Below are 57671 nucleotides of genomic sequence, written 5' to 3'. Positions count from 1 at the left end.
ATCCTATCTTTGTCTTGAAATAAGTATGGTGCTGCATCGACATAACAATCTGACTCAAAACCGTCTTGGGTTGAGATATAACATTCTGGTAAGACTCCATCATACTTAAAACCAATCATAATTCCAGTGCTTTCGAACAAATATATTGTGTCAAAATAGCGGGAATGTATACCTGGCTGACTAACTTTTATGTATTCTCCCATGACGGTCAATGTTCGGCCTTGCCACATAGAATATTTCTCATCAAAATCATCTGTGGTTATGACTTTGTCACATTCAATTCTCATAACAATATGTATATAAATGAGTGATTGTCCATAAAACTATCATTTTTTTTCTCTATGTCAAGTTTATCCATGCGGATTGATTCTATTAAATAATCAATAGGATATTCATTATACATACCATCCGTACATATTAGAATTTCGTCCCCAAAGCATAATTCGAGGTTATCATGATCAACCTTGTCGTCAGCATTGCCCATGATAGAGCGTGTTATTATATGCTTGTACCGTTTTTTTTCGTCAAAAGAGAGTTCTCTTATACGACTTAATTCATTCAATAATGAGTGATCTTCTGTTTGATATAAAAGATGTTTATCCCTAAAGACATATACTCTTGAATCTCCAGCCCAAAAAATTGAAGCTTGTAAACCATTCAGGAATACAGCAGCAACAGTGCTCCCCATTTTGGAGACGCCTAAGTTCCTGCATTCTGTTTGAATATTTTTTGAAACCTCCTTAGTCACTTCATCTATAGACAGATTATTGACTAATCCATGAATATAACTTTCACATACTATCTTTGAGGCTATCTCTCCACAGTCATATCCACCTATACCATCTGCTACAATATGAATACTTTTATCATGATCGAACGACAATGATGCGAGACAGTCTTGATTTATTTCACGACATCCTATATTACTATATTTAATTATTTCCATTATACAGCTTTAATTGTATCACCTCCATGTTTGGTCACTCTTGGTCTTGTACTTATTTTCATAGGACGGCTCGTTACTCCTTTGTCGGTAGATTTAGTTGCCCATAAATAAGCTTCTCCTGGCATTAATGTAGCCATATCTGAAGATGATAATGTTTGTAGTTGGGTTATAGATTTTTGTACATGTTTAACCCATTGAGGGCTATTGAACTTGTGCATCAGCATTATCGACGAAAGTTCAATTATCTCTGTTGGTAGGCTCATTGGATCCTGGCTTGCTATCATCATTGACACTCCTTTATGTCTCATTTCTCGTATAGCAGTGACAATTGTACTTGTCAACTCCTTGTTGTCCATGTATTTATGAGCTTCATCAAAAACAATGAATTTATTGAATCTTATTCCTTGATATTCCTTAACACCAGCGAATATATTCAACATTATTACGAAAAGGCCAAGGGCATCATCTTTGTCAATAAACTCATCTCTCAAATCCACAATAATCAAGCGACCTGGACGGAGTAAAGACCCCAGTTTTCGACTATCATCAATATATTCTTCAGCAAAAGATAAACGTTGTTGTGCTAATGCTTTTTGTGAAGCAGAAAGCAATGGGGACGCATCAACACTCTGCTTTAAGCTATTAAGATTGAGATTTTTTCGGTTCGCTCTCATTATAGCACGAAGCTGATTTATATAAGTGGACTCATTTCCAACAGCTTTCAGTAGGAACATCCAATCTTGAACATTTAAGTCTGTAGAGTGGAATGCAATAGGATGAATTTCTATTGAAGGATACTCTTCCTGCCTTTCCTCTAATTTGTCAATAGGACAAAGCATAATGACATCATTAATATTATCAGGCTCTGCTCCATAAACATCCTTAAGCTTCTTCAACTGACCAGCTTCGTCATTCGGATAAATCATCGAGGTAAATTCAGGTGCATAATCCATACTTTCGCTGTAGTGGAAGATGACACTGGCCATAGGTGCAGGCAAGAGGTTTATATTGGGGAACTGCTTTAGGGTCATCTCCGTGATAGTTCCGATTGTATAGCTTTTACCTCCACCTTGAACACCAAAAAGACTTATCGTATTCGTCTCACTCAGATCAATAGCAATTTTCTTGTGACCATTAATACTTTCACCAAGAATACCATATTGTTCACTTCCGCTAGTCTTACCGATGAGAATATCGTAGACTGGTGCCTTATAATCAGCTATCTCTTCTTGTTTTGAAGTTGTTTTTGCATTATTGCATTGTTCTTTTTCGTTACTATCAGAATCTATTTTTTCTGAATCTGAAGGATTTACATTAACTATATTTTCTCCGAAGTTAGACTCATCCTTTACTTCCTCATGTTCTGAAGAATCAATAATATCTCCTTGTGATTTTTCAGAAGGCCCTACATTATCTGTCTCTTCAGATGGTAATTCTTCTTCGTGATGGCTCAATTTAAAGGATTCTTCGCGTATCAATCGATCAGATGTCTCAAAAGCTGTGCGAAAATCCTCATCAGCATTCATCATTTCCAAATCAATTGTCTTGACGGACATGTCTTTGTCGAGAATACGCTCAATCATAGGCTTTCCCATGATATAGTATAATATCTCGTTCATGTCATCTTTCCGTTGATATTCAGTACTACCAAATTGATATATTAATCCGAGCCTCTTGAATCTGATTGTGTAATTACCTTGAATCAAAGAAAGGATAAACTTCTCATATTCATCAGCTGTTTCTTCATTGAGATATTGATACCTTGCTGCACGTTTTGAATAAAATATGAGCAGAGACTGCAATTCAAGTGTCATCAGCTCCCGGTCCAGTCGATCTGGAGTTTGAAAATCAATGTCAAAACGTTTTCTTAGAGCTAAAATAGTGTTGTCTATTTGGTGACGCATTTTTTCCTGTAATGCTGAAAGTTCATCATCAGATAAGTTTTGACGACATTTGATTTCAATTACTGTGAAAACAATCTCTCTTTGATTTGTATGAAAATCAACTAACAGGTTATCTGCACGCTCGTGTGATTCTGCATCCATATCTCGGAATAACTCCTGGTGAAGGTCTATAGGAATTATAAATGAATCAGAAAGAAGGTCTTTTTTCCGTAACATTCGTTTCATCAAGGTTGTACCCAAGACTTCAAAAGCCTTGTTTCTGGTGCTTCCTAGTTGCATTATCATACTACTTGAAACAGAACGAATATCAGCTAAAAGTTCAAAAAAAGACTCTTTATCACTCAGGTTTATACCAAAGTTCTTAAAATAAGGCACTAATAATCCTTCTATTTCTGATGTCGGTCTACAAGTCAGGAATGATGATATACCATTTAACTCCACACTCGGAAGATAATCTAAAAGATACGGAGTTTCACCTTCTTTGCATGGAATATCATAGAATTCCGGTCCCATGTTTTTATCAAAAGTTATTACCCAGTCACTAATATCATGCACATATGACAGTAGGATGGAGTTTTTATCTTTGATGCTTAGCGTAAGCGATGGTACAGATACTTCATGATCTGTAGTCATAGAGTTTGCAACTATCCACTGAAGAGTTGAAAAAAGTTCCTGAGTTTCATTAGAAAAATTTGATACAGGATTTGCTAATGGTGCTTCAGAGATATATCTATGCCACATGTAACCCTTTTCCGCTTTTTCTACTTGAATTATCGGACGGGTGATAACGCCATTTAAGAAAAATGACTGTTGCCGTGTGTTTGAGCGTTTAAGCGATGCTTTTGTTGGAAATGGATTTACCAAGAAAGACAGATGAGCCGGATATTTATTAGGGTCATTGGTAAATTCATCCACGCTATTGACCGAAAAACGCAATTTTGGGAATAGCCTGTTATCATCTGGCTGAGAAAAATTCTCTGCTTCTTCTGATACTTGGGTATCCGGATTTAATAAGTCTCTTAATGCTTCTCCTTGCGGAAAGCGCTTATCATCGCAAAACATCCTGATTTCGTAATGAATATCAAAAGGTGTATTTGCGGTATCACGTTCAAGCATAACAAGGTTGTCAGCGAAAACAGCTGCATCTCCGGCATTGAATATATTGATAATAAGCTTGTTTGTATAAGGATGCTGTGTTATATACTTCCAAATCAGACGGTAAACCATCTGCTTGTTCACATCAGAATCTATACGATACTGAACACCAATATTAAGTAATTGGGACACATATGCTTTTAGCTGGCGAAATCCTGTCGAGAAGGTGTCATCACCAGACTGCTGAGGATTAACGTAGAATCCCCAACCAAAACATAGTTCACCAACATATTGGAGATAGTCCTCATTATGAATGTCGCGCATAACTAATGGAGCAACATCCTGAAGTAAATCTCCATAGAACAAGTTGTCCAGCTTCTTATACCAAACATCAGGCTTTCTGTAGCGAGAATCTTCTGCAGTTTTGGCTTCCCATTCTTCATATTGCTCATATATATTGACTAACCATCCCAGTCTGATAGGATGTAGAGGTGTCAGCAGTTTTGTATGAGCAATTCTGCCATCTGGCATCTCTATTTGAAGAGAAACAGTATCAATACTTTGTATGAGAACGGCTAATGACTGACTTATATTCTTTTCATTAAGAGATTTTAGCCATGCATGATATTCATGAATATACTCCTTTATGTCGCCGATGTGGTTGAATACTTCGTAAGTCTCAATTACTCCAGTTCTGTCTGGTGCTGAATTAAGAATGCTTTCAAATAAAGACACTCTTTTCTCAATAAGAGATTCAGGTATTTGTAAATCATCTATTTCTCTCAGAATTATTGATTTGAGGGTCTCATCTGTATAGTTATCTGATATTATAGCATCAATATAACACAGCTTTTTGCTGTTTTTTAGAATCGTCTCTTCCAATTCAAGAAGCTTGATTGAGAGTGGAATCTGATAGTTGTTGTTTGTATCATATCGTAATTGAAATGTTTTTATATGCGTTGCAAACTGCCAACTCTTATATTCATCGTCAGATGTTTTCCCTGATTTGTCATTTATTGCTTGTCTTTGAGGGGTAGTGAGTTCCTGTCCTTTTCGATTGAGTTCGATACGATAGCGGAAATAAGCTTGAAGTACATTATTTATTTTCATACGAGTACCTGTTTCTTCAGGCTCATCCGTAGCGTTTACGACTTGCAAGAAGAACGTATCACTGTCAGAGGTCAGCAGTCGTCTGGTCTGCTGTTGAAACTCTTCCTTACTTATATTACCGCTTGTTTTAACCTTTTCCCATTCATGTTGAATAGCTTCATCCCTAAACGCGTCTGATACATTCAGCTCAGTACCGTCATTGTTTTCTGCATATACATGGAAAAAATATGTTCCGTTCTCAAAGGCGTTATTCAGTGAGAATGTTATGTCACGATAATCCTTGTTATTTTCTGATATTTTTTTAGTTACAACATCAGTCTCTTTATAGAAGCCATCGCCATTCATGATGGCAATCTTTACTTTCTTTAATTCGGTATAAGCACTGGGCTTGGGGGAGAAGTAGATTCGTAGTTTGACTTTAGCTCCTTTACTTGGTTCCATTTTAAGTTTTATGTCTTCACCGTCAAGATGAAAGACTTTACCACCTAATTCTACTTTTGTTACATGTAGTACACCTAATTCTGTAATGTTCTTTAGATAGCTATACCAATTAGAAAAATTCAACTGAGGATAGTTCTCCAAAACTTGTGCGCATAAGTCCTTTCTGTTAATTAGTGAGTTGTTCTCACGCAAAAATTTTGCTACATCTTGTTGGATTGTTCCTGGTTTTACAGGAATTGAACTAATCCTATCTGCAATAGCCATTGAATAATCAGCCATTACAGATATACATTCATCGTTTTTGACAAGAAACTGAGGAATATACTCTTTTTTTGAAACTAAAGAGGAGTCAGGAAGCAAGTTTAGCAAATATAACCCGTTTCCAATTGCTTCGTCTGTTTCCCCATTTAAGATAACATACAGCAGGTATTTGATCTTATCCTGGAGTGTACAGTCAAGATCTTTTCCTGCATAATTTAATGCCTCTTTTATGGCTTGTTTGCCAGATAATTGTGTTTGAAGTTTCTTATATAGTATTTCATCAAAGTCTGAAATGCTTAACTCCCTAAAAGTAGCATTACCATAAGAGTCCTCAGCCGATGTTGAGCTATTAACAGGTATGAGTACTAAAATGGATTTTGTTAAATCATTCCGGAGTTCAATCAACTTTGTAGGTGTTATATACTCTGCTCCCGTCATATCGGGATCTTCTGTAAGTATATAGAATAGAGTTTCGGTGTTAAGCAGAGACAAACGAGCATACAAGTCACGTAATATGTCTAAAGACAGACTTGTGACTTTCATGCAATTACCTGGTTGTGCAAATTCTATGCTTTTGCCATATACCTCCATGAATATGTCAAGGATATGGTCGTAGTATGCTTTTATTATATTCATTGTTTCTTTTATTAATGGTTGAACTTATACCTCGGACGAATCTTCTGTAAAGAAGAAGCATCACTTAAATCCGTGTAGAAACCAATTTGCCGCAATTTGTTTTTGAGTGCGTTCATGTTTTCTTTAAATGCCAGATGTGTCTTAATGTCGGCGTCCTTAAATCGAGGTTCATCTGTGCCATCAATTATTAAACCATATCTGTCCCGTATTTCTTTTGCAAGTTGGCGAATACTTAGGGGTCTTGATTCTAATCCTCCTGAAGGAGTTTGGTCTATGACTAGCAATTGTACCAATACTTCTAATAATTTTGATCCAATAGCTCCACGTCTTCTATGTTTACGGCTTCTTCCATCTATGATGAATGCTGACGCTTCATTTTTCATAGAAGCTTTATCAATGAAATCTCGTGAATACCTTAATTGATACGCAGCACCAACTTTCATTAAACATTGTACATATTTATCAAGAGGAGTCTCTTCAAATTGAAGATATTCTTGCAGTTCCTTTACATTTTGTTCTGCTTCCTGCTGTTCTTCTGCCGTTTTTACATTAGCATAATATTTATTGAATATATTACGTAGATTGGCATTTATATCAGCGTTGATTTCAAGAGCTGGATTCTTTATCATTGAAAGAGCTGTTGCTACAGAAGCGTGAGGAGTCACTATTCGTCGCATAACTTTTATGGAATATGAGGCTTTGATATAATCAATTAACCCATTAAATGTTTTATCCATATCTGCACATGCTATAGGAGCAACGCCGCTTTCAAGCTTATCTGTCAAATCTACCACCTGACTCCAATCATCCATAACATCAACTGTTCCTTCCTTAACCATTTTAGGCAACAGGTATATGAGCTTTTGGAAATACAGAGACAGATGAAATCCAACTAGTATCCGCAGGTAGTCAATAAATACTGAACGTGGAATACTATGTTGATATGCTAAAAGACGCATTATGTCATCACAGAAAAGATTGGACTGCTTTTCTAATAGTGGTTTAATAACTATTTGAGACGATGATGCTTTTGTATCAATATCAATAAGTTTAATTAAATGAAGAATACCAGCAGTATCAACATCTAAAGTCGAATTATCCACCAATTTTCGGCTGGAATTGTCCCAACCGATTGAAAGATAATCTTTGAGAGCTTTCATGACTTCTGGACGCTGACTTAACATGATAAATAACTGATCTGCAGAATTATAATCTTTTGTGTGTTTAATGTTCCTAATTCTGTAGCTCTCCAAATGTAGTGGGCGCATAGATGCGACATTTTCTTTCGCCTTGCCACGATACACCATGTTCACAAGGCTACTTCTAAGCCAACTTTCAATAGCTTCTTGATTATCTGAATAGCCAGATACACAATGCTCCTTTTCTAAAATCATGAAATATTCCTTTAACGATCTAATGTCATGAAATTTTCCAGATTTTAACATTAGCTTGATACGTGCTCCATTATTACGCATGAGCATAAATAGATTTACTAAAACATTGTCAATTGTAATAGCTTTTACATCTGAAGCAAATATATATGGATCGCGGAAGGCTTTTTCTTCTTTGTCAATAATAGGCATTTGCATGGCTTATTCCTCCTCTTTTTTTAATGGGTCAACTATCAGTTGCATAGTTTTTCTATCTAAAGAAATCTTGTAATAAGATTTCTCATTGTTCGTCACAATGACCTCAGTGTAGGTTTCGCTAGCAAGTAAGTTCTTAAATACCTGCAACTCGATAAAACGACCTCTGAGATCGCTTAATGACGGACTAAATCCGTTCTTGATATAGTACAACATCTCATACAAATCAAGTGACACTGTAAGTTGAACAGAATGGTTCTTTTTGTACCTGAATATAAAATTATCATATTCGTGTTCAAGAAACTCTGTAAGGCGTTCATTTGTGTCTACCATCAAGTCAAAGTCTTCAAGCGGGAATCTTCGATAGCTCTTTCCACTTGGATCATTTACTCTTGAAGAAGATAGGAGCAGGTGTTGAGTTGAAATTCCTGGATTCCAACATCCTTCACTGCATGAGATGGCATAAGCCAAACGTTTCTTTTCAGCTAACCAGTTTGTATCATTACTGTTAAGAATCTCATAGAAATCTTTGATAGATTGATATGGCATTCGTTGCATGAAATCGACTTTTCCCTCAAAGTACTGATGTCTGATAAAGGTTTGATGGCGTATCTTTAAGAACTCTATCTCCTTAGGTGACATATCATAACTTGGCTTAATTGTTAGCAATGAATTGAATTCATCTAACAATGGTATCGTAGAACGAGAGGCAAAAGCCAAATAATCAAGTTCGTTTTTGTCACGATAATACAAATCTCTATCCTTATCTGGAATTGCAACATTTGCAATATCTGTTTCTCGCAACAATTTAATGATTCTATCCTCAGATCGTAAATGAGGGAAATAAGCACTTTCTGGTGCTGTTACATTAAAATATAACCTAAGCCACTCTTCAAGGCGTATCTGTTCGTATTCTTGCTGTAATACAGCCTTTGTATAAGTATCTGAAGCTTCTTCAAGTTTAGTTCTTATGTCTTCTTCTCTTTGAATGAGGGCTGGTATTTGGTCACAAGTATAATCGCGAGTCAGCATCCACGCTATCATGGAGCGCAAGTCTCGCATAGTAATGTGAACTTCACGTTTATAAACTATGGTTCTTACAATCCACTCGAGACGAGTGATAATTTCGTTTCCTACAGCAGAATCATTAAAAGAGCTAACGTTAAAGTTAATAAAACATTTGCTCGCTAATGGGCAAGTTCTACATTTGCTCCACAGATGAGGAGACGTCAAAGCCTTGATTTGTTTACGTAGTAATGAGTTGCCATTATCGTCCTTTGCTGTTACTGAACGTAGATTCAAATTGATAATCATTACGCCATCAGGAAGTTTGGCGATTCCACCTTTATAAAAGTATTCATCAATAGCATCATAGAGGAATTTATGTTCAGGAGATCCTTCAAGAAAGTCCATTAATCTACCTTCATTGATGGCAATAATACGGCCTTCTGGTGCTTGATTGAAATCGGCATTTAATCCTTCAAATGGTTTGAAAAAATCGGTTAGAACATCGCTGTTCTTCATATTCTTTTCATCCTGAGAACCATCATAATTAGTCTGATATACAATTCCATTCAAGAGAATACGGGCTCCATTATGAGTATCGTCAAAATACTTAATCTCATCGCTATATTGTTCTACCTGACGTATAAACGCTGTTTTACCATCACCGGCATTTCCTGTAATAATCAGAAGACGATATTTTCCTTCCTTAATTGCAGAAAGCAGGTCGGTATCTAACTTTGTCTTTGTATATGTCTCTTTGTCCAATATATTATTGCCTTTCCATCCTGCACGTGTTCCAGCATTCCCTCCTTGGCTTTGGCTATAAAGGCTATTGATATAATCAACTATTCGCAGCTCTTGTCCGTTATAGTCAAGGACAGAGACTTCTGTTTTCTTCGCTATTCCAGATTCTCCAATAGCCTCTAAAGACTCCAACATCTCTTTTGCTGTCTTGAAGCGATTTTCATGTCGTGTATTGATTGCCTTCATGACGAATGCTCCAAAGTCTGGGCTTATTAAAGAATTTAACGACATAATATCTGTTGGCACCTTATCTAAAATAGGTATTCTTTTGCCGGGCCAAGGATAGCTGTGTGTCAATAACTCATATAATGTTATGCCCAACGCAAATGTATCTGCACTATCTTCCCATTGCATGGTCTGCCCATTCATTAAATCAGGGGCTAAATACGGCCATGTTCCAACTTTGTCAAGATCATGAACATTACTTGTAGCGATATTGAAGTCGATAAGAACAAACTTTCCACTTTTCTCAAAGATAATGTTCTCAGGCTTGATGTCACGATGCCTGAGTTTCCTGGCATGAAGATACACGAGAGCTGAAGCCATCTCATGAATAAACTTATATATTATAGGAAGAGTAAAATACTTATCTCCAAGGCAGTATTCTCTTATATCCTTACCATTGATGAACTCCATTAAGGTGTAGAATAATCCACCGTAGGTTGTACCATTAAATTTAAAACGGACAATATTCGTATGATTAACATCCTTTAGTGCGTTAAATTCATCTATTGTAGATTGTGGACTAACTCCTTCCTTGAATATTTTGACAGCAAACATTGCTCCGGGCTGAAGAGTATGGATAGCTTGAAAGACCTTTGAGAATCCACCTTCACCCAACTCCTTGTATAGTGATATTTCAGGAGTTATCATATCTCCATTTTTCAATTCACTCCAGTCTTTGGCTTCAGGATGTTTTTCCTGTTGACCGTATTTCTTCTCAATAGCCTCTTCAAAAATATAGTCACAGATTTCCTCAATATTAGACCATCGATGGCTTGCATCTTCTACTATAATTCTATTACATACAATGTCAACCCAAGGATCTACATTAGGGTTTCGTTTGCTCGGCATCATGTCTTCAGTTAATGAGCCTCCCTTTGCTTTAAGTTGCAAGTAATTTGAGAACGGTAATTCGCCAACCATAAGCTCATAGACAATAACTCCAAAAGAGTAAACATCTGAAGATGGCGAATAATCTCCAATGAGTACATCCTCTGATGTATATGGATCACGATCGAACGCATCCATACTTAAAGATATATTTTGTTTGTCAGGCTCATGCAGCACATTATATGATAGGCCAAAATTGGCTAAAGCAGCATGTCTATCAACTTGAATATAAATATTCTCAGGACACACATTACGATGAATGATACCATTTTCATGAGCCAAAACAAGAGCTTTACCCAAGTCGAGGATAATCATAACTTTATCTTTATCTGTAAAAGTATTCCTTTGCATGGCACTGCGCAATGAATGTTCTTCCAGATAATCGGTAATAACATAGTAATGATTCCCGTCTTCACTAGTTTGGCAACGGCTTTTGATGATAAGAGGAGAGGCCGGTAATAACTCTTCACTCATCTCAGCGTTATGCACCAACTTATTGTGCCTATCGAGTTGCATAGGTGACAAGCCCTCTTTATCAAGAGCATAATCACGAACTTTATGCTTTTTATCCTGTAAAAACTTGCTATGACACAAATACTCTACATAGTCATCATTTGCTTCTAATATTTCATCAATAATATAATTGCAGACCTCTGTCTTTTTCTTCTTTTTGGACTCACTGCTACCGACAAGATATTCCATAATCGGTAATTGAAGATGGCTGATAGCATTTGCAGACTTATGAAGGCGGTCATGATCCATCAAATAGTCCACAAGTTCTTCATTTAAGAGAAATGTTTTGTTATCGCAATACGAGCCACTTTCAAAACCTGATTTGTTTTGTCCAAGAGAACTAAGGGTTACAATAGCATCCACCCAAGCCAAACCAAAGCGATGATCTTTCTTTTTTAGATAGCTGGCTAATAATTTACTTTTGAAAGTAGCTGATTTTATTGGATTGGGCTTCTCTGTATCATTTATAAACCATGAAGTATCATTTGCTTCTATTCGTCCTTTATAGTCTTTATTTTCTATGGCGTAGATAGCATGAGGAGCTATGACTATACAGTCATATTCCCAATATTGAACTGCACCCTGTGCATTCATACTCGGATATTCTCCATTTGGAACCAGATAAAAATTATCAGGTAGCTTTAGCTCCAAGAACTTAAGGAGTCTTTCTTCTCCTGCATTGACAGGACCTCCAGAAAATTTGGGTATATATATTTTTGCCATATATTATTCAATACTTTAAATTTCCTATTACTTCTTAATAAACAATTACAACCCAATATCATGTTTGTTATTTTCTTTGTTCCTATTTTCTATCTCACATTCTATCATTGAAATTGCTTCTTTTTCATTGTTGTTTGCAATATGCTGTTTGGTGTGTGCATCTCTTACCATTTCATCAATTTCATACATATCTTTGAAGTCTAAAATAGGTACTGGAATTTGTAAAACTAAGCTAGGTATGGGTCTGCACAATTTTGTACCTGTTTGAGTATTTCGAAGTAATCTAAATCCGTAGTCTGATGAAAGCCATGCGAAAAGATAACCGGATGGTACTTCTTCTGTTGTTTTCATTCTTATAAATTCACCAGACACAAGTTGCCCGACTAAATCTTCATTTGCAAAAATGGTTCGACAAAAAGTTTCATTCTCTCCAAGGGTTCCAACTCCTGCAATTAAGACCTCTCCATATTCAACTAAATTAGATAGATTTACATTACGTTTGGAAATATATTTCCCTTTTATAACTGTATCAAATATATCAGATTGATTAATTAGCATGACACCATATCCTTTTTTCGTTTCAACTCGTGGAAACGATCCAGTAGAAAAAGTTTTTCCACCTAAAAGGATCTCATATAATGGTTTTGTATTACACTTTAGAAGAGTTTTGATATTTCTTATCCGCTCTGAATGATTAAATGCATTTATTGTTGTCGTATCAATATCTTTACGTTTACGGACAAAGCAAGAGACTTCTCGGTAATAAGGGTGTGGCCCAAAGTAATCATAATCATCTGGACTCAAGTCCCTAAGATGTACTTTTTCTTTGAGTATTTTTCTCGCTTTTGTCAGTATCTCTGCAGCCTCTTCTCTTAAAGTAGATGCGTTTTGAATTAAATCATCCACCTTATTTTGAAATGCTTTAGGAAATTTGGGGATAGGTAATGATGCAACAAAATCAGGTTCTATGTGTTGTATTACAGCACCAAAAGTTCCTTGAGTTAAAAGAGAATGACCATATTGAGAAGCTAGATATGCGTATACCAGACCGCTTTTGAGGATGTTATTCGGATTAATCCGAATAACATCCTCAGAAGCTAACTTCTGAGCATGTTTTGCATTTGTAAATGCACAGTTTCCTATCGTTCCTGATCTTGATATTAATATCCATCCTTTTCGAAGGGTCATCTGCTCTATACATGGTGTGTATTGCTTTGATGCTAATTTCACATTCTCTAAATTCGCTCGTAAAATGTCAGAACTACTTAAAAATGGAATCCCATGTTCAGGTTTTGTAACATATATACGTTTTGCCCGATTACCATAAAAAATATTTATAGAAACATCTTTTATAGTGAATATTCCATAAGGAGATGATTCTACCTTTCGTCTTGCAGTTAATCCGTCTGATAAATAAAAGCTTGCGTCGAACCTTAACCCTTTTTGACGACTCATTGAATAGTTTATTACACTTGTTTTCATGCTTGCCCCTCTAAAAATTTTTTATAAGCCATACTTATCTTAGGCAGATCATCATCTACATGTTTTACACGTTCTGTACGGTGTCGTGCGATAAGTTCTCCATTATGATTATAACTGGCCCATTCTTTCTTTTCTACAAAAAGGAGTTCTGCACCATCATCGTCTCGTTCATAAATGACATTGCCTCTACGGTCTTTCCCAACCTTTTCTGCAATTGCCATAAACACGTCATAAATTTCGCTGTTTGGATCAACCAAGCGTTCCAATGCCGTTTTCTTCTGAAGGAAAAGTAACGAGGCTTGCACTCCGACTTGTGGAAGAAATGTCTCTACAGGCAAGTCGATGCTTGCAAGTAGCTTGAAATGTTCTAATATCCATTTACGGACAGGTTCTGTATTTGGATTACCAAGTATTCCATCTGGCAATACGATTCCCATTTTTCCTCCTGGTTTCAAGAAATTGTAGCACTGTTCAATGAATAGAACTTCAGGCGCAGTGAAAGCTTTCAGTTCATAATTCTCTGATATAGTAGAAGCAACCTCGACTTTAGAGCCAAATGGAGGATTTGTGAAAATACAATCAAATTTACCCATCGCATTTTCTAATGAGTAAGCGCTATCACAATCTTTTATATCGCCTTTGTGTTTTACACTATTAGCGACAGATTCGCTGACTCTATCTACATCAGGAAGAGTACCATTAGGATATTCAAGTGAATTAATATTATATATATTTGAATGACCGTCACCAGCCATTACCATATTCATTTTAGCTGCTTTCTTTAAGTCTGGATCGAAATCAAACCCAAAAATCATATTCTCAGCATACTCCTTGACTTTTGCATTTACTGTATCAGAATTAGCCTTTGCTTCAAGTAATGCACCATCTAATTCTGGAAACATATTCTTGGTTATCTGTTTGCGGACATGATCAAGTACCATAACAATGAAACCTCCAGACCCACATGCTGGATCAAGTACACGAGAATTAATGGTAGGATTAATAATCTCCACCATACACTTTATTACGTTTCGAGGAGTAAAGAACTGACCTGCCTCTTGTTTTAGCGTGTTGCTGACAATAGTCTCATATGCAGTACCCTTGACATCAACTGTAGCATCCAAAAAGGAGTATTTTGCGATTTCAGACGCAACATAAGCTACTCCATAATCAGATAATGAAATCTGTTCATTTCCAGCAAATACCTCCTTAAATATTGCATCGGTTTTCAACTGTTCAAAGATAGATTTTATACGCTTTGCCACAGCCTTTTGACCTTCTACAGTATTCCTCTCCTTTACACCAACCCAGAATTGGCGATGATACGATTCATTACGTTCTGCACAAAGGTATCTGCGCTTTTCATCATAAATCTTACAGAAGATCAGATTTAGAAGTTCCCAAAAAGCATCCTTCTTTCTTCCTTCATTTCCGTATATATAATCATGGCAACGTTTGAATGTTCTGATTAACGAATCGTTAGCAGGCTTACGAGGTTGTGAACGATCACCTCTACGTTCCATATCTTCAATGGATTCGTCGACTCCTGGAAAGTCTGCAATATCAACAATCTTCTCATTGCCGACTGCGTCTTCTATTCTTTGACTGAAATGAAGCTCATCTCCATTAGTCCATAATCCAAAATCACAGGAAGATGCACGTAGAGCATAATTCAATGTGCTTTCAACACCTTTCTTGGAATCGGCAGCTTTCACTTTGGTATCGCAAACGATACAAATGCGTTCAAGATTTTCAAGTTCTTTGGCAGAGCCTGCACGGAATATGGCAAGATCGACTGTGACACGTTTACGTTTATCTTCATCATCTTGGAAAGAAAATGTAAAATCACGTTTCATGTCAGACATTTCAAATCCATATTCCTCATTCATTTGAAGGATTACAGATTGAAGCATCAGTTCCTTAGTATTTGCTTTTTTCTTATTTCCAGTTAGGACGCAGATCAGTTCATCATCATTTAGAACGATCTCATCTTTTATTTCTTCCGCCATATTGGTTATTTCTTTTGAAATTAGTAAAAGTAGTATGTTCTTTTGAATTCGGATGAATTATTGCTCATCCATGTTAGTCCATCTGTTTGGTTGTCTAAAACCAATTATTTCATTCTTAGAAGTTCATTAACATCCACTTCTAGACATTTTGCAATCTCCATGAGATTCTCCAAGTTAGGTTGAGCAGAATTAGTACACCATTTTGAGACAGTAGCTGGATCTTTGCCGAGTTTTTCTGCAAGCCACTTATTTGTCCGTTTCTTCTCTGCAAGCACCACTTTTAATCGATTCAAATCTTTATTTTCCATAATGCCATGATTATATGCTACAAAACTAATGTTTTTCTTGCAATCTCATTTCTAATTTAGAAAGAATATTGCTTATCATACAAGAAAATGTTGTTTTAGTCAATAAATCATATACAATGTAATTTTCAAATTCTATTTTAACTAATTGTGTATTTAGACAATATTGATTAAGATAAATTGTTTACTTTTGAAGTATAGACAATCTTAAAATTGATTTTTATGAATGATAATATTGAATATGAGAAATTTACTCAAGAGATTTATAATGAGATTTTGAAAAATTTGTATGTAAAGAATATAGATGTTAAGCATAATGTGAAATTGACTGGAAAGTCAGGCCAGAAGCATCAAATAGATGTGTACTGGGAATATCAATATGATAATACCACATTTAAGATTGTAATAGAGTGTAAGAATTATAACCACACAGTATCTATTGGTAAAGTGAGAGACTTTTTTGGTGTCCTCTATGATTTAGAAAATGTAAAAGGCATAATGGTTACTAAAAAGGGGTATCAAGAAGGTGCAAAGAAATTTGGTGCGCATTACGGGATTGATTTAATGGAATTAAGGGAACCAGAAGAGGGAGAGGCTATTGTTGCTGAAACCACATTAACTATTGATAGTTCTATTAGACATAGACTGTTTCTTATTGATGAAGATTGGGCTAAAGAACATGATTTTAATATCCAATTATATAAGAAACGACTGGACTGTTTGAGTTTTTCGCCTAGTAGCAACAAATGGATTAATGCAACCCATATTCCTTTAACAACTAAAGAAAATAAGATTAGAAATGCAAAAGATGAGATTATTGCAGATATACAGAAATTAGAAGAAGAATTACCTGAAAATTGTCAACAAAATAAAGACTATGTATTTCCATTTGACGATGCTTTTATAAAAACAGATTGCGGAAATATCAAGATTAAAGAAATCAAGTTTGAATATGAGAATCATACAGAAACAAAACAGATTAAAATTGATGCGCAAAACATAACCAAGGCAATACTTAAAAATACGATTAGTAAGGAGGTACAGTTAATAGGGAAAACATATATGGACTATAAGTCCCCAATGAAGTAGTTTGTTCTTTATTTTGTGTAAAGTTATTTATGAAAATTCGGACTGAATAATATCGAATAACAACGATATTTTATCCCTCTATTAACGATAAGTAATGGTGATACAAAATAAAAGGAGAGGATTTCCCTCTCCTCCATAAAGAAATCCACGTTACACCTCCAATTCCTTCAACGGCAATCCATAATTATATTGTCTGAAAAATCCTCTGTGGATAAGTTTCAGGCCAAGGGTCTGATAATACTTGTAGTCATCATCCTCGGTGCAGAGGTATTTGTAACCATAGCGTGGGGCGTATTCTTTGAAGAAGCGAGCAAGGTCTTTCAGGTTTTCCTGCTGGTTTCGTTTGAAGTTGCTGCGTACAATGATTATGCTCCAGTCGGGGTAGTGACCTACGCCACAACTGTATTCCCAGAAACGGATGTATAAATCCATTTCGCCTACATGAACAGAAACACAAATGCCGTTGGCGTTATGCATGACGGAACAGCAATTTCTGTAACCAAATCTCTCACACAAATAGAGATTGAAATCGTAAATAAAATCGGAATAGTTCATAATAATTTGAATTTTGATGGTTAATAAAAAATTGATTATAGACTGAAACCTCGCTTGCGTTTCGGTTTCTTTTTCTTCTTTTTAAGCCGGTTGGCCTGTATCGCTTCCTCTTTATCATAATCCGTAGGAGAGGGTGTGAACAATCCCAGACTGATACTGGAATGATTCTCCTGCTGATATTCATGCCGAGGTTCCTCGCGTATGGTTTCTGCCTGTACCTGATGTAGGTTCATGGTAGCAGAAAGAGCGTTATATCTCAGTTCCTGGTCGATGTTCAGAAAACTGAACTGACGATCAATTTTGGAACCGCTAAAGGTCTGTTGGTTGCATGTGAACTTGACACCCTCCATTTCTCCGGTCGTGCGACTTAGCTTCCATTGCGTATCAATTCCATATCTCCGTAAAGCCAGTCGCAGTTCACTCCAGCTTCGGGCATTCGGAACTTCTCGTTTCAAGGCATGATAGATAAAATACTTAACCCTATCGTGATGGCGCAACCGCATGAAATTGACATGCTCTTTCCCTTCGGCAAAATGCAAGCGGTAACGGGCTGTCAGCATCTTGCAGACCTTTTCATTTCGATAACGGTCGTTCTTGTCACTGATGGTACGACCGTCATTATCTACCCGGTTGTAAACGATGTGACAATGCGGATGATCACGGTCAGTATGCCGGGCGATGATGAACTGCGTGTTCTCGATTCCCATCAGCTTCATATAGTCGTGGGCGATCTTCAGCATCAGCCCATCATCGTCACGGATACGATCTCCGTCTTCTGCGGAAAAGCTCAATGATATATGGCCGACCGTGTTCTTGACCTTGTCGTTCAGTAAAGTCTGTAACTCGAATTGTTCCGCTATTTCTTCAGGTGAACCGTAGACACCAACCGCTTTCAGCAAGCGCGATTTATCTTCTTTCAGCACATAGTTTACACATCCGGAAAACGATGTGCCCTTGACAATTTTACCGATCATCCTTGAGTTGTTTTATAAGTTGTGAAATCTGTTGAACGGCGGTACGGCACTCATCGGCCACACGATAAAAACCGTAAGCGTTGGCTCGTTTGGCAAGCTGGTTCAGGTTCGTGCTTTCGCCAATCAGTTTTCGGATGATGTCAAGATTTTCTTTCGTAATCCGTTCGCGTACTGTACCGTGTTCGATGAGTGAACGCACTACTTCGCTTTGACTGCGTTTACTGCGTCGGCTGAGTGCTCTGAGCCAGCCGAATTGTTCGTCTGTAAGACGGATTGTAACTGTATTTTTCTTGTCCATAATATTTGCTTTTGAGATTAATAATTGTGACCATCGGGAGCCATCTCACCGTCTTTTGAGGTGAGCAAGTGGCCGGGAAATGTAATACACCGGCATAAACTTGCTCCAGTGAAAAAGAAGTGAATCAGACATCTGAAAGTCATTGTTTGAAAATTCCTTTCTAGGTATGTTGAGCCATTGCTGAAAGCGGTGCTTTCTTCACATCGACGAGCTGCAAATCGAACGTTTCGACCAGCGTTTTCAAGGCCGGATTCAACGTGACAAGACGATTGAAAATAGCTTCCTTTGTCTCTTCTCTCAGCAGAAAATCTGCAATGTCATAACCCGCATCCCGTTCTTCTTTTGTTGCGTTTCTTTCCATAAAATCGAAGAGAGAAACCTCTATTCCCAGGTTTCGGATCATCTCCATTTTACTGTTCCAATAGTCGGTTGCACCCAGATCAGGAAAGAGCAGGACACGCCGGTTTCTCAATACGCTCATGGCATCCCGATTAAATGCTCCGTTCTTTCCGCCCGAGGCAATCCATAGATATTGCGGCAGATAGATGCTGGAAATCAAAGCGCTTTTCTCACTCTCCACAAGAGCAACCGGACGTTGCTGGTCAGAGGACAAAAGATGCTCACCAAACAGGCATTGCCGGAGGTGGAAATTCTCTTTCTTCAAAAGGGAATGTACCCACGTGATGTAGTTGTGCGGTTCTTTAATCCGTCTTCCGTTTTCAGGATTGTAGAGCATCACTTTTCCGGTTCGTACCCGTCCGAAAATATCCACCTGCCAGAAGACCGTAGATCCCGGCCAATGCTTCGAGGTTCCTACATGGTAGCGCAACATTAGCTCTTCGGTAGCCTCCTGTCCAAAATGGAAACTCAGGAACTGAAACAGTTTGTTCGTGTGATAAAGCTTCAGGGATTGCCTCATAATTTCGGGCTCAATGAAGGATGGCGCAGGAGGTAGACTGATGCGAGGCTTGGACACCGGCACAAACTCTTCGCTCAATCGCTCCTTGGCAATCGGATTCTCGTCAAAGTACATTTTGGGCGTATAGTTGTAGCCGCACTTTTGTTCATGATTGCATCGCCCTACATAATCGGGAAAGCTGATTTGCTTTTCCGTATCGATGTATTTGGCGAAACAACTTTTGCGGTGGCAGTTCGGACATGTGTGCCGGGTGCTGACACCTTTGTATGGTTCTAATGTGAATCTGTAGTTCATTCTTCTTTCTGTTTGGATGTTACTATGCACATTTTCGCAACTTCACAAACCCCTCGGTTGCGAAAATGTGCATAGTAACAGGTTTATTTACTGTATTCTCCATGATTCTCTTTTCTGAATAATGTTCCGATGTGTCGTTTTAGAAACATCTTGAAAGCATGCTCCTTCATCCCGTAACTTTCAGCAATGCCGATACCTTCTGCCGTTGTAAACCTCTGAGGCAGGTTCAGGTAGATGTTGCGGTGCAATTCGCTCAACTGTTCCTGACTGACGGCGGTCTGCACTTTTACGGCTGTAGTCCGAAAATACTCGGCTAGAAGGATGGCACGGTTCACGCTTTCAAGGTCAATCGTATGCTTGTCGCACTCTCCGCAAGTCCATCGGGCAAGCTGGATAATCAGACAAAACCGGATAATGTAGATTTCCAGTTTGCAGTAAATACCGACCAAAGCATCATTGGTTTCCATATCACATTGGTGGGCATTTTCATGCTGCCAACCGTAAAGCCGTTGCTTGGCGTTTTCATCGAATGGCAGGCATTGAGGCTGCAACTCATTATTCTCGTCATGCGGACAATCCTGTGCGATGAGCTTGTCAATAATTTGTTGCCACTGGATTTCCAGCTCTTCGGGAGTTTCCCGGTCGTTCCATCTGCTTTTCAAGACAGATTCGGGCATCACGAAAAGAATACGGTCTATGAAACCGTTACTCGAACGCTCGCCCTTGACCAGTTCGCCCAGAATCTTCTTTTGGATGGTACCGATAACGGAGATGTAAGGACGTCTGATAAAAATGGAACTTTGCGAACTCTTGCGATCGGAAATCGTAGGCTTGGCATTGAACACCGAAAGCCAGAACTGTTCTTCCGAGCCGTTATTGTAGCGGTTGAAATTCTTGAACCAGGCCGACAGTTCGTCCGACCAAAGGCAGAGCCCTCTGGGATTCTGTGCATGTATCAGGCTCAATCCTTCGGGAGTGATATCCGAAACAAGAAAGCGGCTGCGCACGGGAGCCTGCGGAAACTCATCCAAACCGGCTTCCAAGCGTTCCTTCTTACTCATGGACATAGTGCGTTCATACTCGGCATACAGCTTCTGATATTCTTGATTCTGACAATAGTCGTGTTCAATAAACGGCTGGAAAGCGAAACTCAGCGGATGACTCTTATTGGCTCCAGGGCGACCAATCAGTGCCATGTACAGAATGGGACTTTCCAGCCAGTTGCGCTTCACCTGCACCAAATGGGAGTTGCCAATCCCCACAGCAATAGCCGCAAGGATAGCCGCAGCAACATAATCCACGGGATAGCCCTGACAATCGTGCAAACTGCTGATGATACGCTGGATCCTGATAGGAAAGATTTCTATCGGGAACTCACCGCCGGACATTTTGGCTCCGATGCGCACAGCCTCGCCGATAATACCTTCAGCTGTTAATTTGGAGGTTTCCATAGCCATGCAGATCAAAAGTTATACCCTCCCTTTGGTTTGCGTTTCGCTCCATGTACTATCTCCGCTGCCTGTTCCTGGAGCGACATTGCCTGCATCTGCTTGCGTCCGGACTCAATCCATTGCAGTAACTCATCTTCATAGAAGTAGAGTTTCTTACCTCGTTTGTAAGCTGGAATCAGTCCTTTACGCGCAAGTGTGTAAATGGTAGGCTTCGCCTTTCGTGTGATTTTACAGGCTTCGTCAATTTCAACAAGACGATGCTTGTCGGAAGAAGCTTGCGGTTGCAGTGCCGCCACCATTTGCCGGATTTGTTCCATCTGTTCTGTGAGATAACCTACCGCCTGCGGCAGCTTATCAAAAGTGATTTGTTCGTTTGCCATACGTACTCGTTTTTAATTATTCGCTGGCAAAGGAAATCGGTGTTTTGATGGTGGAAAACATCACCGGAATATAACTGTTAGATAACTTAAAATGGTGGTAAATAGCTGATAATTAGATATGTAATATATAATCAAATACTATAAATGGTTATTATTGATAAGAAATAGTCTTGTTTTTTGTAAATGTGGAATATATGGTGATAAAACATATAGGAATAAATACTGTGAATTTCAACATTTTACTAATTTTGCAAATATTAATTCAGCAGCTTATTATGGAATATGTTAGACGTTTTTCATAAAAAGACACGAAAAAGTAGTTATAACAACCTAATAATAAAATTATTTTTGTATGTTGTATTTTGATGAATCTGGATATACTGGAGCTGATTTGGTAAATAGTAAACAACCATATTTTTCATTGGCTTCTATTAGGATTACAGATGAAGAAATTGCTCAAATAAAAAAAGACATTGGTTATTGTGAATGGGGAAAAGAACTTCATTTCAAAAGTATGTATAAAAGTTATCAAGGTCAGAAAATGCTGGATAAGATATTTAATCACCCTCTGATGGACAATTATCACATACTTCTATCGTTTGCCTACAAACGATACTGTATCTATGCCAATATTGTGAATATTCTAGTAGAAACAATGTACCACATCAATGGTATAAATCTATATGAAGGAGCAAAGAATCTGATTTTAGCTAATGGCTTGTATTGTTTTGCTATATTGCATCCTAATAAGGATTTGGTAGCTGAATTTGAGAATAATTTTGTTGGAATGGTTAGAAACCCGTCAGTAGAATCCATTGCGAACTTTTATAGGACCACAGATAAGTTGAGATATGATGTTGATACAAGAGAAGAGTTCTTCGAGATGTTGTCAGAGATACCTCCTACAATTATATATATTAAAAATGCCTTAAGCAATAAGAAATTCTATATTGATTTAACAATACCATTATTTTCCGAATCAATTCAAGAATGGTATAAAAGAACTAAGGAAAAAGAGAATGTTCTTTTTGATTCCTCGGAACCTTTCTTTGCAAACATAGAGTTTATGGAAAGTCTTAGAGATATGGAAGTACCAGAAACTGTTGTTGGGTATGGTAAAGGAACGCACGTATATCCTCTGCCTGTCGGCAATATAAAAATCGCAAAGTCTCATGAAGAGTTCGGAATACAGTTAGCAGATGTGTTTGCAAGTGCATTATGCTTTGCTCTTACACCGCGAAATGATAAGTTCGTGAAGTATCAAGATAAGATAAAATCGCTCCCAATATTCCAGAATATTAAGATTAATATAGCACCTGCTACAAATGATTTTATTGAAGAAAGAATGAAGGAAACTGCAGAGATTGATCCTTTGGATTTTCTATGCGAACATAGCGATTGTATAAATATAAACAAAAGCTCAAATATTTAATCATGGATTATACAGAGGTTAGTAATAGCAACAGAATGATGATGAAAGCTCAAGGCATAGATGAGATGTATATTGATAAAGAGGAAACTTTATACTACGATGAATCAGGTAACATAAAACACTTGATTATTAAAGATGGCAAGCTCAATGCAGATTCAGATACTGTATTTGTGTTGGGTGGTGTTCAGGCAGATGATATTATTTCTTTGGAAGAGTTGAAAACGGCATTAGGTAAAAACTTAGAAAAAGAAATAAAATCAACAAAGGATTTAAAAGGAACTTTTATTGAAATATTGCGCAAGGACAATTTTAGAAAAATACTCCAAATAATTCAAGACAAAGGATGGCATATTCATTTTTGTATTGTGCAGGTTTTCTATTATGGATTTGTGGATATTATTGATTCAATAAGTGGACTAGAGTGTGCTCCTTTTGCATTCAAGGCTGAACTATACAAAGTCTTGAAAAGGAATCCAAATACGACAATCTCAATATTCAAAAAATATAAGTATCCAAATGTTGGAACAAAGTACATTAAGGATTTCTTGTCAGAACTTATAATCCTTATTGATGGTGTTATTGTCGAAGATGCGAAAAAATACCGTTTAAATCCGTTGCTAGTCTTTCTCAAAAATTCTCTAGAGAAGGCTAAAGAACAGAAAGAATTGGTTTTTATTCAGAATGAAACTACTCATGAATGGGTCGGAAATTTTGTACAATTTTATAGGCAACAGATTCTTAGTTTTCCAAAGAAAACCTTGGTGTTTGATGAAGAAAAACAGGTTATGAGCCAGATTGCAGAAGAAGATATTATTATTGATGGTAAAGCTCCTGATAATTATAGTTTTAAGGAGTCTGGAACAGATGCAATGATACAAGTCTGTGATTATGTAGTTTCTATTTTACGTAAATATATGATTTTCCTTGATAGATTGGAACCAGAGGTTGATGCTGATATTCAAAAATTTGATGAAAATCAAATGAATAATTACAAACTTTTAAATAGAATACTTGCTGATTCTCTGAATTATAATCCATTGTTTGTGCATTTCGTTGCTTGTCAGCATACAGTTGCTAAATATCATAAGTATATACAAGAGTATGGCGGTCCTATAGCGAATGAGTGACTTAATGATATGTTATTTTCATATTTTATGCTCCACTCGGAGTTGTAAGTTTTTAGATAATCATAAGTGATTGATTATTATTCGATGTAGAATTATAACTACAATTATTGGAAAGAGTTGATGTTGGAAAGTTTAATTTGATTGGTATAATAATACTTTAAGATTGATATAGCTAAACTTTGTAATAAACAATGCAAATAACAAATAAAACTACGCAATTTTACTATCTAGATTAATTTCGCACTTTGATTCGGCATGCGACATTTTACGCTCAATAGTTGAAATTTCTAAGTCGCACAAAGCGTGGGAAAAGACATTCTTGATGAATGTGGCTGTGTGAATACGCTTTTTGCTGAACGCTTTACCAATGTTCCAACCAAAATGCATAATATCGATGCTTTTAAGTTGTGAATCCACCTTTACGGGCGATATCTTTTGTAAGGTATCGCCTGAACTATATTCAGCAACGTATGTACATAGACGGTTGAGATCCTCTTCACTCATATAGGCAACCATTGTTTGCTTAGTATAATTGAGCACCTTTTCTAATTTGGTTTGAGTAGCACGATTCTTTTTGGCTATAGCGTTGGTTCGCATAACTTCATATTCTGAGGGTTCAGAGATTGTTTCTTCAGCGGTAAGAGCAGACTCAATGACATCAGGCTTAGCTTGGTTTGAATCTTTGATTGTAGAGGCTTCCGGAACAGAAACGGTATCATTATGATTTTTCATTGTTTGAAAGGCAGAGATATGCAATAGAAAAGCTTCTATGCGTGGCTGCAGAAACTGATTGAAAGTTATCTGCAAACTGGCATAGATCGCCATTAAGACAATTACTGTTGCAAAAAACGCAACACTACTACTGAAATCGTCAACACCTTTGGATAAAACAAACTGACGAGCTAAAACGCCAACAACAAGAGTACCTACCAATACAAGGGAATAGAGTGTTATATGTTCAATACTTTTCTGATTCATAGTGATATTTGTTAATCGTTTGTGCGCAAATATATGTCATTTCATAGATACCATGTTATAAATCCAATAAAGTGGCAGCATTTGTCCTCGATATGGTACTTATTTCTATGCAATCTATGCCACAATAGAATAAAAAAGAAGAGTCCGACTAGGTTTTAACCCCACGTCGGACTCTTCTTATGTTACAGAACCAATGCTATTTCAGCGAAATCTTATTAGCCGTCTCTCGCTTCTTGGAATTAACCAAATCAGCATAGATTTGAGTGGTGGTGACATTCTTGTGCGTCAGCATCTTCGATACTGTGTAAATGTCTGTACCTAAAGAGATTTGGATGACCGCATACGAGTGCCTGAAGCAGTGGAAGGTTATGTGCTTTCTGATTCCGGCTTCAGCAATCCATTGTTTCAGAGGATGATGGGTCATGGAGCGGGTTAAGCCTTTGAAGACTTTTCCAGTACTCCATTCGCCGCACAATTCTAGTGCCTCCTGACTGATGGGAAGGGTGGCCTCGGTTTCTGTTTTCTCGGTACAGATACGGATGTAGTAGCCTTGATCCGGGCCGACTTCAAAATCACGCCAGTCCAGCTTCAGAATATCACTGATACGGAGACCAGTCATGCAAGCAAACAGGGATGCCTGTTTCAAGACAGGAATCTTGCAGGGCGTAGCTGCCAATTTCTTGACCTCATCAAGTGTCAGATACTCTTTTTTGACCTCTTTCCATTCAATCTTTTCCAGAAAGTCGTTCAAGTTCTCACGCAACATCTTTTCTTTATAGGCTATTTTCAGCAAGGCTCGGAAAGTTGAATAATAACCGGCTGCCGAATTGCGTGAGATGTAGGCATTGGGATGATTGATCTGTTTGCATTTGAGCAGGTAATCCTTGAACTTCTCGCACAGTTCTACGGTAACATCGCCGAATGTACATTTACCGCCGACAAATTTCTCGAAGTGATTGTAAACGCAGTCCCATTTCTCATATTTTTCCCGTGCCTTTGTCCGGAAGTAGGCGAGGAAATCTACCTTTTGCTTGTTCTTGTCCAGGAACCCGAATTCTTCATTGATAAGCGACTGGACACGGATACAGCGGATTGCCTCTGCTTTGTTCAGCATATCCTGGTTGAACATTCTTTGTTGCTCGTTTTTAGGCTTGGCATAGATGTAGATGCCGAGGAATTCCCGGCGACTCATCTTCATCGTATAAGGATTGCGGATGGCCGGATAATAATCCAGATAAAGAGATATGCGGTCGTTACGCAATGGCTTTTGTCTCAAAGTTACGTTGGTGCATGTAAGTGTCATAGCTATATTGTTTTTTGATTAATACTTGTTTTTGTTGCAAATAAAATAGGTGTTCTAATGGTGGTATTTATCACCGGAAAATAACTTTCGGCTCATTCTATCTTTGGAGGCTCAAAGAACTTGTCCAACTCTGCCCGCAGAATCTTGGTATATTTACCGACCTTGATACGGGGAATATTATGGTATTTCACATAATGGTAGAGTTGGTCCCGCGTCAAATTGAATCGCTCCATCGCTTCGGCAATGGTGTAGTATTTGGGCTCTTCGGGAGCTATGAGACCTTTGGCAATGTCCACATGCTTTTTGGAGTAGTACACCATAATGCCGACTTTCTTTTTGGGAATGGCATTCTTTGATATGAAAGAATAGATGGCTGTTAGTGTCATGCCGAACTTCTCCTGCATGTCTTGCGTGCTGTACCATTCCTTGATCTCAGGATCGGGAGCTTTCTTTGCAAAGTAGTCATCAAAGTGTTTTTTACTCCAATAGGTTTTACCACGGTTAAATGTCCTGGGGATATTATGCTCTTTAGCTATATGAAATATCCAGGAATCTTTGACACCGAATTTCTCTTTAATCTCATTGGTGGTATAGAAGTCTGTGATAGGAAGAGTGTCTTTAGGTTGTCGTTTCTTGTATGGGTTTCTTTTAAGCATCTCTTCTATATCGCTCTGCCGAACAAATGAAAGCCTACTGCTCAACTTGTAAGCAACAAGATGTCCAGTATAAATCATTTTATAAACAGCTTGCAGTGAAAGCCCCAACAAAGTAGCAGCCTGAGCGATTGACAAATATTCTTTGTCTTTAATATCCATCAAAGGCTTTTCACTCTTAACGATTTGAATCCTTTGCTCTTCCTGCTGAATCCGTTTTGCTCGTATGGCCTGTTTATAAGCCAAATTCGCGCATCTGTGTGAGCAGTATTTCGTAGTTACTTTTTGTGCTACGAATTCTTGGCCACACCATTCACAAATCTTTTTAATTCTAATGTTGCTCTTTGCCATTTTACTTGAATTTTTAGGGTTTATTTCTCCTTGATTTCTCCAGTTTTATTACACCATCTTAAACCATATTCAACCATATTCAACTTTCTCCACGACCTTGCCAACGAAAATTCTTAGATTTCGTGGTGAGGTACACAGGAGGTACAAAAAATGGCGTAAAAAGGCTTAGCAACGATTATCAACGATACTTGAGCAACAAAAAAGGCGCCCCGTAAAGAGCGCCATATCAATCGATTGTAATCAATTTAACTCATTGATAATCAGATAGTTACTTGCCGATGCAAAAATTCTTAAAAATATTACCCAGAACCTCATCCGTAGTAATCTCGCCGGTAATTTCACCAAGATAATGAAGACACTCACGGATATCCTGAGAGATGAATTCGCCACTGAGTCCGGATTCAAGACCTTCGTTCACACGCTCGATGGCTGTGCGGGCATTACGAAGGGCTTCGTAGTGACGGACGTTACTGACGATGACATCGGAAGTATTGAGGGTATTTAGATTTACAGTCCGGGTCAATTCCTGAATCAAGCGATCCAGATTTGCTCCGGTACGGGCTGAAATCGGAATAATCTCTTCACCGGAGGTAAAAAGCCGGATGATTTCCTGAGGCGTCAATAAATCTTCCACCTGATCGGTTTTATTAAGGACGATGATTAACTTTGCATCCGAAGTGAGGCGGGATTTCACCTGATGATAATATTCTTCGAAAGACTCTACTCCCCGATTCAGATCGGTCAATAACAGGACGACACTAGCCTGACCGATTTTAGCAAAAGTCCTTTCGATCCCGATATTTTCGACCTCATCCGAGGTGGCCCGTATACCGGCCGTATCGATAAAACGGAAAGTGATTCCATTCAAATTGATCGTATCTTCGATCACATCCCGGGTTGTACCGGCAATATCCGACACAATAGCCCGGTCCTCACGCAACAAAGCATTCAACAAGGTACTCTTTCCTACATTCGTATTGCCGACAATAGCTACAGGTACCCCATTTTTAATCACATTTCCCAAAGAAAAAGATCTACACAAGCGGGTCAGTAATTCATCGATATTTCCGGCAATACGTCTCAATTCCGAACGATCGGCAAATTCAACATCTTCCTCTGAAAAATCCAGCTCCAACTCAAGCAAGGAAGTAATATGTAACAATTCGGCCCGCAATTTCATCAATTCAGCTGAAAAGCCACCTTTCATTTGCTTCAGAGCCATCCGATGCGATGCAGCCGAAGAAGAGGCGATCAAGTCTGCAACCGCTTCTGCCTGCGACAAATCCATTTTTCCGTTCAGGAAAGCCCGTTGCGTAAATTCGCCGGGAGTAGCCAGCCGGGCCCCCTGATTCACCAACAGCTGCAATAAACGCTGTTGGATATACAAGGAGCCATGACAAGCGATTTCTACAGACTCCTCCCCTGTGAATGAATGAGGTGCATGAAAAATAGTCACCAGGACTTCATCCAACAAACAACCTTCTTCAAGGATCCTGCCGAAATGCACTGTATTCGCTTTCGAGCCGGTCAGTTTTTTCCCGGATGGAGACTCGAAAATCCGGTCGGTAAGAGCGATACAACCCGTCCCGGACATTCTCAAAACTGCGATAGCTCCGATTCCGGGAGCCGTCGATACAGCGCAAATTACCTCAGAAGTTTCCATGATAGCCAGAATTTATCGTTTTATAAAATCAATTTTATCATTTTTTTAGAAGCGTCATTCCCAATATGGCATAAAATATGCAAAACCTTTCCTAACAGCTATTTCTGACAAAAGTACTCTTTTTTACTGACATGACAGAAACGAAGTTTTATACTTTTTTAAATACAGGTTGAAAACTATTGGAGAAATTAACACGTATATGAGGGAAATTAATAAACGGTGATATATGATAACAATCTGAATAACCGGATATAATATAAAACAACTAAATAAAAACGACCTATTATGAAACGAGTATTATTTTTATTGCTGGTATCTGTATTTATGCTGCCCGCTTTCCATAGCGAAGCACAGGTACAAGGAACACAAACTCCGACTCATTATCAGGAGCTAACCAAACAACAACAACGACAAGTGAAGCGGGATCTTCGCAAGAAAGCCCGTGAGGTTGCTAACCAACAAGCTTTCAACGCTGCTGTAGATGCTTTGAAAGACCGGAATTGGGTATTAATGGCCAGTACACTTTATGGCCCCAGAGGTTCAGCTATACCTGTATCCGACAATACCAACTTCATCCAATTTAAAGGCAATACCGTGTATGTACAGTTAGCTTTCAACGGCATTGCCGGTCCGAACGGTCTTGGTGGAATCACCGTACAGGGTACTCCTTCACAAATCACCACCAATACAGATAAACATGGAAATATCACTTATTCCTTCTATGTGAACGGAATCGCTTTAACCGCCCAGGTTGTGGTCAATCTGAGTGCAGGCAGTAACTATGCCAATGCAACGGTTTACCCGATGATGAACGGTAATAACCTGACTTTCTCCGGAACTCTTGTTCCCACCTCACAATCCGGAATCTTCAGAAGTGGATTCATCAGTTATTGACCGGAAGTTTATAAATTACGGCTTTACACTTAAAGCCGGTAAAATAAAAGGCGCCTTGCGGGGCGCCTTTTTACGATCGTTGTTAATCTAATTATTTTGCCTTTTCCAATTCGACAGTAAAGTGGCGCATGATCGGAAATTCTTTCGTAATTACATAACCACGGGTAATGGATTCGCGGCGATCATATACATTTTTCAGTGCAGCAGCTATTACATCCATATGATTATTGGTATAAGTACGGCGCGGAATAGCCAGCCTTAATAATTCCAGGCGGGGATAACGGTTTTCGCGGGTTACCGGATCCCGGTCGGCCAATATCGAACCGATCTCCACACCACGTATTCCGGCTTCAAGATACAACTCTACTCCTAACGTCTGAGCGATAAATTCTTCTTTCGGTACATGAGTAAGTACTTTCTTGGCATCCACAAAAATCGCATGTCCACCGGCAGGACGCTGATAAGGTATTCCGTATTCATCCAATTTCGCCCCCAAATATTCCACCTGTTTAATCCGGGTTTCGAGGTATTCGAACTCAGTACCTTCATCCAATCCCTGTGCCAAAGCATTCATATCCCGGCCCGACATTCCGCCATAGGTAATAAACCCCTCGTTCATGATACAGAACATCTGGCATTTTTTCCATAATTCTTCGTTTTTGAATGCTACAAATCCACCCATATTTACAATCGCATCTTTTTTCGAAGACATGGTCATGATATCGGCATAAGAAAACATTTCTTTTACAATCTCTTTGATGGATTTGTTTTCATACCCTTTTTCCCTTGTTTTAATGAAATAAGCATTCTCTGCAAAACGGGCAGAATCGATCTGCAGGTTCACTCCGTACTTTTTACAAAGGGCAGATACTTCCCGAATATTCTGCATAGATACGGGCTGACCTCCGGCGGTATTATTCGTAACGGTCAATACGACTGCAGGGATCTTTTCTTTGGGATATTTTTTCAGTACTTCCTCCAGCTTGGCAGGATCCATGTTGCCTTTAAACGGAATTTCCAACTGCGTATCAGCTGCTTCATCGATGGTACAATCGATAGCCAAAGCTTTCCGGAATTCAATATGTCCTTTCGTGGTATCGAAATGGGAATTGCCCGGCAACACATCTCCTTCTTTGATAATGGTAGAATATAAAACATTCTCCGCAGCACGTCCCTGGTGAGTCGGTAAGAAATAATCGAATCCCAGAATTTCCTTGATAGCATTCTTCATCTTATAATAAGAACGGGCTCCGGCATAGCTTTCGTCTCCCAACATCAGCTCAGCCCATTGTTTATCGCTCATAGCCCCGGTACCCGAATCGGTCAGCAGATCGATGAATACCTGGTCGCTTTTCAGGTTAAAAAGATTGTATTTAGCCTCTTTAATCCATTGTTCACGTTCTTCACGTGTACTTTTACGGATGGTTTCCACCATCTTAATCCGAAATGATTCTGAAAATGGTAATTCCATAACAATATAAATTAAGTTTTAAACAAAAAATAACAAAACAAAACCGGAAAGTTATCTATAACTCTTTACAGACATCCTCACCTCAGGACCTTTTAAACAGAAAATATAGAACAACAAGAATAAATGAGTTTCAGAAATTAAACTCATCGCGCTTTTTAATATTCAGAAAAAGCCGGTTTAAAGGCAATATGTTTCCACTGCGTTGCATACGATTGCAAAAATATAAAATAATTTAGAAATGACAAGTTTTGAACAAAAAAGATACTACAACTTTCACCGAACCACTAAAAAAATTATTGACCACACTATTCATATACCGTTCCATATAATCCTCCCGATTGACCAAAGGATAATATTAATAAGTCTTACCGATATTCCAAAGGATTTGTATGATTTGTAATTCTGCCTTCGTTAATTCCTCCATTTTATTCATTATTCACTCATTTTTAGTTATCCCATCCAAGTATCGTTACACAAACGCACAACTATAAAAATAATTATACAACTACTTCAATAGTTATTTTCAAAACAGCCGATAAGAAATTTTTAAAAACAAGCTATATCTTTTATATTTGCAAAAAATAAAGACGATGAACATCACCACTTACTTTTTGATTCCCCTTGTCTTATTTGTTATTTTACTGTATCCCTTGGTCAGGAAGGCTGTTGCTTTACTAGAAATTCTGGTAAATAAACAGGTACAGCAAACTACTCAGGAAAAGCAAGCGAATACGTCGTCTACTTCACAAACGCTATTTAATCTGAAATTATTAGCTTATGAAAGGATTATTCTATTTATTGAAAGAATAAAGCCGGATTCGTTTATCCCCCGTACCCTTTCTCCCTCTCTTCCTTATCAGGAATATCAATTATTACTGATCAACGAAATTCGGAAAGAATTTGAATATAATCTTTCCCAGCAGCTTTATTTAAGCGAAAATGCCTGGGAGGTCACGGTCAATTTCAAGGATAATATCATTACGCTGATCAATAGTGCAGCCACCTCCTGTCCTCCCCAAGCAACAGCCAGCGATCTGGCCCGAAAAATTTTAGAGCATTATATTTCGTCGGACCTGAAAGGAGATCAGATTTTAAAAATCGTCAAGGCAGAAATACAATAAAAGTGATAAAACTAGAGGCTAAAGGCTAGAGGCTAGAAGCTAAAGACTAGAGGCTATGACGCAAAGTTAAAATTATTTTTTCAGCTTTTAGCCTATAGCATTTAGCTTTATTGCTTTCAGCCTTTCCTACTTTTTCCGTCTTCCCTCTTTGGTTCGGTCTTTACGTACTTTTTGGGGCGTTTTACTATTTTTGGCTGATTTGGCATGGAAAGCTCCACCACCTTTCGGTTTACCTTTTTGATAGACAATATTCGAAGTCTGTACTTTTTCGTCGTCAAGTAAGACATCTGAGATCACCAGATTTTCCGGTAAGGCAGCCCATTCGACCTGCTGCCCGATCAGCTTTTCGATTTCTTCGAATTTCGGCTCTTCTTTTTCCGTCACGAAGCTGATAGCCGTTCCTTCCTTTCCGGCACGGGCAGTACGTCCGATGCGGTGGATATACTCCTCAGGAATAGAAGGTATATCGAAATTGATGACATGGCTGACATCCTGCACATCGATTCCACGTGCCGCAACATCTGAAGAAACCATGATCCGAGTCTTTCCTTCTTTAAATGCTTTCAAAGCATTTAATCGGGAATTCTGGGCCTTATTCGAATGCAGTACACTCAGTTCCCCCTTCCAGTGGTCGCCCAGTCTCTCCACAATCCGATCGGCATTTTTCTTTGTTTCGGTAAATATCATGACCCTGCGAAATTCTTCTTTATCCGTGAGAAGTAACTTCAATAAGTTGATTTTAGTCTGAATATTAGGAAGATCATAGCGCAGCTGGGTAACCAATTCTACCGGAGTCGTCGGGTTACCTGTCTCTATCCGGACCGGTTCCGGAGCCAAAAATTCTGCTGCCAATTCAGCAATTGTAGTTGAAAAGGTCGCGGAAAACAGTAAAGTCTGATGCTTCTCGGGTACTACCTCAAGAATACTTCTGAGCTGAGGCATAAACCCCATATCCATCAATCGGTCAGCCTCATCGACAACCACAGTCTTAATCTGAGGGGTACGGATAATGCCATTCATATAAATATCCATAAAACGTCCCGGAGTCGTTACCAACAAATCGACTCCCTCGTATACCGCAGCTTGCTGTGTCCGGATATTCGTTCCTCCGTAAATGCCGACACAACGGATATCCATATACTCCGTCAGCAACTCTACACTCTCACATACCTGCACCACTAACTCACGGGTAGGTACAATCACTAATGCACGTGGGTAATTTCCCTGCGCATAATGAAGTTTCATCAGCAAAGGAATCAGATAAGCCAAAGTTTTACCGGTCCCCGTCTGGGCTATTCCAATCACATCCTTTCCGGAACGAATGACAGGGAAAGCCCGTTCCTGAATCGGTGTCGGTTGTTCAAATCCGGCATCTTCCAAAGCCATCAAGATCTGTTTGCTAATATTCAATTCATTAAAAGTCATGTATACAATGCATTAGAAATTCAATTCATCGGCCGGATAAGATCCGACCGATCCTGTTTTTTCTCTACAAAAGTACAAAAAGTTATCCGGTAAGGAAACAATTTTCACAGACATTCTGAGTATTACAGAAATACACTTAATATCAATAGATTACACAAATAATTGATTTTATTAATTTTTTTATGTGAAATTCGCAAACGTTTTACTTGTTTATTCAGAGATTTAGTCCTATATTTATTCCACTGATAAACCATAAAACTTTTGAGATATGACTACAATGATTACCTTCAATGAGTTGAGACAAATCAAAGACATGTTGCCCTCAGGGAGTATGCAAAAAATTGCGGACGAACTGGGACTCGACGTAGAAACAGTACGTAATTATTTCGGTGGAGACCATTATGATGAGGGCAAGGCTGTCGGTTTACATATCGAGCAAGGTCCGAATGGGGGCATAGTAAAATTAGACGATACTACGATCCTGGAAAAAGCCAAAGAAATGCTTGAATGTTAAATAAAAGAGCATTTTGTATTCTTTTAAAAGTCAGCACATATACCTCCGGCAGATAAATACATACGATAGTCTATCGTTTTGAAGATATCAATATCTCCACCCCATCGGTATCCTGACCCGAGGTATATGACTTTCAGAATACAAAATGCTTTTTTTACTCCAGACTTACTTGCAAATCTGTAAAGATCATCGCTTCCGGCGCATGATTGATAATATAAGCCGCAGGGAGGACCGAGTTTTCTTCTGCATTGATCACTCTTTGTAAAATGCTTGTCTTTGCATTTCCCAATACAGGGATAAGAAGTAGTTTCGCATTCAATATCAAACTACCTGTCATTGTAATTCTTTTCTGTCCACTTTCCGGATGTTGGGATACTTTATAGCAACATTTTGCCGTTAGTAATTCCGGCGTTGAAGGAAAAATAGAAGCAGTATGTCCATCCTCTCCAATTCCCAGAATGATTGCGTCAAAACGAGGACAAGAGGCATATCCGGGTAGTTCCCATTTCACCAATTCCGAATAATGTTCGGCCTCTACTTCAGGCTCCCGTTCGCCATGAATACGATGGACATGGGCATGTGGAATATCCAAAGGCCGGAACAACAATTCATCCGCATGTTTGAAATTACTCTCCTCATCATCAGGAGAAACACATCGCTCATCCACCCAATAAAACCTCAATTGCTCCCATTTTATCTTCTCCCGGTATTCCCGAATCCAAAGCCCGAACATTTGTTGGGCCGTACCGGCACCCGACAATGCTAAATGGAACGGAGAGATTCCCCGCATATTCATTTTTTCTATCAATTGTTCTGTCATTGCACGCAAAGCATCTTCAGCAGAACCCAATACTTTAAGTCTCATCTATTTGTATTTATCGTATTAAACTTCTTAGGGGGCACTTCAGCTCAAAATTACATACCCCGACAATATTCGCAATTTATGAATTTTTAAGAACTTTTCCAACAAAAACAAGAAACTATCTCTCAAATATTCTTTGTGTATTACGCAATCGTTCGTTTTAGGGTTATAATATCGACTTTTAAAGAAACAGATCAAAGTTTTTTATCTATTTTTGCAGTCCAGTAATCAGTTATGCTTCATCTCATGAATAAAATCATACTAAAACCAGGAAAAGACCGTTCGGTATTTCGTTATCATCCTTGGATATTCTCAGGGGCAATCGCCAAAACAGAGGGGAAATTACAGGAAGGAGACCTGGTCAGAGTCTATAGTTCGGACAATCAATATCTGGCGACAGGGCATTACCAGATCGGTTCTATCGCAGTCCGAATTCTCACTTTTGAAGATGAAGAAATCGGTTATTCTTTTTGGCTACAACGAATTACAGCAGCCTATCACATGCGCCGAGCTATCGGTTTGACCGACAGAGCAGACAACGATACTTTCCGGTTGATCCATGGAGAAGGCGACAATCTTCCCGGATTAGTCGTCGATTATTATGCCGGTGTTGCTGTCGTTCAATTCCACTCCGTAGGTATGTACCTGGAACGGGGAAATATCACCCGGGCCCTACTCGAAACTTTAGGAGACAGATTAACCGCCATTTACGACAAATCGGAATCTACCCTTCCCTACAAAGCGGCGATCGATCCACATAACGGTTATTTATATGGGAAAGCGGATCATTTTGTAGCACAGGAAAATGGGTTAAAATTCAATGTCGACTGGTTAGAAGGCCAGAAAACCGGTTTTTTTATCGACCAACGGGAAAACCGACATCTGCTCGAAAAATATGCCGGTAATAAACAGGTCTTAAACATGTTTTGTTACACCGGAGGTTTCTCTTTTTATGCCATGCGGGGAGGTGCCCGATCAGTACATTCCGTAGATGTCTCCACCCGGGCGATCGAATTGGCCAAACAAAACGTAGCACTCAATTTTCCCGGAGACAGGCGGCATGAAGCATTTGCAGAAGAAGCTTTCAGATTTCTGGAACAATCTCACAATAAATACGACTTGATCATTCTAGACCCTCCGGCATTCGCGAAACATCAGAATGTACTCAACAATGCCATCCAGGGATATAAAAAACTGAACCGGAAAGGCATTGAAGTCGTCAAACCCGGTGGGATCATTTTCACCTTCTCCTGCTCACAAGTCATGACTAAGGAACTGTTCCGTCAGACCGTATTCACAGCAGCAGCCAACACAGGAAGGAAAGTACGTATCCTCCACCAGTTAACCCAACCGGCAGATCATCCGGTAAGCATATACCACCCGGAAGGCGAATACCTGAAAGGCTTGGTATTATATGTCGAATAATATACAGCCTATCGTTTCCCGGATAAAACCGGGAAACGATAAATAAGCCTTACGGTCACAGCTTACAGTTCAATTTCTCACGTTCTAAAGCGTACTTTTAGCTGCAGCAATCACTTCCTCAGCCAGTTGATTGGCAGCAGCCTCGTCTTTAGCTTCCGAGTAAATACGGATGATCGGTTCAGTATTCGATTTCCGTAAATGCACCCATCCTTGTGCAAAATCGATTTTTACCCCGTCGATATCTGTCACTTTTTCTGTGGCATATCTCTCTTTCAGCCCTTCCAGAATTTTATCTACATCCATATCGGGGGAAAGGGTCATCTTATTCTTCGAGATAAAATATGGCGGATAGGTACTTTTCAATTCGGTCATCTTCTTACTCTGGGCAACGTAATGGGACAAGAATAATCCAACTCCGACCAAAGCATCCCGCCCGTAATGACTTTCCGGGTAGATCACACCACCATTCCCTTCTCCACCGATCACCGAATGCGTTCGTTTCATCTCGGCAACCACATTCACTTCTCCCACTGCCGCAGCATGATATTGTTGTCCGTAAGCTTCTGTCACATCTTTCAAAGCCCTGGAGGAAGATAAATTAGACACGGTATTCCCTGGGGTGTGTTTCAATACGTAATCAGCTACTGCCACTAAGGTATACTCTTCACCGAACATTTCACCGTTCTCGGAGATCAAAGCCAGCCGATCGACATCCGGATCGACCACGATTCCCAGGTCTGCACGGGATTCTTTCATTTTAGCAGCAATCTGAGTCAGGTTTTCAGGAATCGGTTCCGGATTATGAGCAAAATGTCCGGTAGGCTCACAGTTCAATTCAATGATCTCTTTTACCCCCAAGGCCCGCAATAAAGCCGGAATGACAACACCTCCTACCGAATTTACCGCATCCACGACAATTTTAAGATCAGCCTGAGCTATCGCATCCCGATTCACTAATTTTAACGCCAGCACCTGATTGATATGATATGGGGTATAATCCTTTTCTACAACAGTACCCAACTCATCCACCTCAGCATACTCGAACTCTTCTTTTGCCGCCAATTTCAAGACTTGTTCCCCATCGGCTGCCGATAAAAATTCTCCCCGGCTATTCAATAATTTCAGCGCATTCCATTGCTTTGGATTATGACTGGCTGTCAGAATGATACCTCCATCCGCTTTCTCAGCAGTCACAGCAATCTCTGTTGTCGGCGTCGTGGCTAAACCGATATTGACCACATCGTGTCCCAAACCCGTCAATGTTGCAGCCACCAATTTGGCATACATATCGCCCGACACCCGGGCATCCCTACCCAGAACTATTTTAGCCTTTTTTTTCCCGGCACCTGTCTTCAGCCAGGTTGCATAGGCAGAAACAAACTTCACGATATCCAGCGGGGTAAGATTATCTCCGGGACAACCACCGACAGTTCCCCGGATACCCGAAATTGATTTTATCAAAGTCATATCTTTAAATTTTAGATTTCATTTCAATAGAAATTCAAAATTATAAAAAATCAGTTAGTCCGCCTAATATACATAAAAAAGCTGTATTACTTACACGTAATACAGCCTTAATTATCTCATTCCAAGGACTTAAATTATCGCTTTGTATGCATCAGCATTCAACAGCCCATCCAGTTCAGTCTCATCACTGATTTTAATTTTTACAATCCATCCTTTTCCATACGGATCCTTATTCACTAATTCAGGTTCACCTTCGAGCTCTTCATTAAATTCGAGCACTTCCCCTGCCACCGGTAAATAAAGATCAGAAACAGTTTTCACAGCCTCAACGGTACCGAAAGTTTCACCTGCTTCCAATGCATCTCCGACTGTTTCACATTCAACGAAAACGATATCGCCCAATTGACTTTGAGCATAATCTGTGATTCCTACAACTGCTTCCTCACCTTCTACACGAATCCATTCGTGTTCTTTGGTGTACTTTAATTCTGCTGGTACGTTCATTATTAATGATTTAGATTTAATAATTTTAAATATTTACACATTAGTCTGTCACCGGACTAACCTGAAAACAAATCCAGTTTATTATTTGTTTTAACTAAGGCCAAAGTTAATGAAAAAGTCAAAAAAGCACATTTTTTCCCAAGATTTATTTTCCATCTCTCATTGTTCTCTTCAACCTTCTCATTCTGAATTTCTTATTACAGCTACAAAATAATTTCTACAAAATTTCTTCTCTTTTTTTGATAAAATATTTGCAGATTCAAAAAAACGTCCTACATTTGCACTCGCAATTGAGAACAACAGTGGTTGTTTGATGCATAAATGAAAAAAGGTGCGGTAGTTCAGCTGGTTAGAATACAGGCCTGTCACGCCTGGGGTCGCGGGTTCGAGTCCCGTCCGCACCGCTTTTTTGAAATGATGAAAATAATTTTGGTGCGGTAGTTCAGCTGGTTAGAATACAGGCCTGTCACGCCTGGGGTCGCGGGTTCGAGTCCCGTCCGCACCGCTTGATAAAGAGGAAAAACAAGAAAAGTCCTGAGGTTTAATACTTTGGGACTTTTTCTTTTTCCACTCACCCAAGCGAAAGTACCCGAATCCGGTAGTTCCCAGATAGTGCAGATAGTGTTTCAAAAAGGATAGTGTTTCCAAAAGTGTGTATTGCCCTTCTTTTTTCATCTTTGCAAATCTATCGATTTTTAATAAAATAATGTTGATTCTAAAAAATTATAAATGGGGTATTTATAAATATCTGCATTCTGAGCGACGGTTCCCATTAGTAGAATGACGGCCTTTGGGTTCGGCATGGCACCTCTCATGTTAATCACCCTTTTATAATCCTTGTTCAGCCTTTCGATCCAGTTTGTCGTGTAAATCATACTTCTTATTTCTCTTTCATATTTAAAATAGGTGAAGTAGAACCTGTACCTTTCATGCAGGTATCTTTTCAGAGGCGGGTAACTCTTCTGCCATCTTTGAATGAACTCTTTAAACTTCTCAAATGCCTTTTCTGGTGTAATGTCCCATTGGTCCGGAGAGCAGATCTGTTTAAGTTCTTCCATGACCTGTTTCTTGTCCCTTGGCTTGACTTTACCCGCGATGTTCCTTTTCAGGTGAACGGTACACAGTTGCAGGTCGGCTTTCGGAAAAGTGTCAGCCAGGGTGTTTTCAATCCCGCTTAGACCATCACATACCAGCAAATCGACAACAGCCACGCCTCTTTCTTTCAGATCTTCAAATACGTCTTTCCAGTTCGTGGCGCTTTCGGTGGGGAAGTTTACCACGGTCAAAACTTCCCTTGTCCGGTCTTCCTTTACCCCTAAAACAGTGTAGTAGGCTTCATTGCTCACGCAATCATCGCGGCGCGTGAGGACATAAGTGGCATCGATGTAAAGAATCGGATAACGATGTTCCAGCTTACGACTGAGCCACGCGTTTACATCTTCACGCGCCGTGTTCAGAAGCCGGCTTACCTGGCTTTTACTGTAATGTTTACCGTAAAACTGTTCATAAATCTTACCGACCTGTTCGGTGGTTAGACCGCTGCAATAAAGGCTACTTACCAGTTTCTGAGCTTCTTCTTCCTGATCTTTAAGCACACCAAGAAGCATGGGATAAAAGTTGCTGTTACGGCTGCGCGGAACGCGAAGTTCAAAGACTTTGCCTCCGTGACATACACGACGATCGCGAAAGCCATTACTTACATCAGATGCGCTTTCATTGTGAACACGACGCTCGGAAAGCATCAGACTTTCCAAACCTTGTTTCACCAGACCTTGAAGACCAGATTCGCCATTTGTGATTTCCGAAATTATTTCCGAGATTTGTTCATGTGTAAATTCCATAATTTGTCATTTTTGAAGTTTCCATTGCAAAAATAATAAAACTGGGATTTACACACTTTTGGAAACACTATCTCAAAAAGTGTGTATTTTCCTTGTTTTTCCATCTTTGCAAATCTATTCATTTTTAATAAAACAATCTTGATTCTAAAAAAGTTGGAAACACGATCATCGAAACAGAATTATTTTCTATACTTTTGTCCTGCAATCGCTTAACAAAAAGTATTCACTTCCAATGAAACTCTGTATATAGCTACGCTCGACGAATAGCTCCACATGATAAAGCTATTCAGCTATCAGACAAATATTTCCAAAAATTTGTCCTGAGTTTTATATCCTTTTATTTATGAATTTACGAACTGAGGCAACTGCTTGTGTACAGCAAGTCAGACCGCACTATTTACAGTTGAGCGATGAATTATACCTATAAACAAATCTGGCTCATCAACTTTCCGGTGATGATGAGCATTTTAATGGAACAGCTGATCAATATTACAGATGCAGTCTTTTTAGGCCATGTCGGAGAAATAGAATTAGGAGCTTCTGCCATTGCCGGAATTTATTATCTGGCCGTTTATATGCTTGGGTTCGGATTCAGTATCGGATTGCAAGTGATGATTGCCCGAAAAAACGGAGAACAAGATTACCAAGAAACAGGCAAAATATTTTTTCAAGGGTTATTTTTTCTAATGGGGCTAGCCCTCTTTCTTTACCTAACGGTACATATCGTTTCGCCAGTCATTTTCAAAAGATCGATCAATTCTCCCGAAATTTACCAGGCAATTATCCGATATCTGGATTGGCGTAGCCTGGGATTATTGTTTTCATTTCCTTTTTTAGCTATACGTTCCTTCCTTGTCGGCATAACGTATACCCGGGCTCTATCAGGAGCAGCTATCGTTGCAATAGGAATCAATATTCCTCTCAACTACTTCCTGATATTCATGCAGCATTTAGGCATATCCGGAGCGGCTATCGCCTCTTCACTGGCAGAAGGAGGGTCTTTCATTACCTTATGCATCTATATGTGGATAAAAACAGACAAAATAAAATATGGTTTACGGACAGTCTATGATGGACAATTACTCATCGCAGTACTCAAATTATCGGTATGGAGCATGTCTCATGCTTTTATCAGTGTAGCCCCCTGGTTCCTGTTTTTTGTAGGTATCGAACATTTAGGTAAAACCGAATTAGCTGTTTCTAATATCACCAGAAGTGTCTCCGCTCTATTTTTTGTCATCGTTAATTCCTTCGCTGTCACCACCGGAGCATTAGTCAGTAATTCCATAGGAGCAGGAGAAAAAGCAAATCTCTTCCCTATCTGCCGAAAAATTCTAAAATTGGGGTATTCCATCGGTATCCCCTTGATTGGCATTGTCCTGATCTGCCACCGATCGATTATCGGAATCTATACAACCGATGAATCATTGATACAATCGGCTGTTGCACCTTTGGTTGTCACATTGCTGAATTATTCATTTGCTTTACCCGGTTATGTTTACCTCAATGCAGTCGGTGGTACCGGAAAAACAAAGACCACTTTTATATTTCAGGCCACCGCAACAGGCATATACCTAATTTATCTGTATGGATTAAATAACAGTACAAATACCACACTAACGCTATACTTAACGGCTGAATATCTTTTTGTAATTTTATTGGCCTTACAATCCATCGTCTATCTGAAAAGAAACACTATTAAAAAACAAATAAAATGATGTCGAAAATATATCCTCGTACCGGAGACAAACAAACGGTATACCTACCCGCAAAATCTGTAAACGCATGGACACTATGGTTATAAAGGATTACCCTAAAGTCTCGATGACAGTTTAATATTTTTAAGCTTAACCGCGGAGTATTTCTAGCACCCCGAGTTACTTTTTCATTTTATAAATTAACAAAGCCATCCCATCCTCCAAATGTTTTTCGAACTCTGCATCAGCCCGGGGAAAACCGGATTCGACGTGCTCGTCGTAAAACTCTTTATTGACGATCGCTTCGATAAAATGTCCCTGAGTATCACAGCAATCCGGAAAAGCCATATAAGGAGAGGAAACTTCGGAAGGATTTGCAAGCAACTGCCCGGACGGTACATGAAAAAGATAACATTCGTCCAAATCTTTTTTCCTTACTTCCATTGCGATATAGTCTCCGTCAACAACCGGAGTTTCGTATATATAGTTACAAGAACCTCCGATTATCAAGTCATAGTCCCCGCGGTAAGATTCCGGAATCTGATTCACACCGAAATCGATCCGGATTCTTCTCAGACTATCCGGATTTGCTTTATCCAGTGTAACGAACGAATCGTTCATACACCAATTAAAAACCACCTCCCGGTCGTTTGAAGTAAAATAGACCTCTTTTCCTATAGGATCGCCTTCTTCCTCAAAAGGCAACAGGCGTTGAATAATATTCAGATCGTTGTCCGTAATCAAAAGACGATAAGAAGGTTGAGAGGGGGGTAAATGCCCATCTTTGAAAAAACAAAAAGTAAAAATCATCCGTCCCCGGCTCAAAGTCTCGAAATCCCAAGCAATAAAAGCCATTCTTTTCTTGGCAACATAGGCCCCCGTCCGGTTGTCAAAAACATGAAGACCGGGCAGAAAAGTATCTAACACATAAAGACAGGAGTCGTCGACGGCAAAACTTTTGATCTGAAGATACTCTCCACTGCCACGCCCCTGCCGGTCGATCACATACTGAAACCTTCCTATTGTATCATAGACAACTATTTTGTGATTGGAAAAATCCCCCAGATAGATCTTATCTTCCCTGCAAACCATTTTATTTACATAAGCCAGTAAAGCTTCGTCTTTATCTTCCAATTTCAAGTATTTTACAGTATCGATATATTCCAGGATAGGTGTGTTAACAGAAGGGGGAAAAGATATCGTCAGATCTGCATTCACTTCCTTATTTCCGCATCCCTCTTCGCAAGCGTATAGACTGCATACCATAAGCAAAAAAATACAAACGTTCCTCATCTTTCTAAAAAATTATCCACCCCCTATCAACTTGCTTTTGCTCAAGTCAATTTCAAAGGTTATTGCCTTACATTTATGTCTGCAATATACCTAAAATTATACATTTCCCCCAATTCATCGATTTAAAATTATGCTGATTATCCCTTCTCCCTCAGCACAACAAACATAAGTGTTGAAATTACGTTTTTATAATGTTTAGCTATACACTGACCTTTTACAAGTATTTTTCTACCTAAAAAATAAATTTTTGAATGTATTATTACATAAAATTCAAAATTTGCCAAACAATGATAAAACTCAACAGATTATTTACAGGCTTATTTTTGTCCGCCCACCTATTGGTACAAAGTCAAATCCACGAAATGAACATTTCGACCAACAAACCGGGAGCTCCCATTCAGCTTACCATGTACGGTCTCTTTTTTGAAGACATCAATTATGGTGCAGACGGAGGATTGTATGCAGAATTAATCAAAAACCGCTCTTTCGAATTCCCTTAATCTTTGATGGGCTGGCAAACATTCGGAAAGCTAGAAGTAAAGAATGACGGTCCGTTCGAATACAACCCTCATTATGTTCGCCTCTCTCCCTCCGGTTATCCCCATAAATGGACAAGCCTGGAAAATGAAGGTTATTTCGGTATCGGTGTAAAAAAAGGAGAACAATACCGCTTCAGCGTCTGGACACGTATACCTGACGGGAAAGAAGCTGTAAATTACCAAAGTTACGGTTGGGGATTTTTTGAGTTTTTCCAATTAGCCGAAGAAATCGGAGCGACACCACTTCCGGTTTTAAGCTATGGCCCGGCTTGCCAGTTCCAGAATAACGATGCTTCTGCTCACATAGCTCCCGACGATCTCGCTCCTTATATTCAGAATGCTTTGGATTTGATCGAGTTCGCTAACGGTACTCCGACTCCGAGTACAACCTGGGGCAAAATACGGGCAGAAATGGACCATCCGGAATACCTATCCGGAAATTCAGATTATCGGCAGTTCGGGTCCGAATTCCGAAGGAGATCAATTCGACTATCTATGGCCGGAAATAAAACGCCTACAAGTAGACCTGGTCAACGAATATTTTTACAGACCGGAAAGCTGGTTTTTATCCCAAGGTAACCGGTATGATCGATATGACCGTAAAGGTCCTAAAGTTTTAGCAGGAGAGTATGCTTGTCATGGTCAGGGGAAAAAATGGAATCATTTCAATGCAGCACTTTTGGAAACAGCCTTTATGACGGGAATGGAACGGAACGCCGACGTAATCCACATGGCCACTTATGCACCACCTCTCTTTGCCCGTACAGAGGGATGGCAATGGCGACCGGATATGATTTGGTTCGACAATCTACATGCCGTACGCACTAGTAGTTATTATGTACAACAACTATTTTCGAGAAATAAAGGTAATCAGGTACTCCCCCTAACGATGAATCAAAAGCCTGTTGCCGGCAATGACGATCAGTACGGCCTCTTTGCCAGCGCGGTTTGGGATAACGATACCCGGGAAATTATTGTGAAGGTAGTCAATACTTCCGGGCAACCTCAGAAGCTGGCATTCAATTTCGACGGATTGACCCCCCAGGAAAGACTGACAAACGGAACTTGCATCCAACTCCGGTCCAATGAACCGAGACTAGAAAACACCCTGGAGCAGCCCAATTTGATCCAACCGGACGAATTTCCGATTCAATTTTCCGGCAAAACGCTGCAGCAAACCATTCCTGTCAATACTTTTGCTATCTATAAATTCCAAAAAGAAATAGCAGGACCAATAAGATAAGTTAACCTTCGGTTACTGAAAACAAAAAAACGTGCCAGGGAAAACCTGACACATTTCTTTTGCCGAGAACTCATTTTAGTCACCCAGAGTGGCAACCATCACAGCTTTAATCGTATGCATACGGTTTTCAGCTTCATCGAATACGATAGAATTCGGAGATTCGAATACATCTTCCGTCACTTCGATACCGTTCAGGCCGAATTGTTTATGTACATCACGACCTACCTGAGTTTCCAGATTATGGTAAGCGGGCAGACAGTGCATAAATTTACAATTCTTATTTCCTGTCATTTCCATCACTTTTGCATTCACCTGATAAGGCATCAACAATTTAATCCGTTCTGCCCATACTTCGGCAGGTTCTCCCATAGATACCCATACATCGGTATATAAGAAATCACATCCTTTCACTCCGGCTTCTACATCATCGGTTACAGTCACCGTTGCACCCGTTTCCTTTGCAATCTCCTGGCAAGTAGCGATCAATTCGGCAGCCGGTTGTAAAGCTTTAGGTGCAACAATCCGAACATCCATACCCATTTTAGCACCACCGACCATCAAAGAATTACCCATATTGAAACGAGCATCTCCCAAATAAGCAAAAGTTACTTTGTTCAGGGGTTTATCGGTATGTTCCGACATAGTCAGGAAGTCAGCCAGGATCTGAGTCGGATGGAATTCATTGGTCAAACCGTTCCAAACAGGTACACCGGCATATTTAGCCAATTCTTCAACAACATCCTGAGCAAATCCACGATATTCGATACCATCGTACATTCTCCCGAGTACACGGGCCGTATCTTTCATCGATTCTTTCACACCTATCTGCGATCCGGTAGGTCCCAGATAGGTGGCATGAGCACCCTGATCATAGGCAGCCACTTCAAAAGCACAACGGGTACGGGTTGAAGTCTTTTCAAATATTAAAGCGATATTTTTACCTTTCAAACGGGGCTGTTCAGTTCCGGCATATTTTGCTCTTTTCAGATCGGCAGCCAGATCCAACATGTATTTAATCTCTGCGGGGGTGAAGTCCAACAACTTCAGAAAATTCCTGTTTCTTAAATTAAAAGCCATAATCTTCTTTATTTTAAATTGTAAATTTCAGATTCCAAAATCCTGGTAATGGACAAAAGTATAAAAAATAAACTAATTCTAACACTAATTTCGTACACCTATTCTTAATCGTAATGCATGGTAATTTTAGAACCGTAACGACGGTCTTCCAGCTTGGTAGCTTCGGTGATTACCGCTTTCTGTCCACCTTTCTCGACAAAAGAAAGACAAGCCCGGATCTTCGGTGCCATACTTCCTTCTCCGAAAGTCCCGGCTTCCAGATATTTCATCGCATCGGCATAATCGAGGAACTCCAAAACCTCTTGGGTCGGTTTACGGAAATCTTTATAAATATAAGGGACATCGGTCAGAATATACAACTCATCGGCTTTCACCCTTGCTCCGATCATTGCCGAAGCCAAATCCTTATCGATCACTCCTTCGAGCGGCTGCAACATTCCTTCCCCATCCACATATACAGGGATACCGCCACCTCCACCGGTGATCACAATACTTCCCGAACGAGCCATCCGTTCCACCAAAGCAGCATTTTTAAAATCGATAGGGGCAGGAGACGGTACTACTCTTCTCCACCCTCCTTCTACTTTAATCTCTTCTTTAAAAATCCATCCATGTTCTGCAGCCAATTTATCTGCTTCTTCGCGGGTATAAATTCTACCAACCCGTTTAGTCGGATTCTGTAATGCCGGATCGTGCTCGTCGACAACAACCTGAGAAATCATAGAAACAACATGCCGGGTAAGTCCGTGTTCCCGGAGTATATTCCGCAAATTTCTCTCGATCATATAGCCGATCTCACCTTGTGAATAAGCCACACACATATCCAATGTCATGGGAGGTAACCCATACATTTTTACTCCGGCATCGTCACTCATCAGGATATTTCCTACCTGAGGACCGTTTCCGTGAGTAATAATCAGATTATACCCTTCACGAACCAGATAAATCAGATTCTCCAAAGTCTCCCGGATATTTTGGTTCTGTTCTTCGACAGTACCTTTCTGATTGCCTCTCAGTATGGCATTTCCCCCCAAAGCAATCACAGCTAATTTCTTTTCTTCCATATATTTCCTTTTAAATTGTTTCTAATTTCATCGTTCTCATTTTATTTCTTAACTAAAACCAGACGACAGATTCATATTCTTTACTTTCAGGAGCACATCCTCCTCTACAAATTTAGGAAAATAAGCTGTTCGAAAAATAGCAAAATGACGATTTTCAGCAACTGCAAACGTTTGATAATCAACAACAGGTATAATTATTCCGTGGATTTTTATAATTATGCGGCGCAAAATCGGAACTTTGATCGTTTTTTCTTATCTTTGCAAAACTATGCAAGAAAAGGATAAAAACACGAGTAACAGCGTTTGGGTGAGCAGATTAATGAACAAATATACCATTACCCTGCTTATTTTTTTGGTGTGGCTTGCTTTTTTTGACCGGAACAGCCTGGTAGGTAAAATGCAATTGCGAGGAAAAATCGCCACTTTGAAAAAAGAAAAAGCTTACTACCAGAATAAGATAGAAGAAGATAACCGGAAAATGAAGGAATTATTGAGTAATAAAGATAATCTCGAGAAATTTGCCAGAGAACAATACCTTATGAAAAATAAAAACGAAGATATCTTTGTTATCGTAAATAAATAGGAACGTGGGAAGAATACTGGCCATCGATTACGGGAAAAAAAGAGTCGGTTTAGCAGTGAGCGATCCTTGCGGAATTATAGCAACAGGCTTGCAAACCGTTTTATCTCAAGAGATATTCCGATTTCTGGAAGCATATTTATCCCATGAAAAAGTAGATCTTTTTGTTGTCGGTCACCCCAAACAGATGGATAACAGCGACTCGGAAAGTATGACCTATATCAAGCCTTTCCTGAGTGGTTTGAAACGCAGATTCCCGCATATCCCCATAGTCATGTATGACGAACGCTTTACTTCTGTTCTGGCTCATAAAGCCCTCTTAGAAGGAGGTGCCAAAAAAAAGACACGTCAGGATAAAGCTTTAATCGACACGATGAGTGCAACCATTATCCTGACTTCTTACATGGAACAACAACGGAATTTAAAAATTTAAAAGCTTTACATATATGTTTTTACCTATAGTAGTCTACGGACACCCGATCTTACGTAAAATTTCAGAAGATATCACCCCCGAATACCCCGAACTGGATAAATTCATCCGGGATCTTTTTCAAACGATGGACGAAGCAGACGGAGTCGGCCTGGCAGCTCCGCAAGTCGGACGAAATATCCGTATATTCGTTGTCGATGCAAATGCTTTCGAAGAAATGGATCCTGATTGTAAAGGTTTCAGAAAAGCCTTTATCAATGCGCATATCCTCGAACGTTGGGGAGATGAAATCAGCCGCAACGAAGGATGTATCAGTATCCCCGGCATCCACGAAGACGTCAAACGACCCGACTGTATACGAATCAGCTATATGGACGAGCAAGGACAAGAACACGAAGAGGAGTTTTGCGGTATTAAAGCCTGGATCATCCAACACGAATATGATCACCTGGAAGGTATTCTGTTTACAGATCATCTGTCTGCTTTAAAAAAGAGAATTCTGAAAAATAAGCTGAATAATATCAGTACCGGAAAATTCAAACCTGCTTATCGGGTAATTCTTCCCAAATAAACCGCTCAAAATATTGGATAATTGAAAATTTTTCCGTAATTTATACAAGAAAAATTTTCAATTATTTTATGCAGGTGTAACTTTCAATTATAAGTATCCTTTTATCTATCTGTTAGCGGCTCTTATCGGAGGTATTCTTATCGATATGCCGTTGATAGCGGCTATTTATTGTTTCTTCATCGGCCTGTTTCTTGTTTTACTAAGTTTCATTTTTCAATTGTCTCCCGGCTGGAAAGAACTATTTTTAATTGTAACGGTCCTAAATTACGGATTCGTTATTTCTGCTCCGCCTCTTTTTACTCCTTTTCCCGACAAAATCTATCGCATCGATGGCCGGTGTAATGAAATACTCCCACACCATAATCTGATCTTATCCGTGAGCAATCAAAACTACTATCTCAGTCATTTTTATACCGATACCATTTATATGCCTGGCGACTCCCTGCATTTCAATGCCCGTATACTCCCTTTCCGACAGAATGCCAATCCCGGTGAATTCAGTTATGCCCGCTATTTAAAACAAAAAAACGTTTTTTTTCATCTACTACCGGTTAGTCCCATCCGGCAAAACGGTCATTCGGACGATTTATACACCGTTTTCGATCACCTTCGCAAGAAATGGCTAAGTAAGACCCAACGGTTATTTTCAGACTCAACCTGTTGCCAACTCGTAAACGCTCTCTGTCTGGGATATAAAAACGACCTCGACAGCGAGGTACAAAATCTGTTTATCTCGACGGGAACAGTCCATCTTTTATCGGTCTCCGGTCTGCATACCGGTGCTATTTACTTATTTATACTGTTTATTTTCAAAAGTATCGGTTTCCCTTCCCGTAAAATTACTTTTGTGGTACTCCCGATTCTTTGGTGTTACGTTTGTCTCACCGGTTTATCCCCATCCGTTGTCAGGGCTGCAACGATCCTTTCTTTTATTCATATCGGTCAATATTTCAACCGATCCTATACCCCTCTGAACTCTGTTGCAGCAGCAGCTTTTCTAACCTTATCGTTTCATCCCTCGAATTTGTATTCACTCAGTTTCCTGTTATCGTACAGCGCTTATACCGGTATACTGACTATTTATCCTTTTTTATATCGATTTGCCGGAAAGCTCCCCCTTTTTCCGGCTAAAATATATGCCTGTTGCTGTATTACAATTGCAGCTCAATTGCCGACTCTTCCCATCAGCGCCTATTATTTCCATACGATCAATTTGAACGGCTTCTTAGCCAACCTGGTCGCGGTTCCATTAGCTACTTTTCTGCTCTATGCCGCCATGCTTTGTCTGATACTCCCCTTTCTACTCAGTCAGTACCTGGCCTGGATTCCGGAAGTGACAGAAAAAATAATCATGGGATTTCTGCATATCTTCGCTCCTTACAGTTTCAACCTGCATCACTTGTATCCCTCTGTTCCCACCGTTTTATTGTCCTATATCAGTTTGATTTTTCTATATCTCTATTTCACCAAACCCGGGAAAAAATGGAGAAGATATTCCATGCTCACTCTCTTTATTCTCTTATGCTGGCATATATCCTCCCATTTTTATCTTGCCAATCGCCAGGAAATCATCGTATTTCAACTTCCTCAAAAAAGTGCTATCATACTGAATTATAAGGGATATTATACTTATTTACTCCGGTCTTCCGACAGCCTCCCGCAAACGCAACCCTATATCGCTCAGAACAATCTCCGGTCATTACCCGACCATCAAGGCTTTCTGGGTAACGGACTCAGCTATCATTCCGGACAGCTCTGTTCTTTAAAAGACACACTGACAATCGCATCCGCCTCAAATCTTCCCCTAACGAAAGGTCAGATACTAATCGTAACCCATAATCTCAGTCCGGAAAAAATATTTTCTCCTGAAGAACACCGATATCCGGCACAAATAGTCCTTGACGGTTCCAATACAGCATTTAACATTCGTTTATGGGACAAATTTTGCCGTCAGCATCATCTCACCCTCATCAACACGGCAGAAACCGGAAGCTTCCGGTATTCCCTCCGATAAAGTTTTAGTATAAACACTGGCTTAATCTATTATTTTCAGTAAATTTGCAATCCAATAAAATGAAATCAAAATATTTCACAAACAATGAACATCGTTATCGCCGGAGCTGGAGCTGTCGGTACACATTTGGCTAAGATGCTTAGCCGGCAAGAACACAACATTATGCTGATCGATACAAATCAGGATAAACTGGAAGATCTGGAAAGCCAGATCGATATCCTCTCTATCGTCGGTTCGTGTACTTCAATCGGTGCTCTGAAAGATGCAGAAGTCGGAAAATGTGATTTATATATTGCTGTAAATCCTCAGGAAGATCAGAATATCAATTCTGCTATATTGGCCAAAAAACTAGGAGCTAAACGAACGATCGCCCGGGTCAATAACAGTGAATATCTGGAAATCGAAAATGCAGAATACCTGCGTTCTATCGGTATCGATTCACTGATCTATCCGGAACGGTTGGCAGCCGAAGAAATCGTTGCTTCGCTAAAACAAATCGGTTCCAGGCAGATGCATGAGTTTTCGGACGGACGTCTGCAATTGCTAGGGATAAAACTTTGGGATAATGCGCTTATCCTCAATCATACCTTGATCAAAATGGCAGAAATCTATGGAGCCGATCAGTTCCGGATCGTTGCCATCAAACGCCACAACCATACCATCATCCCCCGGGGAAACGACGAATTGAAATATGGAGATCTGGTTTTTATCGTCACCCGACCTTCTTTTATTCCGAATGTTTTCGCCTTATGTGGTAAAGAACAATTTGAAATCAAAAATATAGTAATTGTCGGAGCTTCCAGAATAGGTATAAAAACAGCCTCTCTGCTGGAAAAAAATTACCATGTCAAGATTATCGAGAAAGACCGTGAAAAATGCATCCAACTGGCCGACAAACTAAAATCTACGCTGGTGATTAACGGGGACGGACGAGATCTTACTTTACTGAGGGAAGAAGGTATTAAAAATGTAGACGCTTTTATCAGTCTGACAGGTTCTTCAGAAACCAATATATTGTCTTGCCTCTTAGCTAAAAAAATGGGGGTCAAGAAAAGTGTAGCCGAAGTGGAAAATATCGATTACATCGACCTGGCAGAAAATATCGGAATCGGTACGTTAATCAATACCAAACTGATTGCAGCCTCCCATATTTACCGTTACACCATGAATGTCGATGTCCGCCATCTGAAATTTTTAACTTTTTCAGAAGCAGAAGTATTCGAACTGGAAGCTCAGCCTGGGTCTAAAATCACAAAGTATTCTTTACAAGATGTTCACTTCCCGGACGATGCTACTGTCGGGGGAGTATTCCGGGGCGACGAAACCATTATAGCTAAAGGTGATGTGCAGATACAGGCCGGGGATACGGTAGTGATCTTTGCTCTGCAAAATGCTGTCAAAAAAGTAATTAAATATTTCCAATAAATTTTTTCAGAAGATGATAAACTTTCGTTTTATCGCCAATCTGATGGGAAGGCTGTTACTAATCGAGAGTGCCTTCTTATTGTTATGTGTCCTGATTGCTTTAATTTATGGTGAACACGATGCATCGGCTTTTTTTTATACCTCCCTGATCACCATGAGTGCCGGTTTCCTGTTGTCTAAACTGATAAAAATCAAAGATCGGGTACTGGCCAAAAAAGATGGTTATTTCATGGTAACGATGGTATGGATCATCTTCTCCCTTTTCGGTAGCCTACCTTATATGATCGGGAATACAATCCCTTCCTTTGCAGATGCCTTTTTTGAAACCATGTCGGGGTTCACCACGACGGGCTCTTCTATTCTGAATCATGTTGAAGCACTTCCTCATGCCACCTTATTTTGGCGTTCCCTGACCCAATGGCTGGGAGGATTAGGGATTATTATGCTATTTATCGCCATATTACCGAGTCTCGGAATAGAGGGACGGGATCTTTATGTGGCAGAAGTCCCAGGGCCTACACACAATAAAACTTCATTTACCTTTACTTCCTCTGCCCGGCAAATGTGGATTCTCTATACCATCCTGACACTTTTGCAAACCCTTTTGCTCCTATTCGGAGGAATGAATCTCTTCGATGGTATCTGTCATGCATTCACCACGATGGCCACCGGAGGATTCTCGACCAAACAAAATAGTATCGCTTATTGGGATTCCGCTTATATCCAATATGTCATCATCATTTTTACTTTTATGGCAGGTACCAATTTCGGACTTTTACATACAGCTATCCGTGGTAATTGGAAGAAACTGATCCAGGATAATGAATTTCAACTCTATTTCATGCTTGTCGTGCTAGCCAGCGTTGTGATCGGTATAGGACTTTACGTCATCGGCTGGGCAGATTTCGAGAAGAGTATGCGTGATGCCACCTTTCAGGTAGTCACTTTAATTACGACAACGGGATTCGCAACCGCCGATTATCTGCTTTGGCCCCCCTTGTTAGGCTTGATTCTGTTTTTACTTCTTTTCGTCGGAGCCTCAGCCGGTTCTACAGCCGGAGGAATGAAAGTCGTACGGGTTTATCTGCTATTTAAAAATTCTTTTGTAGAGTTAAAGCGTATTATTCACCCCAATGGTATTATCAATGTCAAATACAACAATAAAAGCGTCCATCCCAATATAATGACGGGGATTATGGCTTTTGCCATTTTATTCATGATTGTATTTACCATCGGGAGTCTGATCATGACCATCTTTACGGAAGATATCATTACCGCCTGCAGTGCCGTCGTCAGCTCGATGAGTAATGTAGGTCCCGGATTCGGCAGTGTCGGTCCGATGTTTTCCTATGCGCACCTGAATGATTTTGCCAAATTATTCCTGGCTTTTTTAATGCTGGTAGGACGTCTGGAGATCTTTACCGTCATGGTGCTGTTTACAAAAGCTTTCTGGAGAAAATAATCAGGCTATCCGTTCTAAAGTCAGATCGGGCAAACTTTGCATAAACTGAAATAATTCACTCTCATCCAGATAGCGTTTGGTCTTGATCACCATCGTTACATGGTATAAATCGGCATGTTCGAGAGGCTCGTGTTGCATATCATAACTGGCAATCCGATAATTTCTCAAATGTAGTTCATTGGTCACCCGCTTCAAATTTTCTTTATCGGTAGTGGCAAATACCAGCAATGAACTATGTTCTCCTACATTTTTAAAAATAATAGTCAGAAATTCAAGTCCTATTAAAGTCAGGATCATGGCGAATACTCCGATCCAATACATACCTCCTCCGACAGCCAGTCCGATACCCGAAGTTGCCCATAAACCGGCAGCCGTCGTTAAGCCTCGTACAAACTGTTTTTGAATCAGAATAGTCCCTGCTCCGATAAAACCGATACCACTGACCACCTGAGCAGCCACTCGACTCGGATCCAAACCATAACCCGGCTTAGCCAAGACATCGGCAAATCCATATTGTGATACAATCATAATCAAAGCACTTCCCAAAGCAACCAAAAAGTGCGTCCTCAATCCCGCCTCCTTAGCCCGATACTCCCGATCCCAGCCGATCACCCCTCCCAAAACTCCAGCTAACAATAACCGAAAAATACAGTCCCAAAGCATAAAAACCTCCTTTCAATAACCTTTACTATCCCATTACGTTCTATCTGATCAAACGTTTCTTTTCTACGACAAAAAGAATGCCAAAAAAAGCTGTCCCATATACCCGGAACAGCCTTCATTTCTTTTCTCCTCTGCTTCCTGCTTTCACTTCAATTCTCCGATTCCTTGCCGGATGACTTCTATCCGGTCATCGGTACAATCGACAACTGTCGAGGCAACATTCTGTCCAAAACCACCGTCGATCACCAAATCCACCAATTTCTCATATTTTTCATGAATCAATTCAGGATCGGTCATATATTCAACCACCTCGTCTTCAGCTTTAACCGAAGTAGTCAGTAAAGGATTACCCAGTTCTTCAACAATAGACATCACGATATAATTATCCGGAATCCGGATACCGATAGTCTTCCGCCTATTGATCATCACATTAGGCAATTTATTAGTTGCCGGCAATACAAAAGTAAAAGGCCCGGGTAGATTACGTTTCATCACCTTAAAAACCTCGTTATTTACTTTCGCATAAGCAGCGATATTCGACAGATCCCGGCAAATCATCGAAAAATTGGCTTTCTCAGGTTTGATATTTTTCAACTGGCAAACACGCTGCACAGCTTTGACATTATTAATGTCACAACCGATCGCATAAATTGTATCCGTCGGATAGATAATAATGCCACCGGCTTTCAACACCTCTACAACTTTAAGGATATCCCGGGTATTAGGATTATCCTCAAATAATTTGATATACATGAAGCGTCAACCGTTTACCTTTTTGTAATCTTCCAGGAATTTAGCCAGTCCACTATCTGTCAACGGATGATTCAGTAATCCTTTGATAGCAGCCAACGGACAGGTTGCGACATCGGCACCAGCCTCTATACACTGAATGATGTGTTGCGTATTCCGGATCGAAGCAGCCAGAACCTGAGTATGGAAACCATAATAACTGTACATATCCACGATCTTACTAACCAACTCGATACCATCACTACAAATATCGTCCAGACGGCCCACAAAAGGAGATACATAGGTAGCTCCGGCTTTTGCAGCCAATAAAGCCTGTCCCGGAGAAAATACTAAAGTACAATTGGTACGGATACCTTTTCCGGTAAAATATTTTATAGCTTTAATCCCTTCGGCAATACAAGGAACTTTGACTACAATATTCGGATGCAAAGCGGCCAATTCTTCTCCTTCTTTTATCATTCCCTCATAATCGGTAGCAATCACTTCAGCACTCACATCTCCCTGGACGATATTACAAATATCGACATAATGTTTTTTACAATTCTCCACTCCTTTAATCCCCTCTTTAGCCATCAACGATGGATTGGTCGTCACTCCATCCAACACTCCCAGATCATTTGCTTCTCTGATTTGATCCAAATTAGCCGTGTCAATAAAAAATTTCATAGGTTTTATTTTTAAAAAGTTTGCAGTTTTTATAAATCACGTAACAAAATTAGAATATTCCGCTCAATAAAGCTATTATATTCTGATATTTTTCAATTTATAAAAACGGGGAATTCGGCAAAACAAACCTATTTTTTACTTCAGATGTTATAAAATACTTCAGAAAAAACTCTAATCCGACAAACAAATATTTTATCTATACACAAACCATTCGGTAAAGTATTACCGTATATACTCTTAACATGATGTCGAAAAAAATATCATATCAAAGCCAACGGGATTGTCTCCATGTATGCCTGATCCTGATCATCCTGTTCAGTTTCGCTTATTATGAAGCTGAACGAAAAAATTCAGTGTCTCCTCCGGAAGAAAATCAGATAACTACGACTGATTCGATCACTCCTTCCAGATTTGTCAACAGTTATTGAATATTATTCCCCAGCTTTTAAAGCTTCGAAAGGATTACGTATGATAGTTTTCCAGCTACTTATACAAACAAGCAAAGCAATCCAGACCAATATCCCCGACACGGTATATATATTTTATCTCATACCCAAAAGGGATTTCTTTAGAACGTCTTTCCCCTTGTACCATAAAAAGGACGACAAAATTACTGACGGAAATAAATAAAATCAATAATCCGATACAACTCATAAATAGAATCCCAACCATCCCGGCTCCGGTTTTAAAATCAAAATCGGCTAAAGTCGACAAATGAATAGAAGTTAAAGGTTCCAGCTCACTCCCTGTTTGTATATTTCAAGGTATTATACCCCTCTAATACTTTTCGATTGACCCGGTTAGATTTTTCTACTGCCTTCTCTAAGTGGACACCTTTCCTAAATTTCAGATAAATAAAGAACTCCAAGCCATCATAATCAGCTACATCCGGAGTCATGGATTCCAGATATTCAAAATTAAAATGACTGTTCTGTGGAAGATCCTCAATCACAGCAATCACCTGACAAGGGACTCGTTCACTATCATTCAAAAATTGTCCGGTAGGATCGACATTTTTGACAAATGAAATTCCATGCGATAGTGTTTCTAAAAGGGGGCTTAACATGAGGGGGCATACCCAATGCATTTACCTTCCCTCCTTCTTCTTCAGCCAGTATCTGTTTGGTTTAGTCAGTATAATCAGATAAAAAAAAGCGAGTCACTTTCGTAACTCGCTTTCATAATTCGGCGCCAACCTACTCTCCCACCATAAGGCAGTACCATCGGCACTCAGGGGCTTAACTTCTCTGTTCGGAATGGAAAGAGGTGGATC

46 protein-coding genes, 2 tRNA genes, 1 rRNA gene and 1 pseudogene (1 of these 50 running past the window's edge) are annotated in these 57671 nt (G+C 39.5%); 18 read left to right on the top strand and 32 right to left on the bottom strand.

The window, feature by feature from the left end; translation table 11 throughout:
* From AC5RDS_RS15375 to AC5RDS_RS15340, 8 genes are all read right to left on the bottom strand, one after another.
* Positions 1-287 carry the beginning of a hypothetical protein gene (locus AC5RDS_RS15375; RefSeq protein WP_122103760.1) on the bottom strand. Its footprint begins 346 nt before the window's first position, so 287 of the gene's 633 nt are visible here — the first part of the coding sequence; it begins with the start codon at positions 285-287; its stop codon lies beyond the left edge, outside the window.
* Positions 284-946 (bottom strand): PP2C family protein-serine/threonine phosphatase, encoded by a 663-nt coding sequence (locus tag AC5RDS_RS15370; protein WP_122103759.1) that lies wholly within the window; start codon positions 944-946, stop codon positions 284-286. The genes AC5RDS_RS15375 and AC5RDS_RS15370 overlap by 4 nt, the downstream gene beginning before the upstream one ends.
* The gene (gene mads8, locus AC5RDS_RS15365) at positions 946-6393 is read right to left on the bottom strand and encodes a methylation-associated defense system ATP-binding protein MAD8 (RefSeq protein WP_270667149.1); all 5448 of its coding nucleotides are present in this window, start codon (positions 6391-6393) and stop codon (positions 946-948) included. The genes AC5RDS_RS15370 and mads8 overlap by 1 nt, the downstream gene beginning before the upstream one ends.
* Positions 6394-6404: 11 nt before the next feature.
* Complete coding sequence (mads7, locus tag AC5RDS_RS15360; RefSeq protein ID WP_134820283.1) at positions 6405-7976, bottom strand: methylation-associated defense system protein MAD7; 1572 nt, start codon at positions 7974-7976, stop codon at positions 6405-6407.
* Positions 7977-7985: 9 nt separating this feature from the next.
* Positions 7986-12137, bottom strand: coding sequence for a methylation-associated defense system protein kinase MAD6 (gene mads6, locus AC5RDS_RS15355; protein WP_122103756.1), 4152 nt, complete (start codon positions 12135-12137; stop codon positions 7986-7988).
* 45 nt (positions 12138-12182) lie between these two features.
* Positions 12183-13619 (bottom strand): methylation-associated defense system restriction endonuclease subunit S MAD5, encoded by a 1437-nt coding sequence (mads5, locus tag AC5RDS_RS15350; protein ID WP_122379504.1) that lies wholly within the window; start codon positions 13617-13619, stop codon positions 12183-12185.
* Positions 13616-15628, bottom strand: a complete 2013-nt coding sequence (gene mads2, locus AC5RDS_RS15345; protein ID WP_122103754.1) for a methylation-associated defense system DNA methyltransferase MAD2 — start codon at positions 15626-15628, stop codon at positions 13616-13618. The genes mads5 and mads2 overlap by 4 nt, the downstream gene beginning before the upstream one ends.
* A gap of 104 nt (positions 15629-15732) precedes the next feature.
* The gene (locus tag AC5RDS_RS15340) at positions 15733-15936 is read right to left on the bottom strand and encodes a helix-turn-helix transcriptional regulator (protein ID WP_118037839.1); all 204 of its coding nucleotides are present in this window, start codon (positions 15934-15936) and stop codon (positions 15733-15735) included.
* 219 nt (positions 15937-16155) lie between these two features.
* On the opposite strand from AC5RDS_RS15340, the gene AC5RDS_RS15335 reads away from it, so the two are divergent.
* Positions 16156-17022, top strand: a complete 867-nt coding sequence (locus AC5RDS_RS15335) for a restriction endonuclease (protein ID WP_122103752.1) — start codon at positions 16156-16158, stop codon at positions 17020-17022.
* A 150-nt stretch (positions 17023-17172) separates the two neighbouring features.
* Here AC5RDS_RS15335 and AC5RDS_RS15330 read toward each other — a convergent pair whose 3' ends face one another.
* The 6 genes from AC5RDS_RS15330 to AC5RDS_RS15305 form a co-directional block, all read right to left on the bottom strand.
* Positions 17173-17577: a hypothetical protein gene (locus AC5RDS_RS15330; protein WP_005650970.1), complete on the bottom strand. Its 405-nt coding sequence runs from the start codon at positions 17575-17577 to the stop codon at positions 17173-17175.
* 35 nt (positions 17578-17612) lie between these two features.
* A complete protein-coding gene (locus tag AC5RDS_RS15325) occupies positions 17613-18551 on the bottom strand; it encodes a relaxase/mobilization nuclease domain-containing protein (RefSeq protein ID WP_122103751.1) in 939 nt (312 codons plus the stop codon).
* The gene (locus AC5RDS_RS15320; protein ID WP_122103750.1) at positions 18541-18849 is read right to left on the bottom strand and encodes a MobC family plasmid mobilization relaxosome protein; all 309 of its coding nucleotides are present in this window, start codon (positions 18847-18849) and stop codon (positions 18541-18543) included. The genes AC5RDS_RS15325 and AC5RDS_RS15320 overlap by 11 nt, the downstream gene beginning before the upstream one ends.
* A 160-nt stretch (positions 18850-19009) precedes the next feature.
* A complete protein-coding gene (locus tag AC5RDS_RS15315; protein WP_122103749.1) occupies positions 19010-20062 on the bottom strand; it encodes a DUF6371 domain-containing protein in 1053 nt (350 codons plus the stop codon).
* Between the two features lie 83 nt (positions 20063-20145).
* Positions 20146-21513 carry a DUF3987 domain-containing protein gene (locus tag AC5RDS_RS15310; RefSeq protein ID WP_270666839.1) on the bottom strand — a complete coding sequence of 456 codons (1368 nt, stop codon included), beginning with the start codon at positions 21511-21513 and terminating at the stop codon, positions 20146-20148.
* Between the two features lie 11 nt (positions 21514-21524).
* Entirely contained in the window at positions 21525-21893 is a 369-nt protein-coding gene (locus AC5RDS_RS15305) for a helix-turn-helix domain-containing protein (protein ID WP_122103748.1), read from the bottom strand.
* 352 nt (positions 21894-22245) lie between these two features.
* Here AC5RDS_RS15305 and AC5RDS_RS15300 point away from each other — a divergent pair, with 352 nt between their 5' ends.
* A complete protein-coding gene (locus tag AC5RDS_RS15300; RefSeq protein ID WP_122103747.1) occupies positions 22246-23325 on the top strand; it encodes a DUF3800 domain-containing protein in 1080 nt (359 codons plus the stop codon).
* A 2-nt stretch (positions 23326-23327) separates the two neighbouring features.
* A complete protein-coding gene (locus AC5RDS_RS15295) occupies positions 23328-24452 on the top strand; it encodes a DUF3800 domain-containing protein (RefSeq protein WP_122103746.1) in 1125 nt (374 codons plus the stop codon).
* A gap of 210 nt (positions 24453-24662) precedes the next feature.
* Here the strand turns inward: AC5RDS_RS15295 and AC5RDS_RS15290 are convergent, their stop codons facing one another.
* The 4 genes from AC5RDS_RS15290 to mnmE all read right to left on the bottom strand — a co-directional run bounded on the left by AC5RDS_RS15290 (position 24663) and on the right by mnmE (position 29400).
* Positions 24663-25430, bottom strand: coding sequence for a mobilization protein (locus tag AC5RDS_RS15290; protein ID WP_122103745.1), 768 nt, complete (start codon positions 25428-25430; stop codon positions 24663-24665).
* 196 nt (positions 25431-25626) lie between these two features.
* Positions 25627-26733, bottom strand: coding sequence for a site-specific integrase (locus AC5RDS_RS15285; protein ID WP_122103744.1), 1107 nt, complete (start codon positions 26731-26733; stop codon positions 25627-25629).
* A gap of 92 nt (positions 26734-26825) precedes the next feature.
* The gene (locus AC5RDS_RS15280) at positions 26826-27737 is read right to left on the bottom strand and encodes a helix-turn-helix domain-containing protein (protein WP_122103743.1); all 912 of its coding nucleotides are present in this window, start codon (positions 27735-27737) and stop codon (positions 26826-26828) included.
* Between the two features lie 268 nt (positions 27738-28005).
* A complete protein-coding gene (mnmE, locus tag AC5RDS_RS15275) occupies positions 28006-29400 on the bottom strand; it encodes a tRNA uridine-5-carboxymethylaminomethyl(34) synthesis GTPase MnmE (protein ID WP_494222400.1) in 1395 nt (464 codons plus the stop codon).
* 285 nt (positions 29401-29685) lie between these two features.
* Between mnmE and AC5RDS_RS15270 the strand changes: the two genes are divergently transcribed.
* A complete protein-coding gene (locus tag AC5RDS_RS15270) occupies positions 29686-30294 on the top strand; it encodes a DUF4251 domain-containing protein (protein ID WP_013612046.1) in 609 nt (202 codons plus the stop codon).
* 91 nt (positions 30295-30385) lie between these two features.
* Here the strand turns inward: AC5RDS_RS15270 and tnaA are convergent, their stop codons facing one another.
* A complete protein-coding gene (gene tnaA / locus AC5RDS_RS15265; RefSeq protein ID WP_195457953.1) occupies positions 30386-31765 on the bottom strand; it encodes a tryptophanase TnaA in 1380 nt (459 codons plus the stop codon).
* A gap of 232 nt (positions 31766-31997) precedes the next feature.
* Positions 31998-32111 carry a hypothetical protein gene (locus AC5RDS_RS15260; protein WP_228026163.1) on the bottom strand — a complete coding sequence of 38 codons (114 nt, stop codon included), beginning with the start codon at positions 32109-32111 and terminating at the stop codon, positions 31998-32000.
* Positions 32112-32355: 244 nt separating this feature from the next.
* Here AC5RDS_RS15260 and AC5RDS_RS15255 point away from each other — a divergent pair, with 244 nt between their 5' ends.
* Positions 32356-32886 (top strand): DUF7935 family protein, encoded by a 531-nt coding sequence (locus AC5RDS_RS15255; RefSeq protein WP_013612048.1) that lies wholly within the window; start codon positions 32356-32358, stop codon positions 32884-32886.
* 126 nt (positions 32887-33012) lie between these two features.
* Here the strand turns inward: AC5RDS_RS15255 and AC5RDS_RS15250 are convergent, their stop codons facing one another.
* Positions 33013-34311: a DEAD/DEAH box helicase gene (locus AC5RDS_RS15250; protein WP_022159277.1), complete on the bottom strand. Its 1299-nt coding sequence runs from the start codon at positions 34309-34311 to the stop codon at positions 33013-33015.
* 268 nt (positions 34312-34579) lie between these two features.
* On the opposite strand from AC5RDS_RS15250, the gene AC5RDS_RS15245 reads away from it, so the two are divergent.
* Positions 34580-34825 carry a coregulated in stationary phase A gene (locus AC5RDS_RS15245; RefSeq protein ID WP_013612051.1) on the top strand — a complete coding sequence of 82 codons (246 nt, stop codon included), beginning with the start codon at positions 34580-34582 and terminating at the stop codon, positions 34823-34825.
* A 154-nt stretch (positions 34826-34979) separates the two neighbouring features.
* On the opposite strand, the gene pgl is transcribed toward AC5RDS_RS15245, so the two are convergent.
* On the bottom strand, positions 34980-35690 hold the full coding sequence (gene pgl / locus AC5RDS_RS15240; protein WP_013612052.1) for a 6-phosphogluconolactonase: 711 nt from the start codon (positions 35688-35690) through the stop codon (positions 34980-34982).
* Between the two features lie 243 nt (positions 35691-35933).
* Between pgl and AC5RDS_RS15235 the strand changes: the two genes are divergently transcribed.
* The gene (locus tag AC5RDS_RS15235; RefSeq protein WP_046405947.1) at positions 35934-37112 is read left to right on the top strand and encodes a class I SAM-dependent rRNA methyltransferase; all 1179 of its coding nucleotides are present in this window, start codon (positions 35934-35936) and stop codon (positions 37110-37112) included.
* Positions 37113-37196: 84 nt separating this feature from the next.
* On the opposite strand, the gene glmM is transcribed toward AC5RDS_RS15235, so the two are convergent.
* Both glmM and gcvH read right to left on the bottom strand, forming a co-directional pair.
* Complete coding sequence (gene glmM, locus AC5RDS_RS15230; RefSeq protein WP_022159274.1) at positions 37197-38579, bottom strand: phosphoglucosamine mutase; 1383 nt, start codon at positions 38577-38579, stop codon at positions 37197-37199.
* A 129-nt stretch (positions 38580-38708) separates the two neighbouring features.
* Positions 38709-39083 (bottom strand): glycine cleavage system protein GcvH, encoded by a 375-nt coding sequence (gene gcvH, locus AC5RDS_RS15225; RefSeq protein WP_022159273.1) that lies wholly within the window; start codon positions 39081-39083, stop codon positions 38709-38711.
* Positions 39084-39413: 330 nt separating this feature from the next.
* On the opposite strand from gcvH, the gene AC5RDS_RS15220 reads away from it, so the two are divergent.
* Positions 39414-39487, top strand: a tRNA-Asp gene (locus tag AC5RDS_RS15220).
* Between the two features lie 27 nt (positions 39488-39514).
* Positions 39515-39588 (top strand) — tRNA-Asp (locus AC5RDS_RS15215).
* Positions 39589-39778: 190 nt separating this feature from the next.
* On the opposite strand, the gene AC5RDS_RS15210 is transcribed toward AC5RDS_RS15215, so the two are convergent.
* The gene (locus AC5RDS_RS15210) at positions 39779-40924 is read right to left on the bottom strand and encodes an IS256 family transposase (RefSeq protein WP_087383359.1); all 1146 of its coding nucleotides are present in this window, start codon (positions 40922-40924) and stop codon (positions 39779-39781) included.
* A 410-nt stretch (positions 40925-41334) separates the two neighbouring features.
* On the opposite strand from AC5RDS_RS15210, the gene AC5RDS_RS15205 reads away from it, so the two are divergent.
* Positions 41335-42642, top strand: coding sequence for an MATE family efflux transporter (locus tag AC5RDS_RS15205; protein ID WP_494222399.1), 1308 nt, complete (start codon positions 41335-41337; stop codon positions 42640-42642).
* Between the two features lie 159 nt (positions 42643-42801).
* Here the strand turns inward: AC5RDS_RS15205 and AC5RDS_RS15200 are convergent, their stop codons facing one another.
* A complete protein-coding gene (locus tag AC5RDS_RS15200) occupies positions 42802-43887 on the bottom strand; it encodes a DUF4934 domain-containing protein (protein WP_306446381.1) in 1086 nt (361 codons plus the stop codon).
* A gap of 314 nt (positions 43888-44201) precedes the next feature.
* Between AC5RDS_RS15200 and AC5RDS_RS15195 the strand changes: the two are divergent.
* Positions 44202-45696, top strand: a pseudogene (locus tag AC5RDS_RS15195) (alpha-L-arabinofuranosidase C-terminal domain-containing protein).
* A gap of 75 nt (positions 45697-45771) precedes the next feature.
* On the opposite strand, the gene AC5RDS_RS15190 reads toward AC5RDS_RS15195, so the two are convergent.
* Complete coding sequence (locus AC5RDS_RS15190) at positions 45772-46773, bottom strand: ornithine carbamoyltransferase (RefSeq protein ID WP_195329066.1); 1002 nt, start codon at positions 46771-46773, stop codon at positions 45772-45774.
* Between the two features lie 104 nt (positions 46774-46877).
* Complete coding sequence (locus tag AC5RDS_RS15185) at positions 46878-47837, bottom strand: carbamate kinase (RefSeq protein ID WP_013612059.1); 960 nt, start codon at positions 47835-47837, stop codon at positions 46878-46880.
* A 307-nt stretch (positions 47838-48144) separates the two neighbouring features.
* Here AC5RDS_RS15185 and AC5RDS_RS15180 point away from each other — a divergent pair, with 307 nt between their 5' ends.
* The 6 genes from AC5RDS_RS15180 (at position 48145) to AC5RDS_RS15155 (ending at position 54319) form a co-directional block, all read left to right on the top strand.
* A complete protein-coding gene (locus AC5RDS_RS15180; RefSeq protein ID WP_239454811.1) occupies positions 48145-48420 on the top strand; it encodes an FtsB family cell division protein in 276 nt (91 codons plus the stop codon).
* A 4-nt stretch (positions 48421-48424) separates the two neighbouring features.
* A complete protein-coding gene (gene ruvX / locus AC5RDS_RS15175) occupies positions 48425-48850 on the top strand; it encodes a Holliday junction resolvase RuvX (protein WP_013612061.1) in 426 nt (141 codons plus the stop codon).
* Between the two features lie 13 nt (positions 48851-48863).
* Complete coding sequence (gene def / locus AC5RDS_RS15170; RefSeq protein ID WP_217774306.1) at positions 48864-49418, top strand: peptide deformylase; 555 nt, start codon at positions 48864-48866, stop codon at positions 49416-49418.
* A 145-nt stretch (positions 49419-49563) separates the two neighbouring features.
* Positions 49564-51432 carry a ComEC/Rec2 family competence protein gene (locus AC5RDS_RS15165; protein WP_494222398.1) on the top strand — a complete coding sequence of 623 codons (1869 nt, stop codon included), beginning with the start codon at positions 49564-49566 and terminating at the stop codon, positions 51430-51432.
* An 84-nt stretch (positions 51433-51516) separates the two neighbouring features.
* The gene (gene trkA, locus AC5RDS_RS15160) at positions 51517-52857 is read left to right on the top strand and encodes a Trk system potassium transporter TrkA (protein ID WP_118104913.1); all 1341 of its coding nucleotides are present in this window, start codon (positions 51517-51519) and stop codon (positions 52855-52857) included.
* Positions 52858-52870: 13 nt separating this feature from the next.
* Positions 52871-54319, top strand: coding sequence for a TrkH family potassium uptake protein (locus tag AC5RDS_RS15155; RefSeq protein WP_494222397.1), 1449 nt, complete (start codon positions 52871-52873; stop codon positions 54317-54319).
* Here the strand turns inward: AC5RDS_RS15155 and AC5RDS_RS15150 are convergent, their stop codons facing one another.
* The 3 genes from AC5RDS_RS15150 to fsa all read right to left on the bottom strand — a co-directional run bounded on the left by AC5RDS_RS15150 (position 54320) and on the right by fsa (position 56398).
* Positions 54320-54982: an MgtC/SapB family protein gene (locus tag AC5RDS_RS15150; RefSeq protein WP_013612066.1), complete on the bottom strand. Its 663-nt coding sequence runs from the start codon at positions 54980-54982 to the stop codon at positions 54320-54322.
* A 144-nt stretch (positions 54983-55126) separates the two neighbouring features.
* Entirely contained in the window at positions 55127-55735 is a 609-nt protein-coding gene (locus AC5RDS_RS15145) for an L-threonylcarbamoyladenylate synthase (RefSeq protein WP_013612067.1), read from the bottom strand.
* A 6-nt stretch (positions 55736-55741) separates the two neighbouring features.
* A complete protein-coding gene (gene fsa, locus AC5RDS_RS15140) occupies positions 55742-56398 on the bottom strand; it encodes a fructose-6-phosphate aldolase (RefSeq protein WP_022160998.1) in 657 nt (218 codons plus the stop codon).
* A gap of 242 nt (positions 56399-56640) precedes the next feature.
* Here fsa and AC5RDS_RS15135 point away from each other — a divergent pair, with 242 nt between their 5' ends.
* The gene (locus AC5RDS_RS15135; protein ID WP_140398586.1) at positions 56641-56826 is read left to right on the top strand and encodes a hypothetical protein; all 186 of its coding nucleotides are present in this window, start codon (positions 56641-56643) and stop codon (positions 56824-56826) included.
* 755 nt (positions 56827-57581) lie between these two features.
* Here AC5RDS_RS15135 and rrf read toward each other — a convergent pair.
* Positions 57582-57671: ribosomal RNA gene (gene rrf / locus AC5RDS_RS15130) — 5S ribosomal RNA — on the bottom strand; the annotation flags it as partial.

It is taken from the genome of Odoribacter sp., from assembly GCF_985060555.1.
This window is presented reverse-complemented; position numbering and strand designations above follow the sequence as displayed.

Bases quoted from the DNA above. Each gene is read 5' to 3' on its own strand.
- AC5RDS_RS15370 (WP_122103759.1), bottom strand. From the start codon at position 946: ATGGAAATAATTAAATATAGTAATATAGGATGTCGTGAAATAAATCAA.
- mads8 (WP_270667149.1), bottom strand. From the start codon at position 6,393: ATGAATATAATAAAAGCATACTACGACCATATCCTTGACATATTCATG.
- mads7 (WP_134820283.1), bottom strand. From the start codon at position 7,976: ATGCCTATTATTGACAAAGAAGAAAAAGCCTTCCGCGATCCATATATA.
- mads6 (WP_122103756.1), bottom strand. From the start codon at position 12,137: ATGGCAAAAATATATATACCCAAATTTTCTGGAGGTCCTGTCAATGCA.
- mads5 (WP_122379504.1), bottom strand. From the start codon at position 13,619: ATGAAAACAAGTGTAATAAACTATTCAATGAGTCGTCAAAAAGGGTTA.
- mads2 (WP_122103754.1), bottom strand. From the start codon at position 15,628: ATGGCGGAAGAAATAAAAGATGAGATCGTTCTAAATGATGATGAACTG.
- AC5RDS_RS15340 (WP_118037839.1), bottom strand. From the start codon at position 15,936: ATGGAAAATAAAGATTTGAATCGATTAAAAGTGGTGCTTGCAGAGAAG.
- AC5RDS_RS15335 (WP_122103752.1), top strand. From the start codon at position 16,156: ATGAATGATAATATTGAATATGAGAAATTTACTCAAGAGATTTATAAT.
- AC5RDS_RS15330 (WP_005650970.1), bottom strand. From the start codon at position 17,577: ATGAACTATTCCGATTTTATTTACGATTTCAATCTCTATTTGTGTGAG.
- AC5RDS_RS15325 (WP_122103751.1), bottom strand. From the start codon at position 18,551: ATGATCGGTAAAATTGTCAAGGGCACATCGTTTTCCGGATGTGTAAAC.
- AC5RDS_RS15320 (WP_122103750.1), bottom strand. From the start codon at position 18,849: ATGGACAAGAAAAATACAGTTACAATCCGTCTTACAGACGAACAATTC.
- AC5RDS_RS15315 (WP_122103749.1), bottom strand. From the start codon at position 20,062: ATGAACTACAGATTCACATTAGAACCATACAAAGGTGTCAGCACCCGG.
- AC5RDS_RS15310 (WP_270666839.1), bottom strand. From the start codon at position 21,513: ATGGAAACCTCCAAATTAACAGCTGAAGGTATTATCGGCGAGGCTGTG.
- AC5RDS_RS15305 (WP_122103748.1), bottom strand. From the start codon at position 21,893: ATGGCAAACGAACAAATCACTTTTGATAAGCTGCCGCAGGCGGTAGGT.
- AC5RDS_RS15300 (WP_122103747.1), top strand. From the start codon at position 22,246: ATGTTGTATTTTGATGAATCTGGATATACTGGAGCTGATTTGGTAAAT.
- AC5RDS_RS15295 (WP_122103746.1), top strand. From the start codon at position 23,328: ATGGATTATACAGAGGTTAGTAATAGCAACAGAATGATGATGAAAGCT.
- AC5RDS_RS15290 (WP_122103745.1), bottom strand. From the start codon at position 25,430: ATGAATCAGAAAAGTATTGAACATATAACACTCTATTCCCTTGTATTG.
- AC5RDS_RS15285 (WP_122103744.1), bottom strand. From the start codon at position 26,733: ATGACACTTACATGCACCAACGTAACTTTGAGACAAAAGCCATTGCGT.
- AC5RDS_RS15280 (WP_122103743.1), bottom strand. From the start codon at position 27,737: ATGGCAAAGAGCAACATTAGAATTAAAAAGATTTGTGAATGGTGTGGC.
- mnmE (WP_494222400.1), bottom strand. From the start codon at position 29,400: ATGGAAACTTCTGAGGTAATTTGCGCTGTATCGACGGCTCCCGGAATC.
- AC5RDS_RS15270 (WP_013612046.1), top strand. From the start codon at position 29,686: ATGAAACGAGTATTATTTTTATTGCTGGTATCTGTATTTATGCTGCCC.
- tnaA (WP_195457953.1), bottom strand. From the start codon at position 31,765: ATGGAATTACCATTTTCAGAATCATTTCGGATTAAGATGGTGGAAACC.
- AC5RDS_RS15255 (WP_013612048.1), top strand. From the start codon at position 32,356: ATGAACATCACCACTTACTTTTTGATTCCCCTTGTCTTATTTGTTATT.
- AC5RDS_RS15250 (WP_022159277.1), bottom strand. From the start codon at position 34,311: ATGACTTTTAATGAATTGAATATTAGCAAACAGATCTTGATGGCTTTG.
- AC5RDS_RS15245 (WP_013612051.1), top strand. From the start codon at position 34,580: ATGACTACAATGATTACCTTCAATGAGTTGAGACAAATCAAAGACATG.
- pgl (WP_013612052.1), bottom strand. From the start codon at position 35,690: ATGAGACTTAAAGTATTGGGTTCTGCTGAAGATGCTTTGCGTGCAATG.
- AC5RDS_RS15235 (WP_046405947.1), top strand. From the start codon at position 35,934: ATGAATAAAATCATACTAAAACCAGGAAAAGACCGTTCGGTATTTCGT.
- glmM (WP_022159274.1), bottom strand. From the start codon at position 38,579: ATGACTTTGATAAAATCAATTTCGGGTATCCGGGGAACTGTCGGTGGT.
- gcvH (WP_022159273.1), bottom strand. From the start codon at position 39,083: ATGAACGTACCAGCAGAATTAAAGTACACCAAAGAACACGAATGGATT.
- AC5RDS_RS15210 (WP_087383359.1), bottom strand. From the start codon at position 40,924: ATGGAATTTACACATGAACAAATCTCGGAAATAATTTCGGAAATCACA.
- AC5RDS_RS15205 (WP_494222399.1), top strand. From the start codon at position 41,335: ATGAATTATACCTATAAACAAATCTGGCTCATCAACTTTCCGGTGATG.
- AC5RDS_RS15200 (WP_306446381.1), bottom strand. From the start codon at position 43,887: ATGGTATGCAGTCTATACGCTTGCGAAGAGGGATGCGGAAATAAGGAA.
- AC5RDS_RS15190 (WP_195329066.1), bottom strand. From the start codon at position 46,773: ATGGCTTTTAATTTAAGAAACAGGAATTTTCTGAAGTTGTTGGACTTC.
- AC5RDS_RS15185 (WP_013612059.1), bottom strand. From the start codon at position 47,837: ATGGAAGAAAAGAAATTAGCTGTGATTGCTTTGGGGGGAAATGCCATA.
- def (WP_217774306.1), top strand. From the start codon at position 48,864: ATGTTTTTACCTATAGTAGTCTACGGACACCCGATCTTACGTAAAATT.
- AC5RDS_RS15165 (WP_494222398.1), top strand. From the start codon at position 49,564: ATGCCGTTGATAGCGGCTATTTATTGTTTCTTCATCGGCCTGTTTCTT.
- trkA (WP_118104913.1), top strand. From the start codon at position 51,517: ATGAACATCGTTATCGCCGGAGCTGGAGCTGTCGGTACACATTTGGCT.
- AC5RDS_RS15155 (WP_494222397.1), top strand. From the start codon at position 52,871: ATGATAAACTTTCGTTTTATCGCCAATCTGATGGGAAGGCTGTTACTA.
- AC5RDS_RS15150 (WP_013612066.1), bottom strand. From the start codon at position 54,982: ATGCTTTGGGACTGTATTTTTCGGTTATTGTTAGCTGGAGTTTTGGGA.
- AC5RDS_RS15145 (WP_013612067.1), bottom strand. From the start codon at position 55,735: ATGTATATCAAATTATTTGAGGATAATCCTAATACCCGGGATATCCTT.
- fsa (WP_022160998.1), bottom strand. From the start codon at position 56,398: ATGAAATTTTTTATTGACACGGCTAATTTGGATCAAATCAGAGAAGCA.
- AC5RDS_RS15135 (WP_140398586.1), top strand. From the start codon at position 56,641: ATGATGTCGAAAAAAATATCATATCAAAGCCAACGGGATTGTCTCCAT.